General features: G+C 54.9%; 50 protein-coding genes and 1 pseudogene (2 of these 51 running past the window's edge). 24 read left to right on the plus strand and 27 right to left on the minus strand.

The annotated features are described in order from the left end of the window. Positions 1-925: the 3' end of a two-component system sensor histidine kinase KdpD gene (kdpD, locus tag LQK91_RS17300; protein WP_105099944.1), read on the plus strand. 1,751 nt of this gene lie to the left of the window's left edge; 925 of the gene's 2,676 nt are visible here — the last part of the coding sequence; its start codon lies off the left edge, out of view; the stop codon is at positions 923-925. Positions 926-979: 54 nt separating this feature from the next. Next, on the plus strand, positions 980-1,477 hold the full coding sequence (locus tag LQK91_RS17305) for a TIGR00645 family protein (RefSeq protein WP_003852093.1): 498 nt from the start codon (positions 980-982) through the stop codon (positions 1,475-1,477). Between the two features lie 38 nt (positions 1,478-1,515). Here the strand turns inward: LQK91_RS17305 and LQK91_RS17310 are convergent, their stop codons facing one another. Beyond that, the gene (locus tag LQK91_RS17310; protein ID WP_105099945.1) at positions 1,516-2,484 is read right to left on the minus strand and encodes a LysR family transcriptional regulator; all 969 of its coding nucleotides are present in this window, start codon (positions 2,482-2,484) and stop codon (positions 1,516-1,518) included. A gap of 93 nt (positions 2,485-2,577) precedes the next feature. Here LQK91_RS17310 and LQK91_RS17315 point away from each other — a divergent pair, with 93 nt between their 5' ends. The 4 genes from LQK91_RS17315 (at position 2,578) to LQK91_RS17330 (ending at position 6,655) form a co-directional block, all read left to right on the plus strand. Beyond that, the gene (locus LQK91_RS17315) at positions 2,578-3,780 is read left to right on the plus strand and encodes an MFS transporter (protein ID WP_008926326.1); all 1,203 of its coding nucleotides are present in this window, start codon (positions 2,578-2,580) and stop codon (positions 3,778-3,780) included. A 61-nt stretch (positions 3,781-3,841) separates the two neighbouring features. After that, positions 3,842-5,188, plus strand: coding sequence for a cation:proton antiporter (locus LQK91_RS17320; protein WP_003852099.1), 1,347 nt, complete (start codon positions 3,842-3,844; stop codon positions 5,186-5,188). A gap of 22 nt (positions 5,189-5,210) precedes the next feature. Next, positions 5,211-5,555, plus strand: a complete 345-nt coding sequence (locus tag LQK91_RS17325) for a hypothetical protein (protein WP_008926325.1) — start codon at positions 5,211-5,213, stop codon at positions 5,553-5,555. A gap of 167 nt (positions 5,556-5,722) precedes the next feature. Next, positions 5,723-6,655 carry an alpha/beta hydrolase gene (locus LQK91_RS17330; RefSeq protein ID WP_003852102.1) on the plus strand — a complete coding sequence of 311 codons (933 nt, stop codon included), beginning with the start codon at positions 5,723-5,725 and terminating at the stop codon, positions 6,653-6,655. Between the two features lie 117 nt (positions 6,656-6,772). Here the strand turns inward: LQK91_RS17330 and LQK91_RS17335 are convergent, their stop codons facing one another. From LQK91_RS17335 to LQK91_RS17365, 7 genes are all read right to left on the minus strand, one after another. Continuing rightward, positions 6,773-7,852: a porin gene (locus LQK91_RS17335; RefSeq protein WP_105099946.1), complete on the minus strand. Its 1,080-nt coding sequence runs from the start codon at positions 7,850-7,852 to the stop codon at positions 6,773-6,775. Between the two features lie 197 nt (positions 7,853-8,049). Then, positions 8,050-8,796, minus strand: coding sequence for a glycerophosphodiester phosphodiesterase family protein (locus tag LQK91_RS17340; RefSeq protein ID WP_003852105.1), 747 nt, complete (start codon positions 8,794-8,796; stop codon positions 8,050-8,052). 37 nt (positions 8,797-8,833) lie between these two features. Next, a complete protein-coding gene (locus LQK91_RS17345; RefSeq protein WP_105099947.1) occupies positions 8,834-9,937 on the minus strand; it encodes an extracellular solute-binding protein in 1,104 nt (367 codons plus the stop codon). Between the two features lie 31 nt (positions 9,938-9,968). Beyond that, positions 9,969-10,805, minus strand: a complete 837-nt coding sequence (locus tag LQK91_RS17350) for an ABC transporter permease (protein ID WP_105099948.1) — start codon at positions 10,803-10,805, stop codon at positions 9,969-9,971. Continuing rightward, the gene (locus LQK91_RS17355; protein WP_105099949.1) at positions 10,802-11,671 is read right to left on the minus strand and encodes an ABC transporter permease; all 870 of its coding nucleotides are present in this window, start codon (positions 11,669-11,671) and stop codon (positions 10,802-10,804) included. The genes LQK91_RS17350 and LQK91_RS17355 overlap by 4 nt, the downstream gene beginning before the upstream one ends. Next, complete coding sequence (locus LQK91_RS17360) at positions 11,668-12,804, minus strand: ABC transporter ATP-binding protein (RefSeq protein WP_105099950.1); 1,137 nt, start codon at positions 12,802-12,804, stop codon at positions 11,668-11,670. The genes LQK91_RS17355 and LQK91_RS17360 overlap by 4 nt, the downstream gene beginning before the upstream one ends. 255 nt (positions 12,805-13,059) lie before the next feature. Further along, positions 13,060-13,833, minus strand: coding sequence for an inositol monophosphatase family protein (locus LQK91_RS17365; protein ID WP_008926320.1), 774 nt, complete (start codon positions 13,831-13,833; stop codon positions 13,060-13,062). Between the two features lie 300 nt (positions 13,834-14,133). Between LQK91_RS17365 and LQK91_RS17370 the strand changes: the two genes are divergently transcribed. Next, positions 14,134-15,264, plus strand: a complete 1,131-nt coding sequence (locus tag LQK91_RS17370) for an ROK family transcriptional regulator (RefSeq protein ID WP_008926319.1) — start codon at positions 14,134-14,136, stop codon at positions 15,262-15,264. A 57-nt stretch (positions 15,265-15,321) separates the two neighbouring features. Here LQK91_RS17370 and gorA read toward each other — a convergent pair whose 3' ends face one another. Then, positions 15,322-16,674 carry a glutathione-disulfide reductase gene (gorA, locus tag LQK91_RS17375; protein ID WP_008926318.1) on the minus strand — a complete coding sequence of 451 codons (1,353 nt, stop codon included), beginning with the start codon at positions 16,672-16,674 and terminating at the stop codon, positions 15,322-15,324. Between the two features lie 128 nt (positions 16,675-16,802). On the opposite strand from gorA, the gene rnz reads away from it, so the two are divergent. Then, positions 16,803-17,714 carry a ribonuclease Z gene (gene rnz, locus LQK91_RS17380; protein ID WP_105099951.1) on the plus strand — a complete coding sequence of 304 codons (912 nt, stop codon included), beginning with the start codon at positions 16,803-16,805 and terminating at the stop codon, positions 17,712-17,714. On the opposite strand, the gene LQK91_RS17385 is transcribed toward rnz, so the two are convergent. Both LQK91_RS17385 and LQK91_RS17390 read right to left on the minus strand, forming a co-directional pair. Continuing rightward, entirely contained in the window at positions 17,711-18,529 is an 819-nt protein-coding gene (locus LQK91_RS17385) for a CPBP family intramembrane glutamic endopeptidase (protein ID WP_105099952.1), read from the minus strand. The genes rnz and LQK91_RS17385 overlap by 4 nt on opposite strands. Positions 18,530-18,535: 6 nt before the next feature. Continuing rightward, positions 18,536-19,378 (minus strand): 23S rRNA (adenine(2030)-N(6))-methyltransferase RlmJ, encoded by an 843-nt coding sequence (locus tag LQK91_RS17390; RefSeq protein WP_008926315.1) that lies wholly within the window; start codon positions 19,376-19,378, stop codon positions 18,536-18,538. A gap of 430 nt (positions 19,379-19,808) precedes the next feature. Here LQK91_RS17390 and prlC point away from each other — a divergent pair, with 430 nt between their 5' ends. After that, on the plus strand, positions 19,809-21,851 hold the full coding sequence (gene prlC / locus LQK91_RS17395) for an oligopeptidase A (RefSeq protein ID WP_039661157.1): 2,043 nt from the start codon (positions 19,809-19,811) through the stop codon (positions 21,849-21,851). A gap of 8 nt (positions 21,852-21,859) precedes the next feature. Next, entirely contained in the window at positions 21,860-22,606 is a 747-nt protein-coding gene (rsmJ, locus tag LQK91_RS17400) for a 16S rRNA (guanine(1516)-N(2))-methyltransferase RsmJ (RefSeq protein ID WP_003852121.1), read from the plus strand. A 56-nt stretch (positions 22,607-22,662) separates the two neighbouring features. On the opposite strand, the gene uspA is transcribed toward rsmJ, so the two are convergent. Next, complete coding sequence (uspA, locus tag LQK91_RS17405; protein ID WP_003852123.1) at positions 22,663-23,100, minus strand: universal stress protein UspA; 438 nt, start codon at positions 23,098-23,100, stop codon at positions 22,663-22,665. Between the two features lie 413 nt (positions 23,101-23,513). Between uspA and uspB the strand changes: the two genes are divergently transcribed. Next, entirely contained in the window at positions 23,514-23,849 is a 336-nt protein-coding gene (gene uspB / locus LQK91_RS17410; RefSeq protein ID WP_003852126.1) for a universal stress protein UspB, read from the plus strand. A gap of 37 nt (positions 23,850-23,886) precedes the next feature. Here the strand turns inward: uspB and pitA are convergent, their stop codons facing one another. Next, the gene (gene pitA, locus LQK91_RS17415; protein ID WP_139364727.1) at positions 23,887-25,389 is read right to left on the minus strand and encodes an inorganic phosphate transporter PitA; all 1,503 of its coding nucleotides are present in this window, start codon (positions 25,387-25,389) and stop codon (positions 23,887-23,889) included. A 242-nt stretch (positions 25,390-25,631) separates the two neighbouring features. Here pitA and LQK91_RS17420 point away from each other — a divergent pair, with 242 nt between their 5' ends. Beyond that, positions 25,632-26,816, plus strand: coding sequence for an NAD(P)/FAD-dependent oxidoreductase (locus LQK91_RS17420; RefSeq protein ID WP_072040370.1), 1,185 nt, complete (start codon positions 25,632-25,634; stop codon positions 26,814-26,816). A gap of 7 nt (positions 26,817-26,823) precedes the next feature. On the opposite strand, the gene LQK91_RS17425 is transcribed toward LQK91_RS17420, so the two are convergent. After that, positions 26,824-27,810, minus strand: coding sequence for an aldo/keto reductase (locus tag LQK91_RS17425; protein WP_008926310.1), 987 nt, complete (start codon positions 27,808-27,810; stop codon positions 26,824-26,826). A gap of 293 nt (positions 27,811-28,103) precedes the next feature. On the opposite strand from LQK91_RS17425, the gene LQK91_RS17430 reads away from it, so the two are divergent. Together LQK91_RS17430 and LQK91_RS17435 are read left to right on the plus strand one after the other, a co-directional pair. Continuing rightward, complete coding sequence (locus tag LQK91_RS17430) at positions 28,104-28,301, plus strand: hypothetical protein (RefSeq protein ID WP_003852137.1); 198 nt, start codon at positions 28,104-28,106, stop codon at positions 28,299-28,301. A 1-nt stretch (position 28,302) separates the two neighbouring features. Further along, on the plus strand, positions 28,303-29,130 hold the full coding sequence (locus LQK91_RS17435) for a hypothetical protein (RefSeq protein WP_003852139.1): 828 nt from the start codon (positions 28,303-28,305) through the stop codon (positions 29,128-29,130). A 54-nt stretch (positions 29,131-29,184) separates the two neighbouring features. Here the strand turns inward: LQK91_RS17435 and LQK91_RS17440 are convergent, their stop codons facing one another. Continuing rightward, positions 29,185-30,204 (minus strand): LacI family DNA-binding transcriptional regulator, encoded by a 1,020-nt coding sequence (locus LQK91_RS17440; RefSeq protein ID WP_039660859.1) that lies wholly within the window; start codon positions 30,202-30,204, stop codon positions 29,185-29,187. A 229-nt stretch (positions 30,205-30,433) separates the two neighbouring features. Here LQK91_RS17440 and LQK91_RS17445 point away from each other — a divergent pair, with 229 nt between their 5' ends. Continuing rightward, a complete protein-coding gene (locus tag LQK91_RS17445; RefSeq protein ID WP_039660857.1) occupies positions 30,434-31,111 on the plus strand; it encodes an SDR family oxidoreductase in 678 nt (225 codons plus the stop codon). A gap of 15 nt (positions 31,112-31,126) precedes the next feature. On the opposite strand, the gene LQK91_RS17450 is transcribed toward LQK91_RS17445, so the two are convergent. Next, the gene (locus LQK91_RS17450; RefSeq protein ID WP_003852145.1) at positions 31,127-32,515 is read right to left on the minus strand and encodes a sugar porter family MFS transporter; all 1,389 of its coding nucleotides are present in this window, start codon (positions 32,513-32,515) and stop codon (positions 31,127-31,129) included. 270 nt (positions 32,516-32,785) lie between these two features. On the opposite strand from LQK91_RS17450, the gene LQK91_RS17455 reads away from it, so the two are divergent. Continuing rightward, on the plus strand, positions 32,786-33,445 hold the full coding sequence (locus LQK91_RS17455; RefSeq protein ID WP_003852147.1) for an epoxyqueuosine reductase QueH: 660 nt from the start codon (positions 32,786-32,788) through the stop codon (positions 33,443-33,445). Here LQK91_RS17455 and LQK91_RS17460 read toward each other — a convergent pair whose 3' ends face one another. Beyond that, on the minus strand, positions 33,446-33,946 hold the full coding sequence (locus LQK91_RS17460; RefSeq protein ID WP_008926307.1) for a helix-turn-helix domain-containing protein: 501 nt from the start codon (positions 33,944-33,946) through the stop codon (positions 33,446-33,448). A 339-nt stretch (positions 33,947-34,285) separates the two neighbouring features. Here LQK91_RS17460 and LQK91_RS17465 point away from each other — a divergent pair, with 339 nt between their 5' ends. After that, positions 34,286-35,308, plus strand: a complete 1,023-nt coding sequence (locus LQK91_RS17465; RefSeq protein ID WP_003852152.1) for an alpha/beta fold hydrolase — start codon at positions 34,286-34,288, stop codon at positions 35,306-35,308. A 26-nt stretch (positions 35,309-35,334) separates the two neighbouring features. On the opposite strand, the gene LQK91_RS17470 is transcribed toward LQK91_RS17465, so the two are convergent. From LQK91_RS17470 to uxuA, 5 genes are all read right to left on the minus strand, one after another. Further along, positions 35,335-36,303 carry a GGDEF domain-containing protein gene (locus tag LQK91_RS17470; RefSeq protein ID WP_003852154.1) on the minus strand — a complete coding sequence of 323 codons (969 nt, stop codon included), beginning with the start codon at positions 36,301-36,303 and terminating at the stop codon, positions 35,335-35,337. A gap of 99 nt (positions 36,304-36,402) precedes the next feature. Next, positions 36,403-37,380, minus strand: coding sequence for a porphobilinogen synthase (gene hemB / locus LQK91_RS17475; RefSeq protein WP_033734324.1), 978 nt, complete (start codon positions 37,378-37,380; stop codon positions 36,403-36,405). A 127-nt stretch (positions 37,381-37,507) separates the two neighbouring features. Then, on the minus strand, positions 37,508-39,013 hold the full coding sequence (proP, locus tag LQK91_RS17480; protein WP_003852158.1) for a glycine betaine/L-proline transporter ProP: 1,506 nt from the start codon (positions 39,011-39,013) through the stop codon (positions 37,508-37,510). Positions 39,014-39,474: 461 nt separating this feature from the next. Beyond that, entirely contained in the window at positions 39,475-41,061 is a 1,587-nt protein-coding gene (locus LQK91_RS17485) for an EAL domain-containing protein (RefSeq protein ID WP_105099953.1), read from the minus strand. Positions 41,062-41,334: 273 nt separating this feature from the next. Beyond that, positions 41,335-42,519: a mannonate dehydratase gene (gene uxuA, locus LQK91_RS17490; RefSeq protein WP_105099954.1), complete on the minus strand. Its 1,185-nt coding sequence runs from the start codon at positions 42,517-42,519 to the stop codon at positions 41,335-41,337. A 148-nt stretch (positions 42,520-42,667) separates the two neighbouring features. On the opposite strand from uxuA, the gene LQK91_RS17495 reads away from it, so the two are divergent. After that, positions 42,668-43,345, plus strand: a complete 678-nt coding sequence (locus LQK91_RS17495; protein WP_105099955.1) for a FadR/GntR family transcriptional regulator — start codon at positions 42,668-42,670, stop codon at positions 43,343-43,345. Here LQK91_RS17495 and LQK91_RS17500 read toward each other — a convergent pair. Next, the gene (locus LQK91_RS17500) at positions 43,334-44,389 is read right to left on the minus strand and encodes an AI-2E family transporter (RefSeq protein ID WP_105099956.1); all 1,056 of its coding nucleotides are present in this window, start codon (positions 44,387-44,389) and stop codon (positions 43,334-43,336) included. The genes LQK91_RS17495 and LQK91_RS17500 overlap by 12 nt on opposite strands. 300 nt (positions 44,390-44,689) lie before the next feature. Here LQK91_RS17500 and LQK91_RS17505 point away from each other — a divergent pair, with 300 nt between their 5' ends. Beyond that, positions 44,690-45,913, plus strand: a complete 1,224-nt coding sequence (locus LQK91_RS17505) for an MFS transporter (protein WP_105099957.1) — start codon at positions 44,690-44,692, stop codon at positions 45,911-45,913. A gap of 76 nt (positions 45,914-45,989) precedes the next feature. Here the strand turns inward: LQK91_RS17505 and LQK91_RS17510 are convergent. Next, positions 45,990-46,805 (minus strand): annotated as a pseudogene (locus LQK91_RS17510) (TIM barrel protein). 421 nt (positions 46,806-47,226) lie between these two features. Here LQK91_RS17510 and LQK91_RS17515 point away from each other — a divergent pair. Then, on the plus strand, positions 47,227-48,732 hold the full coding sequence (locus LQK91_RS17515) for a CoA-acylating methylmalonate-semialdehyde dehydrogenase (protein ID WP_003852171.1): 1,506 nt from the start codon (positions 47,227-47,229) through the stop codon (positions 48,730-48,732). Between the two features lie 126 nt (positions 48,733-48,858). Further along, positions 48,859-49,677: a 5-deoxy-glucuronate isomerase gene (iolB, locus tag LQK91_RS17520; protein ID WP_039660847.1), complete on the plus strand. Its 819-nt coding sequence runs from the start codon at positions 48,859-48,861 to the stop codon at positions 49,675-49,677. 92 nt (positions 49,678-49,769) lie between these two features. Here the strand turns inward: iolB and LQK91_RS17525 are convergent, their stop codons facing one another. Further along, on the minus strand, positions 49,770-50,618 hold the full coding sequence (locus LQK91_RS17525) for a MurR/RpiR family transcriptional regulator (RefSeq protein ID WP_003852174.1): 849 nt from the start codon (positions 50,616-50,618) through the stop codon (positions 49,770-49,772). A 491-nt stretch (positions 50,619-51,109) separates the two neighbouring features. Continuing rightward, positions 51,110-53,023: a bifunctional 5-dehydro-2-deoxygluconokinase/5-dehydro-2-deoxyphosphogluconate aldolase gene (locus tag LQK91_RS17530; RefSeq protein ID WP_105099958.1), complete on the minus strand. Its 1,914-nt coding sequence runs from the start codon at positions 53,021-53,023 to the stop codon at positions 51,110-51,112. A gap of 545 nt (positions 53,024-53,568) precedes the next feature. On the opposite strand from LQK91_RS17530, the gene iolD reads away from it, so the two are divergent. The 3 genes from iolD to iolE all read left to right on the plus strand — a co-directional run bounded on the left by iolD (position 53,569) and on the right by iolE (position 57,526). After that, the gene (gene iolD / locus LQK91_RS17535; RefSeq protein ID WP_008926298.1) at positions 53,569-55,509 is read left to right on the plus strand and encodes a 3D-(3,5/4)-trihydroxycyclohexane-1,2-dione acylhydrolase (decyclizing); all 1,941 of its coding nucleotides are present in this window, start codon (positions 53,569-53,571) and stop codon (positions 55,507-55,509) included. A 62-nt stretch (positions 55,510-55,571) separates the two neighbouring features. Beyond that, positions 55,572-56,582, plus strand: a complete 1,011-nt coding sequence (locus LQK91_RS17540; protein ID WP_003852177.1) for a Gfo/Idh/MocA family protein — start codon at positions 55,572-55,574, stop codon at positions 56,580-56,582. Between the two features lie 47 nt (positions 56,583-56,629). After that, complete coding sequence (gene iolE / locus LQK91_RS17545) at positions 56,630-57,526, plus strand: myo-inosose-2 dehydratase (RefSeq protein WP_105099959.1); 897 nt, start codon at positions 56,630-56,632, stop codon at positions 57,524-57,526. 49 nt (positions 57,527-57,575) lie between these two features. On the opposite strand, the gene LQK91_RS17550 is transcribed toward iolE, so the two are convergent. Then, positions 57,576-57,671: the 3' end of a DcrB family lipoprotein gene (locus LQK91_RS17550; RefSeq protein ID WP_003852180.1), read on the minus strand. Its footprint extends 459 nt past the window's final position; only the last 96 of its 555 coding nucleotides appear in the window; the start codon falls outside the window, past its right edge; its stop codon occupies positions 57,576-57,578.

Raw genomic sequence — 57,671 nt, forward strand, 5'->3', positions numbered from 1 at the left:
GGGCACCGATACCTTACCGGCAGTGCCTTATCAGATCCTGCCGCTGAAAAGCGGCGCGCAGTGCCGGGGATTGCTGGTGGTGGAGCCGCAGAACCTGCGTCAGCTGATGATTCCTGAGCAGCAGCGGCTGGTGGAAACCTTTACGGTGCTGATCGCCAATGCCCTGGAGCGGATGGCGCTGTCTCACAGCGAGGCAGCGTCCCGTCTCTCAGCTGAGCGTGAACAGCTGCGCAATGCGTTGCTGTCGGCGCTGTCACACGACCTGCGCACCCCGCTGACCGTATTGTTTGGTCAGGCAGAAATGCTGATGCTTGACCTGGCCAGTGACAACTCAAAATATGTGCCGCAGGCCAGCCAGATTCGCGAGCAGACGCTCAGCACCATCCGGCTGGTGAGCAACATGCTGGATATGGCGCGCATTCAGTCGGGCGGCCTCAATCTGCGGGAAGAGTGGCTGGCGCTGGAAGAGGTGATTGGTGGGGCGCTGAGCAGCATGGCACCCTCGCTCAAGGGGCATGAGGTCCAGCTCGACCTGCCGGATGACATCGTGCTGATCAAAGGGGACAGCACGCTGCTGGAGCGGGTTTTCACTAACCTGATAGAGAACAGCCTGAAGTATGCCGGTAATAGCGCGCCACGCGGCATCCGCGCCTGGCGTGCAGCATCACGACTGGAAATTGCGGTCTGGGATGGCGGACCCGGCATTGCCGAAGAGGATTTAACCCGGATATTCGATAAGTTCTGGCGCGGCAATAAAGAGTCGGCGGTGCCGGGCGTCGGGCTGGGTCTGGCGATCTGTAAAACCATTATCGAGAGCCATGGCGGCCAGATCTGGGCCGAAAACCGGCCCGAAGGTGGCGCGGCATTTCGTCTCTCGCTGCCGCTGCCGCCCGCCCCTGAAATTTCTGACGAAGGGCTGAAATAACTTCACAGTGGATCAGTTATACTGCCGGTCCTGTTTGATTATTCGTGGGATTGTATGGAACGTTTTACCGAAAACCTGATGTATGCATCGCGCTGGTTGCTGGCTCCGGTTTACATTGGACTTTCGCTGGGATTACTGGCGCTGACCATTAAATTTTTCCAGGAAATTTTCCACCTGCTGCCCAACATTTTCAGCATTGCGGAAAACGATCTGATTCTTCTGCTGCTCTCACTGGTGGATATGACGCTGGTTGGCGGCCTGCTGGTGATGGTAATGCTGTCGGGTTATGAGAACTTCATCTCTAAACTCGACATCGACGAAGACAAAGAGAAGCTGAGCTGGCTGGGCAAGATGGACTCCGGCTCGCTGAAAAACAAAGTCGCTGCCTCCATCGTTGCCATCTCGTCGATTCACCTGCTGCGGGTGTTCATGGAAGCGCGTAATGTCGAAAACGACAAACTCATGTGGTACGTGATTATCCACCTGACCTTTGTGCTCTCTGCCTTTGTGATGGGCTGGCTGGACAAAATGTCGCGCTACGATAAAAAGTAAAGTATCCCCCTGGTGGCCCGTTGACGCGGGCCTCTGCGTTATCCTTTCCGATCTGTTTTTCCTGAACGACCTGCTGGCTGCGACGCCGGACGCGTGCCCGCCAGCTGCGGCATCACCTCTTTAATCATCGCAAAAAAGTGTTGCAGCCTGGCCGGGTAGTAACTCGCCCAGGGATAAGTCAGCCACACCGGCAGCGGTGGTGCCTGCCACGCAGGCACCAGCTGAACCAGGTCGCCATCGGCTAAATCTTCCTGTACCGCCCAGGAGGAGACAATTGCCGCACCCATGCCCGCCAGCGCCGCTTTGCGCACCGCATACAAACTGTCACTGCTCAGCCGTGGCGTAATCGCCAGATTCACCGGCTGGCCATCGTCAATCTTTTGCAATGCCACTTCGTTACGGTAAAAACTGGTGAGGGCCAGCCATGGCAGATCACGCAGCTGTTCAATCTGCGCTATGGGCGGATACTGTGCCAGCAGGTGCGGGGCCGCCACCACAATGCGCGGCACTTCGGCCAGCAGAACCGCCACCACAGAGGGATCGGTTGGCGCACCGACCTGAATGGCGCAGTCGACATTCTCGGCCATAAAGTCGGGCGTGCGATCGTTCAGCATCCACTCAATATTGAGCCGGGGATAGCGATGCAGATAGTCCACCAGTGGGGCGATCAGCTGATCCTGGCCAAAGGCGTGCGGGGCACGAACCCGCAGTGTACCGACCGGATCGGCACTGGCGCCGGTCAGCTCATCTTCCAGCGTATGCCAGGTCGCCAGCAGCTGCCGTGCCTGGGCGTAGCAGCGTTCACCATCATCGGTGAGTTTCAGCGCATGCGTGGTGCGCAGGATCAGCTTCAGCCCCAGCCGCTGCTCAAGGGTCTGCAGCCGACGACTGACGGTAGGTTGTGTCGTACCCAGCTGGGCCGCGGCGGCCGATAAGCTGCCACTCTCGACGATACGGATAAAGGTCTGCATCAGGTCGATGCGATCGCTGCTGTTAGGATTGTTCATACGTACCACGCATAACGGTTTTGCCTGATATCAGTCTACCGCGTATAACCGCGATGCGCTTTAATGGTTGTACGAAATGAAGAGGATTACAGCATGTCAGCCATATCAACCCAGACTCAAAATGAATCGCTCTCCACACCGCTGGTGTTTACCCTGGCCGCGGGTGCCGGACTCAGCGTTGCGTCGATTTACTACAGCCAGCCGATGCTGGATATCATCAGCAAACAGTTTAACGCAGGCATTGGCGCAGTCGGTATGGTGCCGATGCTGACCCAGGCGGGCTATGCACTGGGTATTCTGCTGCTGGCGCCACTGGGCGATCGTCATGACCGTCGCACCATTATCTTCATCAAGGGCTTACTGCTGGTGGCAGCGCTGCTGCTGTGTGGTTTTTCCGGTGGGCTCAGCGCGCTGCTGATTGCCAGTTTTATCACCGGCCTGACGGCTACGGTGGCGCAGGATATTGTGCCTGCATCGGCGGCGCTGGCCCCGGAACGCAGCCGGGGTAAAACGGTCGGCACGGTGATGACCGGGCTGCTGGTTGGCATCCTCTTGTCGCGGGTGGTCAGTGGGGTGGTGGCGGAGTATTTCGGCTGGCGCACCATGTATATGATTGCCGCGCTGGCGGTGCTGCTGATTACGCTGACGCTGTGGCGTGTGCTGCCGCGCTTCACACCGGGTACCTCGGTAAGCTACCCGCGCCTGCTGCTGTCGCTGGTGCATCTGTGGCGTCACCACCAGACGCTGCGCCGGGCCGCGCTGGCGCAGGGTCTGCTGTCAGTGGCCTTCAGCGCCTTCTGGTCGACACTGGCGTTAATGCTTAGCGACCGCTTTCATCTGGACAGTGCCGTTGCCGGAGCCTTTGGTTTAGCCGGTGCAGCGGGCGCCATGGCGGCACCGCTGGCGGGCAGTTTTGCTGACCGCATTGGTCCGGCAAGGGTCACGCAGGCGGGTGCCGCGCTGGTAACGATCTCTTTTGCGCTGATGTTCCTGCTGCCATTACTGCCCATGCCGGCGCAGCTGGCGCTGATAGTCGTCTGTACTATCGGCTTTGATTTAGGCGTACAGGCCACGCTGGTGGCGCATCAGACGCTGGTCTACGGCCTGGCCCCGGAAGCACGTAGTCGCCTTAATGCGCTGCTGTTTACCGTGGTGTTTATCGGTATGGCGACCGGTGCGGCGCTGGGCAGTCTGGCGCTGGCACACTGGGGCTGGAATGGCGTGGTTGCACTCGCCACCATAGCTGGTGCAGCCGCTGTCGCGGTCCGCTTCGCCAGTCGTCACCTGAAAAACTGACACCTCGCCCGTCAAAAAATGTGCCAGGCTTATTCATAAACCCGAAATATTCTGGAGTGTTATGAACTTTTTAGCCTGGACAGCAGCGACGGGCGGCCTCCTGCTGCTGATGTCGCTGGCTTCCGGTTGGATTCACCGGGGGCCAGTCACCTCATTTGGCCTGTTTCTGATCGCGGGTATGCTGTGCGGCCCGTGGGGATTTGATGTTATCCACCTTGATATCGTTACCCATTCCGAAGCCGTGGCCCACATCACTGAAATCACCATGGCAGCCTCGCTGTTTATCACCGGTCTCAAGCTGCGTCAGCCGCTGCAGAACAACTGCTGGCACACCGGGCTGAAGCTGGCCTTTCCCGCCATGCTGCTCACCGTCGCCGCGATGACCCTGCTGGCACACTTCCTTGTGGGATTAGACTGGCCGATTGCGCTGGCGTTTGGGGCGATTGTCGCACCCACCGATCCGGTGCTGGCGAGCTTAATCTCGGTCAATGATGCGCAGGATGATGACTCGCTGCGTGTGGCAATATCCAGCGAGGCGGGCATGAACGACGGCTCCGCATTACCACTGCTGATGCTGGCGCTGCTGCTGTTCAATGGCGAAAGCCTGAATGGCGCGATGCTGGCGCACTGGGGCGCGGTCGAAGTGCTCTGGGCGATTGGCGGCGGTCTTGTCATCGGTTTTGTGCTGGGGCAGTTGATCGGCATGCTGGCGACCCGACTGCGCAATGCCAATGGCGATGTCGCACCCAATGATTTTCTGGCGCTGGCGCTGATAGCACTGAGTTATTCACTGGTGGAGTGGCTGGGTGCTTCCGGCTTCCTGGCTGCCTTTGCCGCCGGGCTGGGATTACGCCGCGCAGAACTGGGCGTGTTCCGTCGCCATCAGCCGGACGATCTCTCTGACGACGAGCGTATATTGCCCTCTGAGGCGCTGGTAAATCCTAACATGCGTCTGGCGCATCAGGGCGGCACGAATATGGTCAAATCGATTGGGTTTGTAGTAGGCGACGCCCTCTCTTTTGGCGATACTATTGAACGTTTACTGGCGGCTGGCATGATGGTGGTGCTGGGCGTCACACTGGCGCAGCACTGGAACATCTACGGCGTGCTGATTGGCCTGGTGCTGTTTGCGGTGGTGCGACCGCTGGCCGTCTGGCTGGTAACAATGCGAGCCGGACTGCCGCTGGGGCAGCGCTTGCTGATTGGCTGGCTGGGCATCCGGGGGATTGGCAGTCTGAATTACATCGCCTATGCCTGGACGCACGGGATGCAAGGCCCGCAGATGGAAATTATGACCAATATGGCGTTAACGCTGGTGGTCTGCAGCGTGGTGGTTCACGGCACCACCGTGACGCCGCTGCTGAACTGGCGTCAGAAGCGCCTCGAAGCCCTTCAGCGCAAGGTTTAACCCGAACGAACAGGAGTTAAGAATGAAAGTAACTCAGATAGTGCTGCTGAGTATCCTCGCCACCGGCAGCGCGCTGGCGGCGGATGACACTGACACTGAGCAGAATGTTTACGCCAGTCAGTTATGCCACATCGTCAGCGGCGAGAAAAAGGTCGCCACTGCAGATCATTACGTTGAGCAGATGAAATCGACCGTGGCGGGCGGCCAGTCACCGTCGGCGATGAATCAGCCCGAATTCGACGAAGAGTCTGCGCGTGAAGTGGCCAGTGCCTGGCTGCAACTGGGGGACGATGAGCGAGCCAAACTGCGCGTCAACGAACAGCAGTGTGAACAGGCCGTGATGGCGCAGTTCCAGCAGGAAGATTAACCAGACGGAATGAAATAAAACGCGCCTGCCGGGCGCGTTTTTTTATGGCTTTTCAGGGGCTGTTGCGTACATAATCGCCAGCCAGTGCACCAGACTTGCATTTGTTCATACTTCTTTAGCCTACCGCAACGGTTTGCTGACATTTCGGGCTTCACACAACAGGCATTATGATTACGCGTCGACGCTTTATTCTCGGCACGGGAGCGCTCGGGCTCTCCATGACCACCGGCAAATTATTTGCCCGCGATGACATTATTCCCCTCTGGCCGGATGATCCGCCCGGCGGCGGCGGCCCATCCGGCCAGCTAAATATTAACAGCACCGGTTCCTGGTCAAATATCGTCAGTCCGGCCATTCAGCGCTTTAAACCGGAAAACCCCAATGGTGAAGCCGTATTAATCGCTGCAGGCGGCGGTTATCGCTGGATCGGTATGGGCCGCGAAGCCTGGCCGGTGGCACGCTGGCTCAATGCCAGTGGCTATACCGCCTATGTGCTCAGCTACCGGTTGCCGCATGAGAAGTGGCAGGCGGGACGGCTGGCACCGCTGCAGGATGCGCAGCGTGCCATCCGGCTGGTGCGATCTTTTGAGCGCAAAGTGCATGCACTGGGCTTCTCGGCAGGTGGACATCTGCTGGGATTGGCGGCAGCGCGGCCAGATTTTGCATCGTATCCGGCCATCGATCCGCTGGATGAAGTGGTGCCGAAAGTCGACAGTGTTGGCCTGATCTATCCGGTTATTACCCTGGAAGCGCCTTATCAGCACACTAATACCCATCTGATGATGGTCGGCAAAAATGCCACGCCGCAGGATGAGGCGAACTGGTCAGTGCAGAACTATGTCACCCGGCAATATCCGCCCACGTTTCTGGCGCAGGCCGAGGACGATCACACCTCAAATCCGTTTAACACCGAGCTGATGCGCGATACCTGTCGCCGCAACCGCGTGCCGGTTGAGCTGATTCAAATCAGCAAAGGCGGACATGGATTTGGTCTTGGCAAGGCGGGCACGCCCGCGGCGTTATGGGATCAGGCGTATGTTAAGTGGCTGGAAAACCTCCGTCAGGTTGCATACCTGGGCATGCACGACTCATCCCTGTAACCCTTCCCCTTGCGACTGACGTAAAAAAAGCCGGCATTCGCCGGCCTCGCGACAGTAGCGATTTTCAGGATTGAAGCGACACAGGTTAAAGCTTGTGTGCAGGCAGAGGCCGCCTGATTAAAACTGATAGGTCAGGCCCATAGCGATACTGTCTTTCGTCGAAATGCCGGTGGCACGCGTAAAGTCGTTTTCCTTCAGCAGGTTAATGCGATAGTCCACGTAGGTCAGCATGTTCTTGTTGAAATAGTAATAGGTGCCCACCGCAATATATTTCTGCATCGTCTGACTGCCCCCGGCAAAATTTCCTGCGCCCTGCAGGTTTTCGCCACGCTGCGTGACAAAACCGACTGAAGGGCGCAAACCGTTCAGGAACTGGTACTGCGCAATTGCCTCAACGTTATGGGTTTTGTCAGCGACCTGTGCCAGCTGTCCATAAGGCGTAACGTCACTGGCTTCGCCATACATGGCGGCCAGATAGATCTGGCTGGCATCATATTTTGCAGAGGTTACCCAGGCGGTGGCATCGTCTCCCTGACCGTCAGCTTGCTGAGTCAGCGTCCGTTTTGCTTTCATCCCTGCCGCCGCAATGCTCAGTCCATCGGTAATGTTGTAAGTCAGGCCAGCACCGTAACCATCCCCGTTAGCCAGTCTGGCGGTTGCGCGGTCATTTTTCCCTTGATACTGCAGGGTTAGCTTTAATCCACCCCACTCCGGAGAGTGCCAGGTCGCGAGGCCGGTTGAGCGTTTTGACAGGAAGTTATCGTTAGTGGTCATGGTGCCGGAACCGTAGACCGGTGCCATATCCGTATAGGCAGAGGCGGTATACAGTACCCCAAAGCTACGGCCATAATCTAACGAGCCGAAGTCGACCATTTTCAGACCTGCAAAGCCTAAACGTGTGGCATTCCCCGTTTGCGCGTCGCTACCGCCTTCACTGTGATTCAGCTGGAAATTGTATTCCCATTGACCATAACCGGTAAGCTGATCATTAATTTGCGTATCACCTTTAAAACCCAGGCGTGCATAAGAGTTGTCGCCATCTTCTGCAATATTATCTGAGAAAACATGGCGCGCATCGACTTTACCGTACAGGTCGAGCTTATTTCCATCTTTATTATAAATTCCGGCGGAGCATGCAGAGAATGAGACCATAAAAAACATTGCATACGGCGCGGCTGTTTTTATTTTATTGTGCATATCATCTGCCCTTTTCAGTTAGCTGAAGCATGAGGAGGTTACCGCTCAGGACGGTATTTATTTCAATCTCACATTCGTATTGTTTAATCGCTAAATCATGAAATGGTGATATCGGCCATAAAGGTTATGGCCATTTTTTATAATGACTTTCCCTGGTGTTATTACATTCTGGTAGCGTATTTCCTGGTGATTTTTTATTAAAAGGCTAAGTCAGGTATATCGCTTAATACGGTTTGCGCGCCCGCATCAATATATTTTCGGGCAAGAACCGGGTCATTGATCGTGGCAATCGCGAATTCAATACCTGAACGGGCCAGTCGCGCCAGGTCTTCGTCTGTCGCGAAGTCACCCAGGAAATGCAGGATCTGGCAACCTGTTCTGGCGAGAAGCGCCGCGGGGTCTTTCGGCGGGACGCAAACCGCCAGCCCGCGGGGTACGTCAGGCATAAGCCGTGCGGCAACCTGCAGCGAAATCTCAGAAAAACTGCTGATGAATAATTTCTTCTCGCTTGCTGGCCACAGTGATTTCAACTGAGCGATCGCAATCTCCGCCGTCTCCACTTCCTGCCCGGAGGTGGGTTTGATTTCCAGTTGTAGCCCGACGCCTTTATCCAGTACAAAGCCGACTGTTTCAGCCAGTGTAGGCACTTTCACGCCCCTGAAAAGGTGGCCGTAACATACGCCAGCCTCCAGCGACCGGATCTCATCCAGGGTCAGATTCGCCACATAGCCTTTGCCATTCGTTGTCCTGTTTACGGAATCGTCATGAATAATGACCGGGTGCATATCTTTGGTGAGTTTGACATCCACCTCTATCCACGTTGCGCCGTGTTCCACCGCCGCCAGAAACGAAGGTAGCGTGTTTTCCGGTGCCAGTAGCGGTGCTCCCCGATGGGCAATCAGACGGGAGTTCACTACACGTGCAGGGTGTTTTTGGGTCGACATTATTGGCGTTACCTTCTGTTAGGGTTATATCGCAGGTCTATCTGAGCAAAACCTGGTTAGAAAATTCGGTTCTGACTTCATCACCCAGCGGTTTAGGCATGAACTGGGTGCCATGGATACGCTCTTTGCTGTTAATCAGTCCGGCATCACGATTTACGTCTTTGTTTTGAGGCGTAATGCCATAAACCTGCTGAAACAGCCGTTGGGTGGTGGGCAGCGTCAGCCAGTGGATAAACAGCAACGCTGCCGCTTTATGGGGGGCGTTTACAGGTATCGTCACCATATTTCCGCCGCCGGGCATGCCGAAATCGGGGATATAGAGCCGGATCGTTTTCGGGACTTCACCGTGGTTTTCTAATCCCACCAGATAATCTTCCCAGGCGGGGACCAGCAGGAATTCACCGCTGACCAGCCGGGTGACGCTGTCGGCGTTGGAGGCCGTAATGATGTAGTTGGGGCGCTGCTGTTTGAACCAGTTCCAGGCCGGCTGCAGAGCCGTCAGGCTTTTTAGATCCGCATCGCCTTTCGTGAAATCAAAACCCGGTACCCGTGTGCGCGTCACCGATTCAATAAAGGCCGGGCCGGATCCGCCGTTTTCAACGTTGAAGCCAAACTCCTGACGATGACGCTGCAGAAAGGCCGTAATCTGCGGCAATGTTCGCGGTAACTCACTTTCTTTCAGGCGGCGCGAATCGTAGGCCAGACCGGTCTGGTTGCCCCAAAATGCCACGCCATAGCCTTTACTGTCCGTTCCCTCAATGGTGTAGTTCAGGGTTTTGCCTGCCGGCAGCAGTGTATTAATCGGGCCAAAAAACGTTTTCTGAGGTGATACGGTCCCGAATGCCCCGCCGCCAATCGAAAACAGATCAATGTCACCCGTATCCCGTCCCCGGTCTGCCATGAGTTTATTAATATTACCCTGTAGTGTGCCTTCAGACAGGGTAACGTTAATACCGTACTGTTTTTCAAACAGGCTGACCTGCTCTTTTAAACGGTCCTGGTAATACCATTGATACCAGGTTAATTCCCCTTCTTTTTTCGCCTGTTCGACAATCTGTTCCCAGTTCATCGTAGTTAAATCCTGAGCCTGGCTACAGAAAGCCCCGGCCAGCAATAATATTGCAGCAACGAATCTGAACATATGTTTCCCCAATAACGCGAATTAAAGACTGTCAGCCTTTTCCTGCAAAGGCGGCGACAGGATTTCTTGTCAGTAATTTTTCTGCAATCAGCATTAAAATGACATTTGGCACAACCAGCATTAAAGAAATGACCGCCGCATTGGGTCGAATAAAGTTATAACCCAGATAAGAATAGAGAATGGCCGGGACGGTAATAAAATCGGGTGAGCCAACAATGAAACTTATGGCGAACTCTTCTATTGATAACGTAAAAACAATAATTAGTGCGGCAAATATTCCCGGCCTGATGGTGGGCAGGCAGGCGACTAAAAAACGGTTTATCACCGAAGCGCCCATATCCCGTGCCGCATCAAGCGTGTCCTGGCGTATCTGCGAACACGACAGGGTGAGAATGCGCACGGCATAAGGCATCAGGATAATAATATGCCCCAGCAAAATGCCGCCAAACCGGCTGTGAATGCCCGCCACGTTAAGCAACATGGAAAAAAACAGTGCCACGACAAAGCCCGGAACGATAAGCGGCAATAAGATCGCATTCTGTAAAAAATGCTTGCCCGTAAACGACATTCTGCCAAACGCCCACGCGGCAGGCAGAGACAGCATCAGCGTGCAGACCGAGACGGTTGCCGCCAGTAAATAGCTGTTCCTGAGCGCCTGCGGTAACGCGGTCGTGGTCCAGACTTCCACCCAACGGCCCAGTGAGACAACCGGCGGCAGCGCATCTGGCCATGCCCACGGATGGGTTTTATCGACCAGTGACCACAGGACGGTCAACATAAAGGGAATGACCAGCCACAGCATAAACAGGGCGGTGATAATGATCATCATGACGATTCGCAGCGGGGATAAGGTCTCTCTGGCTTTCATGATCGCTGTTCTCCGGCTTGTTGTAGCCACTTCGCCAGGGCGGCAAGCACGACTGCACCGACAAAAGCCGCCAGCATTAAAATCACGGCGACAACCGCGGCAAGATTCCAGCCCTGGGCGCTGATTTCGGGGAAGCGCAGCATGTATTGCGAAAGAGAGAACACGCTGGTCGGCCCCGCAACGACCTGGAATGAAAAGTCACCTAATGCACCGATGAAAATCAGCACCAGCGACACCTGAACGGACTTGATAGATAAAGGCAGAATGATCTGTAACAGCCGGGCAGCTCTGCCGGCACCCAAATCCCGCGCGGCATTAAAAATTTCGTCACCAATCGCGCGCAGGCTGCCGGTAATAATCAGCAGCGCATAGGGAAGCTGTTTCCAGACCTGCAAAATAATCACGCCCGTTCCCCAGCGGTCATTTTGCATCCTGATGGGGTGAGAGATGATCCCCAGTTTAAGTAACCCCAGGTTAATAAAACCCTGCCACGAAATCAGATTGATAAACAGCAGCGCGGCAACCAGTCCGTGCACCATCAGCGGGGCTTTAAGCAAACCGCCCATCAGCATTGAGCCGGGAAAGGGTTTTCTCAGCCACAGTGCCAGCGGGAGCGCCAGCGCGACGGACAGAACGGCACTGATGACGCCAATTTTGAGTGAATAGCCTGTCGCGCGCCAAAGCTGACTGTCGTTCAGGATGGTTTGCCAGTACTGAAGTGTGAAATGCGCCGGCGCGCCAAAATTAAACAGACCAACGGACTGCGCCAGCGCCATGATGACAATCAGCACCAGCGTCAGCACGACCGGCGCGATGGCAGGCAAAACCAGCAGCCAGCTAAGCCTGTTGCGGTTGCGCATTTTCATGAACAGCTTTCCTGTAAAAAACGGATTCTGTCTGGCGCAATGGAGAAGTTAACCCGATCACCTTCCTGTATGGTGTTTTTGCCGACTAACTGGATACACCACTGATAGTCTGTTTCTTCATGCCCAATCGGATGAACCTGGAGTTCAGAAATATTGCCAAGAAAACTCACGGCACCGATCTCAAAAGCCCGGGTGTTTTTCCCCCTATCCTGTTCGCTCAGCAGGGCATCCTCAGGACGCCAGAAGGTATAGACCTTGTCCGAGACGGGCGGCTGGTGACTGTGTATTTCCATTTCGCCCATGACACACGCAATACGATAAATACCGCTGCTGCTGTCTCCGTCCAGTACGCGGGCTTCCATCACGTTAGCCTGACCGACAAAACCGGCGACAAAGCGGTTTATCGGGGAATAATAGATCTCATCCGGCGTACCGATTTGTTCGATCTTTCCGGCATTCATGACCACCACAACGTCAGACATCGACAGGGCTTCTGCACGGTCATGGGTAACATAAATGGCGGTAAATCCATGGGAGCGCTGAAGCTGTCTGATCTCCAGTCGTACCTTGTCCCGTAATTTGGCATCCAGATTTGACAGCGGCTCATCAAACAACACGATTTCCGGACGCACGGCCAGCGCTCTGGCAAGCGCCACGCGCTGCTGCTGACCGCCGGATAACTGCGCCGGCAGTTTAGGCAAATGCGCATTGAGTGATACCTGAGCAGCGGTCTGCGCTACGCGATCGTGAATATCCGTTTTTGCCATCTTCATCTGCCTGAGGCCAAAACCGATATTTTCAGCAACGGAAAGGTGAGGAAAAAGCGCATAGGACTGAAAGCACATCGCCGTGTCGCGATGTTCAGGTTTGACATGATGCATGTCCTGCTGGTGGATCAGTACTTCGCCACTATCAAGACTGTAAAAGCCGGCAATGACTTTAAGCAGCGTGGTTTTGCCACAGCCAGAGGGGCCAAGCAGGGAAACAAATTGCCCTTTTTTGGCCTGCAGTGAAATGCCGTTCAGCGCGACAAAATCGTCAAATGTCAGCATGGCATTGTGGATTTCTAGCGTGTTCACGTGGTCTGCTCCGTCATAAAATGCCAGGGATTTCTTAATTAATGCGATGCGCATAATAATCAGGCGTAGTGAATTTAAGCAATTTCAGAGAGGTTAAGAATTTATTAAGTTTTTAAAACCTATATTTAACAGGTTAATGTAAGGTTTATTTGAAATCGTATGTTTAACGCGCTAATTATTTTAATGCATTATGATTAATATTAAGTTCAGAGGGTTAAGATGCTCTGGCAGAGCGCGCACAGCGGGCAGGGCAGCGGGGAGACGCTGTCCTGAAATGCAGTGATAAGGTAAGTCCGGGGCAATGCGTGGTCAGGCAGGCGTAAATCGAGGATAAGGGATAAACCGGGCAGAAAGGCGGTTCATTTCGGGCGTGCCGACACTCACATGTGTGCTGCTTTTTTCCTGTGTGCCGGCAAGATGCGCATCCAGTCCCGCCGCTTTACAGAGGGCATAGCCCGCAGAAACGTCCCACATGCTGCTAAAACATTCCTGATAACCGTCGACGTAACCCAGCACGCTAAAGGTTAAACCGACGGTGGCACAGCGATAGCGCACAACATTCCAGCCGTCGTCCCGATAGGCCTTTTCAATACAGAGCTGATGGGTGAAATCCCATGATGGACTGTCGCCAATCGCCACGGTTTTAAGCCCCCCGGCGATCACAGGCCGTTCAAAGGGTTCACCATTCAGATAAACACCTCTCTCTTTGCCGCCGCTCAGCATGAGGTTTAAAACGGGATGGACGATCACGCCCATAACCGGCTCGCCATCCTGCACATAGCCAACAGAAATCCCCCACAATGACGAGCCGCGCAGGAAGTTACTGGTCCCATCAATAGGATCAACAGACCAGTAGCTGGCGCTGAGCTCACCGCCATACTCTTCACCGATAACAGGATCCTGTGGGAAATGATCTCCCAGACGCTGCCGGATCAGATTTTCCACTTCCCGATCGGCTTCACTGAAGACATCCTGCGGCCTTTTTTCGCAGACCTCTAATTCACTCAGCTGTCTGAAATAGTCCAGAGCCAAAAGTGAAGCCTCTTGTGCGATACGTTCAGCAACCTTTAAGCGCGTTTCCATTGTTTACCTGATGCATAAAAAGAAGCGTGTGTATGGAGGCAAAACCCAGTGCACAGCGAAAATACCCATCCGGACATCAGGCTCGCTTTTAATATAATGCTCACTGCATGATATTAGAGTGTCTCTCTGCTATGTTTCACTATTATGATGCTTTTATGATCTCGATAAGCAGGGCAGGAGAGGCTGAAAATCAGCACATTTTACGAAAACATAAAGGCAGGGCCCTTTACTATTCGTCATGCATAAAAGCATGCTAGGGTATTAACAGAACCCATTATTAAATATGGTGAGGACAACGCTGTGGTTCATGGATATTCCGCTGGTCATGATGTCGAACTTAATCGCAGTGAAAAACTCATTCTGGAGCTTGTCCGCCGTAACGATGGCATTTCCCGCTCCTCACTGGTTTCGCAAACCATTTTGAATCAGTCATCTGTTCACCGTATTGTTGATACGCTGACCGAAAATGGCTTTCTCAGCCTGGGGGAATCGCCGTCCCAGGGAAGAGGCAAGCCCAGCCCGTCGTTATCACTGAATGCGAATGCACGTTATGGTTACGGTATCTCTATTAACTCAGACAGTGTTGCCGCCAGCCTGATTAATTTCCGGGGCGGTATTACAGAATACTGCGTACTGGATACGCATCCGCGCGACCCTGCCCGTACCTTACTCAATATCAAACATCACTATCTGGATACCTTAAAACAATACGATATTTCGCCAGAAAAAGTCTGTGGTGTGGGATACAGCATGGCGGGCTTTCTTTATGATTCCCGAAAGTATTTCAATCCGCCTGAACCTTTAAAAAACTGGATGGGTATCGATCTGCGTCGTGAAATTACCATGTTATTTGATCGACCGGTATGGATTGAAAATAACGCCACGACGGCGGCGCACGCTGAAGCCTTTTTAGGCGCCGGGCTGAAATACGATACGTTTGGTTATCTCTCTTTTAATTATGGATTCGGCGGTGGCATCGTGATTAACGGTAAACCGTTCCAGGGGGCATTTGGTAATGCGGGGGAGATCAGCCGTATTTTTACGCCGGAAGAGGGCAAGCTGCGGCCGGCTCTGGGGATCCTGATCGATCGGTTACGTCACGGCGGTATTGAAATTAAAGATATTCGCGATCTCAATCATAAATTCGATCCGGCCTGGCCGATTGCGCAACAGTGGGTAGAAGAGGTAACGCCAAACCTGCATCGGGCAATGGATGCCATGAATGCGGTGATCGATCCCGCGGCCATTATCTTAGGAGGCGAAATTCCCCGGAAGCTGGGCGAAATGTTCTTAGCCATGCCGCGGACGTGTTCGGGTAAACGCTGGGACATTTCTGCGGAATATCCGGATATTCTGCTAAGCGCCATTGAGGGAGACAGTTCGGCACTGGGCGCGGCACTGACGCCGTTGCGGGAAACCTATTTTAATTAAGGCCGTTACCCGCAGAACAACGTTTCAGCGGGTAACGGATGCGCATGAGGTGAGTTACTAGCGCATTGTCACAAACTCTTCCGCTGCGGTCGGGTGGATCGCCACGGTGTTATCGAAGTCTTTCTTGGTCGCACCCATTTTCAGTGCCACGGCGAAGCCCTGCAGCATCTCATCCATGCCGAATCCGATGCCGTGAATACCAACAATCTTCTCATCGGCACCCACACAGACCAGCTTCATGCGGCACGGCTGGCGATGCTGGGTGACCGCGGTGTACATGGCGGTGAACGACGATTTGTAGACCTTCACCTGGTCATCGCCATACTGTTCGCGCGCCTGTGGCTCAGTCAGTCCCACGGTACCAATCGGTGGATGGCTGAATACAACGGTCGGAATATTGCTGTAATCCAGATGCTCGTCCGGTTTGTTGTTAAACAGACGCTCAGAGAGACGACGGCCAGCGGCAACCGCCACCGGTGTCAGCTCAACCGCACCGGTGTTGTCACCCACAGCATAAATGCCTGAGACATTGGTGTTCTGAAACTTGTCGACATTGATATAGCCTTTGTCGTTCAGCGCCACGCCCGCAGCTTCGATGTTGAGGTTATCGTTGGCTGGCTCACGGCCAATCGCCCAGACCAGACAATCGACAATATATTCACTGCCGTTTTCCAGCTGCAGCGTCAGGCTGCCATCGCTGTTTTTAATCACGGCTTTTGGAATGGATTCGGTGTGCAGCGCCGGGCCTTCCGTGTTCATCACTTCGACCAGCGTCTCGGTAAGCAGCGGATCGAAGCTGCGCAGTGGTGCATGTTTACGCACGAACAGGTGGGTTTCTGAGCCCAGCGCATTTACCACGCCGGCCAGCTCGACCGCGATGTAGCCCGCGCCGATCACGGCGGTGCGTTTTGGCAGGGCATCCAGCTCAAAGAAACCGTCGGAATCAATGCCGTACTCCGCACCCGGAATATTGGGGTGAACCGGACGACCGCCGGTGGCGATCAGAATATGGTTAGCCGTAATAATCTCGCCGTTAACTTCAACGCTGTGCGCATCGACAAAGCGGGCAAAGCCTTTGATCACTTCAACCTTGTTCTTACCCAGCACGTTGTCGTAAGAGTTATGGATGCGGTCGATGTAGGCGCTGCGGTTTTTCACCAGTGTGGCCCAGTCGAAGCGATTCACCGTGGTGTCAAAGCCATAATCCGGCCCGTAGAGATGGATAGCTTCGGCGATTTGTGCAGCGTGCCACATGATTTTTTTCGGCACGCAACCCACGTTTACGCAGGTGCCGCCCAGCTCTTTTGCTTCAATCAGGGCACATTTCTGGCCATACATAGCTGCACGGTTAATTGAGGCGATGCCGCCGCTGCCGCCGCCAATGGCGAGATAGTCGAAATGTCGGGTCATTGAAGTATCCATCCGGTTGCATAAAAAATTGGGGTTGAGTGTAACGCTGGAGGTCGAAATGACGCAAAGTTTGCGCCTATGATTGTAATAGGGTTCTGTTTTTTCACTCGCTTACAGGGAAGCATACCATGCACCTTACTTTTCTTGGCACCGGCGGCGGTGCTCCCAGCCTGCAACGTAACGTGACCTCCATTGCTTTTACCCGCGCACTGAGTGGTGAAACCTGGCTGTTTGACTGCGGGGAAGGCACGCAATTACAGTTTATGCGCTCGAGCCTGAAACCGGGCAAGCTGGACAAGATTTTTATCACCCATCTGCATGGCGATCATATTTTCGGGCTGCCGGGATTACTCACCAGCCGGTCGATGGCCGGACTGACCTCACCGATCACGGTCTATGGCCCCAAAGGATTAAAGACCTTTGTTGAGACAGCGCTGTCGATCAGCGGCTCCTACACCGACTACCCGCTGAGCCTTGTTGAGATTGAGGCGGGCTGGACGCTGGATGACGGTGAGTTTCGTATCAGTGCCTGGCCGCTGAGCCATCCGGTGGCGTGTTTTGGCTATCGCATTGAACAGCACGACAAACCCGGCCTGCTGGATGCCGCGCGGCTCAAAGCGGAAGGCGTGCCCCGTGGCCCGTGGTTCCAGCAGCTGAAGCAGGGGGAATGTGTGACGCTGGAAGATGGGCGGGTAATCAACGGCGCTGACTATCTTGGCCCGGCGACACCCGGCAAAAAGCTGGCCATTTTTGGCGATACCGCACCGACCGACGTCGCGTTGCAACTGGCGGCGGATGTTGACCTGATGGTGCATGAAACCACGCTGGAGGCGGCGATGATGGAGAAAGCCAACGGACGCGGGCACTCCACCACCCTGCAGGCCGCCGACGTGGCAAAACGCGCCGGGGCAAAGCGGCTGATCGCCACCCATTTCAGCTCCCGCTATCTGGCAAAGGACATGAGCCGCCTGCTGGCGGAGTGCCAGACGATTTTTCCCCGCACTGAGCTGGCCTCGGATCTGGCCGTATTCACTGTTTAGTGATGCAGTGCCGGATAGGTAAAGAAAAGCAGATGGGTGAGGTTAAGGGCAAAGTGCAGGGCGGTCGCCAGCCATAACCGGCCGCTCCAGTGCCACGCCAGACCGTAAATCAGCCCGGCCAGGGAGGCGAATACCACCAGCAGCACGCCGCCCTGGATATGTGCCAGCCCAAACAGCAGCGAGCAGATCAGCAGCGCGGGCATCCCTCCCAGCGACTCTCTCAGCCGCTGTTGCAGATAGCCCCGGAACAGCGCCTCTTCGGCCAGCGAGACAAAGAACAGATTCGCCAGCATAAACGCGGGCAGCCACGGTGGATTGTGAAGCTCAAATGCCAGACCACCCAGCAGCACGGCACTACACAGCAGCAGCGGCACGGCGGTGATTAACGTCAGTGCGGCAATCCACGGATAACGCGGCGGGCAGGCACGAGCGCGGAACAGCGTCGGCAGGCAGGCCAGCAGCACAAAGGGGATCAGCGCTTTATCGGCGTTGAAGGAGAAACTGAACGGCAGGCTCCGGGCACCCGTCTGCACCTCATCGACCTGGAGGGGATTGTTAAAGCCAGGGAAAAGATGGAGAAACAAGCCCAGCGAAATCAGCACCAGTAGCGCCTCGCTCAGGATTTGCTGGCGGGAACGGATCGGGTCAAAGCGGCGCAGCGCGACCAGTGCGGCGATCCCGCCCAGCAGCGGCAAGACCGGCCAGGTCAGAACCTGATGATAAAATCCCAGCAGCGCGGCGAGCGCTAACAGCAATAGCGCCAGCCGCCGGGCGGGTTGCAGGGCGCCCAGCGCACCTGCCAGCAGAATCCACATGAGGACTTATTCAGGAACGATCTGATTCACTGCATAGTGACCCGTTCCGGTCGGAACCAGTTTCTGGTGCAGCCACGGCAGCAGGGTATTCATCTGCTGGGCCAGCTTCCACGGTGGGTTAATCACGATCATGCCAGAGGCCGTCATGCCGCGCTGATCGCTGTCCGGACGGGCCGCCAGTTCGATCTGCAGAATATTGCGGATGCCGGTTGCTTCCAGGTCGCGCAGCATGTGTTTGATCTGCTGGCGTAACACCACCGGATACCACAGTGCAAAGACGCCGGTGCCAAAGCGTTTATGGCCTTCCTGAATGCCTTTCACTACCGCCTGGTAGTCGCTTTTCATCTCATACGGCGGATCAATCAACACCAGACCGCGACGCGACGGCGGTGGCAGTTTCGATTTTAACTGCTGATAACCGTCGGCACGATCGACGCGCGCGCGGTTATCTTTGCTGAATTCGTTACGCAGCAGCGGATAGTCGCTGGAGTGCAGCTCAGTGAGTTGCAGCTTGTCATCTTCACGCAGCAGATGACGGGCGATCAGCGGCGAGCCAGGATAGTAGCGCAGCGTGCCACTGCGGTTCAGCGCACGAATCGCATCAAAATAGGGCTGCAACAATTCCGGCGCATCGGGCTGCTGCCAGATACGTGAGATGCCTTCCAGATATTCACCGGTACGCTCGGCGTGCTCGCCGCTCAGCTGGTAGCGACCTGCGCCTGCATGGGTATCCAGGTAGAAAAACGGTTTCTCTTTCTCTTTCAGCGCCGTGATGATCAGGCTCAGAACGGTGTGCTTCAGCACGTCGGCGTGGTTGCCAGCATGGAAGCTATGGCGATAACTCAGCATTGTTTATCCTGTTGAAAGTATAAGGTTTTAATTGATGGAAAATCAATTTATACCAATTATTACCCCACGTATTACCCACAGAACGACGCACAGCAACCGACGCAGGAAAAGCATGAGAATCGGCGATTATATCAGGGATGACCCGCTGATGGGCCAGAAGCGTGATAACAAATCGGGATTGCAGAGTGCGGTTCAGGGTGACGAGCTGAGTTTGCGGTTTTCAGGCGGGTAAACCGGCCGCAAAATCTGCCCGGCGCGCCCGCCAGGATTTCAGGCATCAGACAAAAGCAGGCATCTTCCGTGCGATCATCCGCGCGTTTCTTCCCCACCTCATCCTGGCTGCCATTGATTTTCGCTACACTAAGCCGCATGTTACTTAGATTGCGTTGCGCGACCCGCTGCGCCCCATACATCTCTAAAGGACTGCGCTATGACCAATCCGCTACTGACATCTTTTACGCTTCCCCCTTTTTCTGCCATCCAGCCTGAACATGTTGTTCCTGCCGTGACGGAAGTGCTGAGCCAATGCCGCGCAGAAGTCGAAAAAGTTGTGGCGCAGGGTGCGCCCTATACCTGGGATAATCTGGTTCAGCCGCTGGCGGAAACCGACGATCGTCTGAGCCGCATTTTTTCACCGGTCAGCCATCTGAATGCGGTAAAAAACAGCCCGGAACTGCGTGAAGCCTATGAGCAGACATTGCCGCTGCTCTCTGAATACAGCACCTGGGTCGGTCAGCATGAAGGCCTCTATCAGGCGTACCGCAATCTCAAAGAGGGTGATCAGTACGCGGCTCTGGATCTGGCGCAGAAGAAAGCGGTCGATAACGCCCTGCGTGATTTTGAACTCTCCGGTATTGGCCTGCCAAAAGATAAACAGCAACGCTATGGCGAAATCGCCGCGCGTCTCTCGGAGCTGGGTTCGGCTTACAGCAACAATGTGCTTGATGCCACCATGGGCTGGAACAAGCTGATCACCGATGAAAGTGAGCTGGCCGGTATGCCGGAAAGCGCCATGGCGGCAGCGAAAGCCCAGGCTGAAGCCAAAGAGCAGGACGGCTGGCTGCTGACGCTGGATATCCCAAGCTATCTGCCGGTCATGACCTACTGCGACAACGCGGCGCTGCGTGAAGAGATGTATCGCGCCTATGCAACGCGTGCCTCCGATCAGGGTCCGAATGCCGGTAAGTGGGATAACGGACCTATCATGGCGGAAGAGCTGGCGCTGCGTCACGAGCTGGCACAGCTGCTGGGCTTCGACTCCTACGCCGATAAATCACTGGCGACCAAAATGGCGCAAAGCCCGTCTCAGGTGATCGACTTCCTGAATGACCTGGCTGAACGCGCCCGTCCGCAGGGTGAAAAAGAGCTGGAGCAACTGCGCGCCTTCGCCCAAAAAGAGCATGGCGTTACTGAACTGAATCCGTGGGATCTTACCTATTACGGCGAAAAGCAGAAGCAGCATCTCTATACCATCAGCGATGAGCAACTGCGTCCTTACTTCCCGGAAGAGCGTGCGGTCGCCGGTCTGTTTGAAGTCGTTAAACGCATTTATGGCATCAGCGCGAAGCAGCGTACCGACGTTGAGGTTTACCATCCGGACGTGAAGTTCTTCGATCTGTTCGATGAAACCGGCGAACTGCGCGGCAGCTTCTATCTCGACCTCTACGCCCGCGAGCACAAACGTGGCGGGGCGTGGATGGATGACTGCGTGGGCCAGATGCGTAAAGCCGATGGCAGCCTGCAGAAGCCGGTCGCTTACCTGACCTGTAACTTTAACCGCCCGGTGAAAGGCAAACCTGCGCTGTTCACCCATGACGAAGTGATTACTCTGTTCCATGAGTTTGGTCATGGCCTGCACCACATGCTGACCCGCATCGAAGCGCCTGGCGTTTCCGGTATCAGCGGTGTGCCATGGGATGCGGTCGAACTGCCAAGCCAGTTTATGGAAAACTGGTGCTGGGAACCGGATGCGCTGGCGTTTATCTCGGGTCACTTTGAGACTGGCGAACCGCTGCCGAAAGAACTGCTGGATAAAATGCTGGCGGCGAAGAATTACCAGGCCGCGCTGTTTATCCTGCGTCAGCTGGAGTTCGGCCTGTTCGATTTCCGTCTGCACACCGAGTTTAATCCGGAGAAGGGCGCGCAGATTCTGGAAACCCTGCGCGAAGTGAAAAGCCGCGTAGCGGTCGTTCCGAGTCCGGAATGGGGCCGTTTCCCGCACGCCTTCAGCCACATCTTTGCCGGTGGTTATGCGGCGGGCTACTACAGCTATCTGTGGGCAGACGTGCTGGCGGCGGATGCTTACTCCCGCTTCGAAGAAGAGGGCATCTTCAACCGTGAAACCGGTCAGTCTTTCCTGGATAACATCCTGACGCGTGGCGGTTCTGAAGAGCCGATGGAGCTGTTCAAACGCTTCCGCGGTCGTGAACCGCAACTCGATGCGATGCTGGAACATTACGGCATTCAGGGATAAGTCAGTTTGTGAAAATCTGTTTGCTCGATGAATCAGGCGCCGGAGACGGCGCCTTATCACGTTTAGCGCAGCGCTGGCAGCTGGAGCACGATGAAGATGCGCTGCTGGCGCTGGTGCAGACATCAACGCACCTGGAACTGCGTAAACGTGATGAGCCTAAGCTGGGCGGTATTTTTGTTGATTTCGTCACCGGCGCAATGGCGCATCGCCGTCGTTTCGGCGGTGGACGCGGCGAAGCTGTCGCCAAAGCGGTGGGTATTAAAGGCGGTTATCTGCCGGATGTGGTGGATGCGACGGCAGGACTGGGGCGTGATGCGTTTGTGCTGGCGGCGCTCGGCTGCCGGGTGCGGATGCTGGAACGTCATCCGGTAGTGGCTGCCCTGCTTGAAGATGGTCTTCAGCGCGGTTATCAGGATGCGGAAATTGGCCCCTGGCTGCGCGATCGTCTGACGCTGATTCATGCGGCCAGCGCGCAGGCCCTGGGCGATATTACGCCGCAGCCAGATGTGGTCTATCTCGATCCGATGTATCCCCATCGCCAGAAAAGTGCACTGGTGAAAAAGGAGATGCGGGTGTTTCAGTCGCTGGTCGGGCCGGATGAAGATGCGGATGCGTTACTGGAACCGGCTCGTCGACTGGCGAAAAAGCGTATTGTGGTCAAACGACCAGACTATGCACCGCCGCTGGCGGGTGTCGTGACACAGGCGGCTGTGGTCACCAAAAGCCATCGCTTTGATATCTATCCCCCGCTCTGAACGTATAAAAAAAGCCGGCGTCGCGCCGGCTTTATTCATTTCGTTAAGCGTCTGAATTACGCCTCGTCTTCATCGCGCAACGGCACAATCAGCATGTCGATATGCACGGTATTGATCAACTGACGGGCTGAGGACATCAGCTTGCTCCAGAAATCCTGATGATGACCACACACCACCAGGTCAACGTCATATTTCTTGATGGCATCAACCAGAACCTGGCCGAGATCACCACTGCCGCTTAGTGTCTCACTGATCGGATAGCCCGCCGCATCTGACAACCCTTTCAGTGCGGCATGCGTCTCTTCAGAAATACGCTTCTGCATATCCCCTAAGTTGACATCAATCAGGCCGGTGTAGAGGTCAGAATAATTCACATCAACGTGAATCAGGGAAATTCTGGCATCGTAGGGACGCGCCAGCGAGACAGCCTTATCCACCAGCAACTGGCTTTCGGGAGAAAGGTCTACTGCAATCAGGATGTGTTTATAAGCCATGATAAAACTCCTTTCACGAGATTAAGGATGGCATCCGGTGTTCCTGCCGCGTCACAGCTTAGCGAAGTCCCTTGCGCGAGCGGGCGATGAGCGCCACCAAAGTGTCAACCTGCGTTGCAGGTGATGATGTTGTTATAGTCTGAGTATAGCCTTCTCTCATTGTAAATGCTGCTGTTGCCGTCTGGCTTATGAATAAGATCAAGGCTATGCCAGATTTACTCGCGCTGAACGAAAATCATCGTTGGAAAAAATGTAAAGAATTCTCCTACACTGAGAAAAGGCGGTCCGGTTCGCAGCCGCTCAGGGGGTCGAAAATTTTCGCAGTCCGGAGATTCAGTGGCTGGTTTTTTCTGCAGGCGGATTCAGTGCCAGACACTGAGTCTGTTGCTGCAATTCCAGCTGGGAGGGGGAATATGATCAGCACTATTGCGCTTTTCTGGGCTCTTTGTGTGGTGTGTATCGTGAATATGGCGCGCTATTTTTCATCGCTGCGCGCGCTGCTGGCGGTATTACGGGGTTGTGATCCACTGCTGTATCAGTATGTCGATGGGGCGGGGTTTTTCACCTCTCACGGTCAGCCGAGTAAACAGGTGCGGCTGGTCACTTATATCTGGGCAAAACGCTATCTTGATCACCACGACGATGAGTTTATCCGGCGCTGTGAACGGGTGCGGGGACAGTTTGTTCTGACCAGTGCGCTGTGTGGGCTGGTGGTTATCAGTCTGGTGGCGCTGGCGATCTGGCATTAAAAAAGGGCGACTTGCGTCGCCCTTTTGTCAGCTGGCATCACACCAGTTTCAAGGCAATCCAGTAGAGCGAACCTGACAGCAGAATACAAACCGGCAGGGTGAAGATCCACGCCATGGCGATATTCTTGATAGTCCGGCTCTGCAATCCGCCACCGTCGACCAGCATGGTACCGGCTACCGATGAAGAGAGGATATGCGTGGTAGAGACGGGCATGCCGGTATAGCTGGCAATACCAATCGACAGCGCTGCTGTCACCTGGGCTGACATTCCCTGCGCATAGGTCATGCCTTTTTTACCAATCTTCTCACCGATGGTGGTGGCAACACGACGCCAGCCAATCATAGTACCGGTGCCCAGCGCCAGCGCCACGGCCACAATAATCCAGATAGGCGCGTACTCGATGGTGCCAAGCAGGTCACTTTTCAGCTTATTGAGGAAGCGTTTGTCATCTGGCGTGGTTTCCTGCAGACGGGCCGCTTTATCGGCGGTGTCTGAGATACACAGCAGCAGACGACGCATCTGACCACGCTGATCAACGGTCAGCTGATCGTAGCTCTGCAGATTGTTCAGCAACACCTGCGCACGCTGCACTGCCTGCAGTGCTCGCGCGCTGTCACAGTGAAACTCCTGCGGGCTGGTTGCCGGCACTTCTTCCGGTGTTGGCAACTTAGGCGGTGCCATCTGGATGATATGTGTCAGTGACGCGTTGTGCTGCTGGTAATACTGTTCCAGATGGTTGACGGCATCGCGGGTGCGCGTGATGTCATAACCGGAGGCATTCATATTCACGACGAAACCAGCCGGCGCCACGCCAATCAGGACCAGCATGATCAGGCCAATGCCCTTCTGACCGTCATTCGCACCGTGCGAATAGCTCACGCCAATTGCCGAAACAATCAGGGCGATACGGGTCCAGAACGGCGGCTTTTTCTTGCCGTCGATCTTTTCGCGGTCAGCAGGCGTCATATGAATACGCGCACGCTTTTTAGTATTACTCCAGTAGCGACGCAGAATAAAGATTAACCCGCCCGCCATCACCAGGCCGACAATCGGCGACAGGATCAGAGAAAGGAAGATGTTCAGGACTTTCGGAATGTTGAGTGCATCAACCACCGAGGTTCCGCTCATCAGGGCGTTGGTCAGACCGATACCGATAATCGCGCCGATCAGTGTATGGGAGCTGGAGGCCGGCAGACCGAGATACCAGGTGCCGAGGTTCCAGATAATCGCCGCCAGCAGCATAGAAAACACCATGGCGAGACCGTGAGCCGATCCAACATTCAGCAACAGATCGGTGGGAAGCATATGAACAATAGCGTAGGCAACACTCAATCCACCGAGTAGTACGCCAAGGAAGTTGAATACACCCGCCATAACCACAGCAAGCTGGGCACGCATGGCACGCGTATAGATGACCGTCGCAACTGCGTTGGCCGTGTCGTGGAAACCGTTGATTGCTTCGTAAAACAATACAAACAGCAGGGCAAGAACCAATAACAGGCTAGTACTGAGGTCTAGACCAGCAAACAGATGTAGCATAAACGTTACGCCATTTTTGGAGGACATGAACGCGGCGCATTATCCGCGACAACGTGCTGTATGGGAAAGGAAAATATAGCGCTAATTTAACCTTTCTTCGCAGAGCGAACGGGTTACTCAGTGAAAAAGGGTTAGATATTAGTCAGATACAATATGACACATTTACGGCAATTTTTTGACGCTGGCGTCCGGGTGAGCAGATCACTACAATCTGCGCCTTTCCAGTTAAGTGAGTGAACGCAGTGGAACAGTTTGACGTTATCATCATTGGTGCCGGAGCCGCAGGGCTGTTCTGTGCCGCCCAGGCCGGGCAGCGCGGACTGAGCGTGTTACTGCTGGATAACGGCAAAAAGCCAGGCCGCAAGATTCTGATGTCGGGCGGTGGCCGCTGCAACTTCACCAATCTCTACACTGAACCGGCGGCGTATCTGTCGCACAATCCTCATTTCTGTAAATCCGCGCTGGCGCGTTATACCCAGTGGGATTTTATCGATCTGGTTAATCGCCACGGTATCGCCTGGCATGAAAAAACCCTGGGCCAGCTCTTCTGTGATGACTCTGCTCAGCAAATTGTCGATCTGCTGCTGGCCGAATGTGACAAGGGCAATGTCACCCTGCGACTGCGCAGTGAAGTGCTCAGTGTTGAGCGCGATGAAAGCGGCTACACCCTGCAACTCAACGGCAGTACGGTTCAGGCGAAGAAGCTGGTGATTGCCAGTGGTGGTCTGTCGATGCCAGGCCTGGGTGCCACGCCGTTTGGCTACAAAATTGCAGAGCAATTTGGTCTGAATGTGTATCCGACCCGGGCGGCTCTGGTGCCCTTTACGCTGCATAAGCCACTGCTGGAACAATTACAGACGCTCTCAGGCGTTGCGCTGGACACCACCATCGATGCGCAGGATGGTACCCGCTTTAAAGAGGCGATGCTGTTCACTCACCGTGGGCTCTCCGGCCCCGCGGTACTGCAAATCTCCAGCTACTGGCTGCCCGGCGAATTCGTCACCATCGACCTGTTACCCGCTACGCCGCTTGAGGCGTTTCTGACGGCGCAGCGTGAAGCGCATCCGAATCTCAGCCTGAAAAACAGTCTGGCGAAAATCCTGCCGAAGCGTCTGGTGGAAGTATTGCAGGCACTCAAAGTGGTGCCGGATATCACCCTGAAACAGCTCAACAGCAAACAGCAAACTGAACTGGCGCAGACGCTGCATGCCTGGCGCATTCAGCCAAACGGCACCGAGGGGTATCGCACAGCTGAAGTGACACTGGGCGGCGTAGACACCACGCAGCTCTCCTCGAAAACCATGGAGGCGCGCGCGGTGCCGGGGCTGTACTTTATTGGTGAAGTGGCCGATGTCACCGGCTGGCTGGGGGGATATAACTTCCAGTGGGCCTGGAGTTCCGCCTGGGCGTGCGCCCAGGCGTTGTAACGCGCATTTACCAGCGCTGATGCACGTGCGGCGCAATCTTCTCCTGATAGATCTGCTTCAGCGCCGCCATCGTATCCTCAGAGAGTGCACCGACATCGCTGGCGCGGGCATTGGCTTCAGCCTGCTCACGATTTTTCGCGCCAGGAATGACCACGCTGACATCTTCGTTCATCAGGATCCAGCGCAGTGCAAACATCGCCATGGTGGTGTCGCCCGTAACAAAGCGGCGAATCTCCTCCACCGCCTCCAGTGCCACCTCATAAGGCACACCGGAGAAGGTCTCGCCTTTATCGAACGCTTCGCCATTACGGTTAAAGGTGCGATGGTCGTCAGCGGCAAACACGCTGTCGGCGCGCATTTTGCCGGTCAGCAGGCCTGAAGCCAGCGGCACACGGGCAATGATCGCCACATCACGGCGTTTCGCTTCACGCAACAGCAGTTCCGCGGGACGCTGACGGAAAATGTTGTAAATCAGCTGAATCGACGAGACGTTTGGAAATGCCAGCGCTTTCAGGCCTTCCTCGACTTTCTCAACGGAGACGCCGTAGTGACGGATTTTTCCGGCGGCGACCATCTCATCCATCACCGCAAACACGTCCGGGTTGTAGTAGACCTCCGTCGGTGGGCAATGCAGCTGCACCAGATCCAGCGTGTCGGTCTGCAGATTTTCCCGTGAGCGATCGATAAAGGCGTTGAGGTTTTCGGCGTTGTAGCCCTCAGCCACGTGCGGTGACAGACGACGCCCCAGCTTGGTGGCCACAAACGGGCGTTCACCGCCGCGCTGATTCAGCACCTCTGCAATAATTTTTTCGGAGCGGCCATCGCCATAGACATCGGCAGTATCAATAAAGGTGATGCCTGCATCCAGCGCAGCATTCAGCGCGGCTTTGGCATCCTCCATGCTCACTTCTCCCCAGGTTCCGCCAATGGCCCATGCGCCAAAGCCAATTTCAGAGACGCGCTGACCGGTACGGCCCAGTGTTCGTTGTTTCATGCAAACCTTCCTCGATGCGTTTCAGACAGGGTGACAGAAAAGGGCTAACCATTGAGCTTAGCCCTTTCCGCCGGTGAGGTGAGCCAGCGTTATTGCAGACCAGACGAGTCTGAACAGGATGTTTTTGACGGCAGGCTGCTGGTTACGTTGAAGATTTCTGCGGAAATCGGTTTTAAACAGGCGATTACCGCTTCGCTAATTTATTGATTTTAAGAAATTTCACCCGAAATTAAACAGGCGAGAGTGTCGATTCGGTCACATACTTCACTTTTCAGGCCAACAATGGGATCGCTATGTTCAAATTTATTAAGTCGGTCTTTGCCAGTCCCGATAAGTTTCTGCAGATTATGACCCGTCAGGATATCAACGACTCAATTGCTGAAGGTGAGCGCATCATTATTGATGAGAACGGCAATATTTCAGTCAACACGCTGAGCGAGGAAGTCCACGAAGATTTTGCCCGGCACGTGAATACCTTAAAGGGAGTATAAGGTGGGTACCGCAATATTTATGGTGTTGATGGTGAGTGGTTACTGGTACACCAGCCGCGATTTAAACAGCCGCTTTAAAATCCGTCGCTCGTCGGGCTGGGATGTCTATTTCCTGGTGGCGCTCTACGGCTGTATTTTTGTTCTGCAGGGCGTATTTGCCACCGGCATCATCTGGTTGGTACTGCTCTGTATCTCCGGCATCGCGAATGCCGTCCAGATGATCCCCGGCGTGCATCTGAAGTGGCAGGTCGAGTTTATGAACTGGAGTTTCCTGGGGATTCAGGCACCAGTTGTGATCATGCTCGCTTTTGCCATTCTGCTCTGCCTGTATCGCTCAAACTGGGCGGGCAGTGCACGGCTGAACGTATCGGGCCGTAAAGACCTTTATCAGCAACTGTCACGCTCCAACGGCGTTGAACAACTGCTGTTTCAGTGCATGGAAGAGGGCGAACTCGCGTGGATTACGATGAAGTCGCGCCGCATTTACATCGGCATGATTCATGCCTCGACGTTTGAATATGAGAGCACTAAAAACATCGTGCTGATCCCGATGCTCAGCGGATACCGCGACAGCAAGACGCTGAAGCTGGCGGTGGAACATAACTACAGCAAGTGGTACGCCGAGCATGACATCACGCTCGACTCGAAACCCAAAGATGCGATGTCATTCCGTAAAGTGATCATGGTTGATCAGATAGAGAGTCTGTCACTGTTCGATCCCGCCAGTGCCGCCGCACTTTCAATGGGACATCCGCAGGAAGTGGAGAAGAGTCAGGGTGGTGACGACACGGACAGCCCGGACGATAAAAGCCGCGATGCAGCGGGTTAAAAGCTCGATCGGTTTCCCCTGATGATGTGACATCATCAGGGGAAACCGATCCCCTCACGTCATATTTTCCGCCGTAAACAACCTGAACGCGACTTTACCCGCCTGATACACATCCGGTTGAGAGCCGGTTTCCAGATGACTTAGCATCAAATCAATCGCCAGCCGGGCATGCTGTTGAGCATGCTGATCCAGGGTAAATGCCACTTCATCATTCATCAGTAGCTTACGTGTCACATCATAAAGTTCATGAGTGATATAGGTGCATTTACCCAGCAACTGGTGGGCACGTAGTGTGTCGCTGACAACAGTATTGCCCATGCCAGTGTTGTAGACCCCTGCAATCATCTGCGACGGTTGCAGGTTGCGGGCCAGCACGCTGCGGATTGTCTCCCGCTGATCCTGACCCGACAGCACCTCACGCAGATGACGCTGGGGCGCACGCTGCGCCATGGCCTCCCGGAATCCGTCAATGCGCTGACGGTGGGCGCGATAATCGAAGCGGCCACTGACCATTAGAATGTCGCCGGGCTGACTCACCGTTTTACTCATCAGTAATCCTGCCGTGCGTCCGGCCTGATACTGGTCAATGCCGACATGACATAAGCGGTCGGCATCAGGCAGATCGGTAACGATGGTAATCACCGGCACATTGCGGCTGCGGCACAGCGCTAGCGCCCGGTAGATGGGCGGTGAATCATGTGCAAAGACAATGATGCCGTCGCGCGTGCTGCTGCGGGCGATAATACTTTGCGCCAGCTGCTCAGGCTGTGCCTCGGCCACCAGAGTTTTATGCAGTTTCAGGCGACGATAGCCAAGCTGGCTGGCGACTTCGCTGAAATGGGTAGTAAGCTGCTGAAAAAAGGAGGAGCCGTTATTACTGAGGAACACCTCAATTTGCCAGGGATGCTGGTACTCCTCTGGCAGCAGACGCTTCAATCCCACTTCGCGCGCAGCTTTCAGGACTTTACGGCTGGTCTCCAGTGACACGCCGCCGCGTTCATTCAGCACACGATCGACCGTCGCAATCCCGACGCCCGCCATTTTTGCCACCACCTCTAAGGTGAGCTTTTTCATTCAGACTCCACGGGGAAAATGGCGATTAACTGCTGCCTGCCTGACTATTTATCTCTTCTAACCGGTTAAAAGTAAAAGATAAAGCAATTTAATGATGGAAAGCCATCATCAGCGTTGTGCCGCAAGGTTTTTACCGACCGTGCTGTCGCCACGCTAAAAAGCACAGCGGGCCGCTGTCCTGGCGGAATACCCGTTAAGCTTGTAGTGAGACAATCAACGAGGAGTGAATATGGCTCAGCAAAAAGAGGTTCTGATTATTGGTGCTTCGCGCGGTATCGGGCTGGCGGTGGCACAGGCGTTTGCGGGTGAGGGCTGGCAGGTCACGGCTACGCATCGCAGTGGCATTCCAGAGCAGGGTAATAAGCCAGACATTCACTGGCATGCGCTGGATATGACGCACTCATCGGCGGTTCAGCAGCTTGCCAGCCAGCTCAGTGGCAAAACGTTCGATGCGATTCTGATTAACGCCGGGATTTCCGGGCCTTCACACCAGAAGGTCTTGCAGAGTGACGATCAGGATCTGGCGCAGCTGTTCCTGACCAACGCGATAGCGCCGGTTCGCAGTGCAGAGATTTTGCTGCCGCTGTTGAAGCCGGAAGGTGTGCTGGCGCTGACCTCATCTCAGCTCGGCAGCCTGAATGAAAACCCGCAGGCGCAGATGCCGATTTATTCGGCCAGCAAAGCGGCCCTGAATATGCTGAGCCGCACACTGACTCCGGCAGTTGACGCGCAGAGCGGGACGCTGCTGACGCTGCACCCCGGCTGGGTGAAAACAGATATGGGTGGCGAGAGTGCGCCACTGACAGCAGAAGAGAGTGCGGCCGGTATCGTCCGGCAACTGACCCACTGGCGCGGTCGTGGTGGTCATCACTATGTCGATTACGCCGGCCAGCAGCTGCAATGGTAAGTTGATACGGGGCGGTTACGCCCCGATGTCACGTAGTGCTTTGCCTTTCATCAGGTTGCGTTCAATGTGCTCCAGCGTCACATGTTTGGTCTCGGGAACCAGCATCATCGTCAGCACGATAAACACCAGATTAAGCGCGCCGTAGAGCCAGAAGGTATTGGCATTCCCCAGCTGATCCAGCATGGTCAGGAAGGTCGCACCCACAATCATATTACCGACCCAGTTCGTGGTGGTGGAGGCGGTAATGCCGAAATCACGTCCTTTCAGCGGCTGAATTTCTGAGCAGAGCAGCCAGATGACCGGTCCGGCCGCCATCGCGAAGCCGACGATAAACATCAGCAGCATCGCAATAGCAAAGTATTTGCGGAAATCTGTTTCAACGCCAATATGCAGCAGTGTGCCCAGGACGCCCATGCCGACAGCCATCACCAGAAAACTGGTGGTGAGCATCGGCTTGCGACCCCAGCGATCAACAAAGAAAATCGCAATCAGCGTAGCCAGCATGTTGACCAGCCCGACAATCACCGTACCCCACATCTGCTCACTGGTGCTGGAGAAGCCGGCAATATTGAAGATTTTAGGGGCGTAATACATCACAACATTCATGCCGGTAAACTGCTGCATCACCTGCAGCAGCATGCCCAGCCATACCGCGCGGCGGAAATTACCGTTAGAGCGGAAAAGCGACCAGCCACGCTGCTTCACCTGCAGGCTTTCACGGATCTCTTCCAGCTCCTCCCGGGCCTGTTCACTGCTGTTCCGTAGCCGATCCAGTACCCGCTGTGCTTCGTTAAAACGCCCATGTGCTGCCAGCCAGCGCGGACTGTTAGGCAGGAACAGCACGCCGATAAACAGGATCACCGCTGGGATGGCGATAACACCGAGCATCCCACGCCAGTTGCCGCTGTAGCTGAACGCGGTATCAGAGAGATAAGCCACCACGATGCCGGTGGTCAGCATCAGCTGGTACATGGAAATCATCGAACCACGAATACGTTCCGGCGCAATCTCTGCCAGGTACAATGGTGCGGTATAAGAGGCGATGCCCACCGCCAGACCCAGCATCACGCGGGCGCAGACCAGTGACTCGACATCCGGGGAGAACGCTGACCACAGCGAGCCAATTACAAACAACGTTGCGCCTGCCAGCATACTTTTCTTGCGTCCCAGCTTTGATGACATCCAGCCCGCCGCCAGCGCACCCAGCGCCGCGCCGAACATCATTGAACTCACCACCCACTCCTGCTGATGGTTAGTTATCTGCAAATCCTTTGCCAGAAACGGTAAGGCACCGGCAATGACGCCGATATCCAGACCAAACAGCAGGCCTGACAGCGCAGCCATAAAACAGACGAACCACGTAAAACGGTTCTGCTGACTTCCCGATTTTTTTGTCGCGACCATGCGAGTCTCCTTGAAGCGATTCAATGTCAATATTGTTAATGTTATGTAAACATAGTTGATGCCAGTGTGGTGACGATCACACTTCTGGCCATAACCCGTGCTGCACAGCATTACGCTAAAAAGAAAACATCGAAGATCAGCGGGTTGGCACTACAGGGAATAAGGGCGGATGAAGCACGATTACACCAAACGAGGCATATCAGACCCGTTTTACAACTGACTGCTTGCAGCATTACACTGCTGCTTTTCAGCCATTGATTGAAGGTGCTTATGTCTGAACCTTTCCAGCGCCAGCCGCTGCCGCTGCCGGGCGGTCATAAAAAAGTCCTGCTGCACTCCTGTTGCGCGCCCTGTTCGGGTGAAGTGATGGAAGCGATGCTGGCATCCGGTATTGAATACACCATCTATTTTTACAACCCGAATATTCACCCGCTCAAAGAGTATGAGCTGCGAAAAGAGGAGAATATTCGCTTTGCCGAAAAATTTGGTGTGCCGTTTGTGGATGCGGACTATGACCGGGATAACTGGTTTGAGCGCGCGCGCGGGCTGGAGTGGTCACCGGAACGGGGTGAGCGCTGCACCATGTGCTTTGATATGCGTTTTGAGCGTACGGCACTCTATGCCCATGAGAACGGCTTCCCGGTGATGACCAGTTGCCTGGGGATCTCACGCTGGAAAGATATGAAGCAGATTAACAGCTGTGGTGTCCGCGCCGCGTCAGCATATCCGGATCTGATGTACTGGGATTTTAACTGGCGTAAAGGCGGTGGGTCTTCGCGCATGATTGAAATCAGTAAGCGCGAGAGTTTTTATCAGCAGGAATATTGTGGCTGCGTCTATTCACTGCGCGACACCAATCGTCATCGCGTCGCCCAGGGGCGTGAGCGCATTCAGATTGGCGTGCAATATTATCAGCCGGATGAAGCCTGATTAACCCCTGTCGCGGAATGGCTCTGCCTGCGTATATTCGTGCGTGAAGTGCGTAACAGGCCGGACTGTTACCCCAGCATCCGGCTTTATACTTTCCTCACGCACAAAGCTGCATAATGTACAGGGATGCGCTACCTCAGCCAGCTGCTGTTTCGCCTTGTGGTTCATCTGACGTTTGCGACAGGTGCTCGGCGTGCAACCCATAATCTGTTTAAAAGAGCGGGTAAAAGATTGCTGGCTTTCAAAATGGTATTTCAGTGCCAGAGTGATAATAGGTGTCTGGCTGTTTTTTAAATCATGAATGCTGGCGTTAAGTTTTCTCTTACGAATATAACGCGCCAGTGTTTCATTATGGTAACGGGCAAAGAGTTTCTGTAAATACCATCTGGAATAACCTGCCTTTATGGCAATATCATCAACACTCAGGCGCTGGCCAGGATTATTATTAATCCATTCAGTGACAGAGATGATTACGCTTTCATTATATTTATTTTCGCTCATAGCGACTCCACGGTTAAATTCATCACGAATGTGAAAAATCTACCTTAATGTTCTTATTCTTTGCGTAAACATTTTTCAGGTTTTGAGTTTTTATCTCCTGATATTATTCATCCGAACAGCCGTTTTTTATTAAATTAGATGAATTGTGATAAATCTGTTGGGAAATATAGATGATTGATATCTGGCAGATAAAAATCAAATCAGGCGCTATGCCGCTGACCACCTCCTGATGAATCCTGGCAGCCGCTGTGTTATTAACGTGATAGCACCGCCTGGCAATAGATTTTTCACAATGACATGCCAGGCTTACGACTCACCTTTAACATGGAGTACCCCCGGATGAGCCCGACATACGCGCTGAAAAAACCGCTTGCCGCCTTGCTCACCTCGCTGGCCTTATTGGCTCATGCACCTGCCCATGCTGCGTCTGTATATGGCGAACAGCTGGAGGGGTTTCAATATCCCTATCCTCTGCAGCATTTTGACTTTCAGTCTCAGCAGCAACCGCTGAGCATGGGCTTTATGGATGTCAAACCGGTGCAACGTGCCAACGGCAAAACCGTGGTGCTGATGCACGGTAAAAACTTCTGTGGCGCGACCTGGGAAGAGACGATTCGCGCACTGAGTCAGCAGGGATATCGCGTTATCGCGCCCGACCAGATTGGCTTCTGCAGCTCGACCAAGCCCGCCAGCTATCAATACAGTTTTCAGCAACTGGCAGAGAACACCCATCAGCTGCTTGCACGGCTGGGAGTGGAGAAGGCGGTCATTGTCGGTCATTCAACCGGCGGGATGCTGGCAACGCGTTATGCGTTGATGTACCCGGCGCAGACGCAGAAGCTGGTACTGGTTAACCCGATAGGGCTGGAGGACTGGAAAGCCAAAGGTGCACCGTGGCGTTCGGTGGATCAGTGGTATCAGCGCGAACTCAAACTCAGCGCGGCGGGTATTAAGAAGTATGAACAGCAGACTTACTATGTCGGGCGCTGGAAACCCGAATATGATAAGTGGGTCGATATGCTGGCCGGACTAAACAGTGGGCCGGGCCATCAGAAGGTGGCGTGGAACTCCGCCTTAATCTACGACATGATCTTCACTCAACCGGTGTTTTATGAGTTCGGCGATCTCAGGGTGCCGACCACTCTGATAATCGGTACGTCAGATACCACGGCCATTGGCAGTGATATCGCACCGGCGGAGGTGAAAGCCCGGTTGGGTGATTATGCGGTGCTGGGAAAAGAGGCGGCTAAACGTATCCCGGGCGCGCGCTTAATTGAATTTCCTGGCATGGGGCACGCACCACAAATGGAAGATCCGGCTAAGTTTAATCAGACGCTGCTCGACGATCTGGCCCGTCCCTGACCCCTCAGGCGCTGCGGCGCCTGACCTTACACGGCAATGCGTTTCTGATTTTTAGTCAGATACATCTGTTTATCGCTGTCGTGCAGTAACTGTTCCAGCGATTGCGGATTGGCCGGGTCAAACTCTACTACGCCGGAAGAGAACTGCAGGCGGTAACGTCGGTTCAGGCTGACTGACTGCTGGTGCAGATAACGGTCGAACTGCATGAGCAGCGCTTCACTCTGCTGCTGCTGCAGGCCATCAAACAGCACCACAAACTCATCGCCGCCCAGGCGGGCAAACAGGTCGGAATGTTTGAACGCCACTTTCATCGCATTGGCAAAGTCCATCAGCGCGCGATCGCCTTCGCGATGGCCCAGTGTGTCATTAATCTGCTTAAACTTATCGAGATCGAGAAAAGTCAGACAGGCGGGACGGTTTTTCCTCTGGCACTCATTAAGCACCATCTGTCCCAGCGTCATAAAACCGCGGCGATTGGTAATCTGCGTCAGTTCATCACAGGTAGCCGTCTGAAAGGCGATCAATTCCGCTTCAGCCATGGCGGCGAGATCGCGCATGGTGGCCTGATCCTCTTCATTAAACTGACGCGGCTCACGACCAATAATACAGAACGTACCCATTTTGGCACCGCCCGGCGCACGCAGCGGACAGCCCGCATAAAAGCGAATGTGTGGTTCGCCAGTCACCAGCGGATTATCGTGAAAACGTTCATCCTGTAACGCATCTTCAACGATCATGATTTCATCCTGCAGGATAGCGTGGCCGCAAAACGAGATATTCCGTGGCGATCCGGTAGGCGCATAACCCTGTGCAGATTTAAACCACTGGTGATCTTCTTCCAGCAGGCTGACTAACGCGATAGGCACGTCATACAGGCGGCGCGCCAGGCGAGTTAAACGATCAAATCGTTCTTCCGCTGGCGTATTCATTATGTTCAGCGCACGCAACTGCGATAAACGTTGTGCCTCGTCGGCGGCGATTTCAGGTGCTTTCATCACAGAGCCCTTTGGTTTTTAGCTGAAGCCAGGTTCTGGTGTGTGCCTAACAGCGAAGAAGAGCGTGATACAGCGACCACGCTCTTTATGAGGAGGGGATCAGAGCACTTTTTGTTCGGCGAGATCAAGGGCGAAATAGCTGAAAATGAGGTCGGCTCCGGCGCGTTTAATCGCACCGAGGCTTTCCAGCACCACATTGCGCTCATCAATGGCACCGGCCTGTGCGGCAAATTTAATCATCGCGTATTCGCCACTCACCTGATAAGCCGCCAGCGGCAGTTCGGTGCGTTCGCGGATATCGCGCAGAATATCCAGATAAGCGCCTGCCGGTTTCACCATCAATGAATCCGCGCCCTGCGCCGCATCAAGCAACGATTCACGGATCGCTTCCCGACGGTTCATCGGGTTCATCTGGTAGGTTTTACGGTCGCCTTTCAGCGCCGTTCCGGCCGCTTCACGGAACGGGCCGTAAAACGATGAAGCGAATTTGGTGGAATAAGACATGATGGCGGTCTGGGTGAAGCCTGCCGCATCAAGTGCGCGGCGAATCGCCTCAACCTGACCATCCATCGCCGCTGACGGGGCGATGAAGTCTGCACCGGCTGCGGCGGCAACAACGGCCTGCTTGCCCAGGTTTGCCAGGGTTGCATCGTTATCGACGCCGTGATCACAGAGCACACCACAGTGGCCGTGGCTGGTGTATTCACAGAAGCAGGTGTCAGACATCACAATCATTTCCGGTACGGTATCTTTGCAGATGCGCGACATGCGCGCCACCAGACCGTTTTCGTTCCAGGCATCGCTGCCGGTGGCGTCGGTGTGGTGAGAAATACCGAAGGTCATCACCGAGCGGATGCCCGCTTTGGCGATGCGCTCAATCTCATAGGCGAGACGCTTTTCCGGAATTCGCATCACGCCAGGCATCGCCTGAATCGCTTTGTAATCGTCGACTTCTTCTTCAACAAAGATAGGCAGAGCCAGATCGTTCAGGCTCAGGGATGACTCCTGGAACATTTCACGCATTGAGGCGCTGGCGCGCAATCTTCTTGGGCGCTGGATAAGGGAATAATCAGACATTTTCATTCTTACGCAGGTGAAAAAAGTAACAACAGTTTACTCCCTTTGACCGCGAGGGATGAAGGTTTGTGTGCGGTAACAGAGAGGGAAAAGCGCTCTCCCGCCGGGCGGCGGGAGAGCAGAACGATTACTCGTTGATATCCGGATGCTGCTGCACCAGGTTTTTACGTTTCGCTTCCAGGCGGGCGATCTCTGCATCGATATCTTCGATTTTGTTCTCGATGTTATCGTGATGTTCCTGCAGGATTTCGCGCGCTTCTTCCATATCGGACGCGGCTGGCGTTGCACCTTTCAGTGGCTTGTTTGCCGTCTCTTTCATGGAAAGACCGGTAATCAGACCAATGATCGCCACCACCATCAGGTAGTAGGCTGGCATGTAAAGATTGTTGGTGGTTTCAACCAGCCAGGCGGCCAGCGTTGGCGTCAGACCGGCAACCAGTACAGAGATGTTAAACGCACTGGCCAGCGCACTGTAACGGATATGGGTCGGGAACATCGCAGGCAGCGACGAGGCCATGACACCGGTAAACGAGTTAAGAATAACGGCCATCAGCAGCAGGCCACCAAAAATCAGTCCCAGCACGCCACTGTTAATCATCATAAAGGCGGGAATGGCAAAGACCAGCAGAGCGATACTGCCGATGATAACAAAGGGACGACGGCCAAAGCGGTCACTCATCATGCCGATCACAGGCTGAACAAACAGCATACCGATCATGATAGCGATGATAATCATCACACCATGGTCTTCGCTGTAGTGCAGGTTATGCGACAGGTAACTCGGCATATACGTCAGTAACATGTAGTAGGTGACGTTGGTGGCGATAACCAGACCGATACAGGAGAGCAGGCTGCGCCAGTGTTTGGTTGCAATTTCCTTAAACGAGACTTTCGGACCATCCTGCAGGCCTTCGCGGTCACCCTGTTCCAGTTTGTCCACATGCTGCTGGAATGCCGGGGTCTCTTCCAGCGCATGACGCAGATAAAGGCCGATAATGCCCAGCGGCAGCGCCACGAAGAACGGCAGACGCCAGCCCCACTCAAGGAAACGTGCTTCTCCGATAACAGAAGAGATCAGCACGACCAGACCCGCACCGAGTACAAAGCCCGCAATTGAGCCAAAGTCGAGCCAGCTTCCCATAAAGCCGCGTTTGCGGTCAGGCGAATATTCCGCCACGAAGATTGAGGCGCCGGTATATTCACCGCCCACGGAGAAGCCCTGCGCCATCTTCGCAAGCAGCAGCAGAATCGGTGCCCAGATGCCGATAGACGCATAGGACGGTATCAGGCCGATACAGAAGGTACTGACCGACATGATGATAATGGTAATGGAGAGGATTTTCTGACGACCATATTTGTCGCCCAGCATACCGAAGAAGAGGCCACCCAGCGGACGGATCAGGAAGGGCACAGAGAAGGTTGCCAGTGCAGCAATCATCTGAATGCCGGGTGACACGTCCGGGAAGAAGACTTTACCCAGCGCATAGGCCACGAAGCCATACACACCGAAGTCAAACCATTCCATCGCGTTACCCAGAGAGGCCGCAGTGATGGCTTTACGTAAACGAGCATCATCAATGATGGTGACATCATTGATCCCAATTGGTTTTACACGCTTCCTACGCAATTTCATAGAATTACCCTGTAATGGAACACGAAAGTCCTCAACGGCGCGAGCCGTGGTAAATCGTTCAGACCGCTGCGTTGAGAAATTTAAGCATAGCCGTAATTAAGCGCTCATTACGCGCCAGCGAACACAATAATTACTGTTGTGATTATTGCAAACAGCGACAGAGTATACCGTTTTTGTGTGATATCTGTCATGTTTGAGCTAATGCTGACCTGTTCCGGCAATCTTTATGACTGTTTAGCACCGCAAAAAAATTATCACGCTGCGTGACGACAGCCGTTTTTTTCAGCAGATTGTCTGCGCAAGTGATGTTTATTTGCGCTTAACGGGAGGGATCCCTGTCCGACGGTTCAGTGCGAAGGGTCGGGGGCTGGACATTATTCGTCGGTGAACGGGCTGGCGCAAGAGCCGCGGGTGGCAATCCCGGTTTCGGTGTCGTCCGGTTTTCGATGTGCTGCGGAGGTTCAAACGTGACACGGGTCAGCCAGCACATGCTGATCCCCCTGACGCGCCAGCCACTCTGCCAGCGATGTGTTATCCATCGGGCGGGCGTAATAAAAACCCTGAATAAACACGACGCCGCGCTGTTGGAGATAGCAAAATTGCAGCTCCGTTTCCACACCTTCACCCAGCACCTCCAGCGCCAGACTGTGGCTGAGATTGATGATCGCATCCAGCACTGGCGTTTCGCCTTCCAGCGATTCGATAGCGTTAATGAATCCACGATCGATTTTCAGATAATCCAGCGTGAAGGTCTGTAAGTAACTCAGTGAGCAGTGGCCGGTACCAAAATCATCAATCGCAACCTTCATACCCGCATGGCGTAACTGCTCCAGCTTACGCGCCACCGCTTCACCCTCTTTAATCAGACTGCGCTCAGTCAGCTCAAGCGTAATGACAAACTGCTTATCTTTTATTTTGTCGGCGAATTGCAGCATATCGCGAACAAAATCAGGATGCTGCAGATGCTCCGCCGCCACGTTAATCGCAAGGTGAAAATGGGGATCCACCTGCCAGCTCTGCACATCCTCTGCAATCAAATCGAGCAGGTGGCGGGTCAGCGGCACAATCATCCCTTCCGCTTCTGCTGCACCAATAAAAATATCAGGCCTAACGCCGTTACCGTCGGACGTTGTCCAGCGCAGCAGCACCTCTGCACCGCTACAGCGTTGCAGCCGGTTATCATAGACTGGCTGATAGTGCGCCCTGAACTGGCCGCAGATGATGGCCCGGCGAATCTCATCGCGCCATGAAATACGCCGTCGCAGCCAGTTCGCCGTCAGCATCATCAGCAGAACAGAAAAGATCGCCGCCATCGGCATGATAATAAAAATCACCTGGCGCCAGGCAGAGATCAGCTCAGTGGGCGAGGCAATCAGAGTGACAGAGAGCGGGTAGCGGTTTGAACGGGCCTCATAAATCAGAGGCTCAAACCAGCCGGATGCAGCAATTTGTGGGTCACCAAACGAGATGGGGGCGCCGTCGCTGAATGCCATGCTGAAATGATAGCGGTGAGTGCTGCTGATAGCGCGCATCAGATCAAGCAGATACTGGCCATCAACCACTGCCCAGAATCCCACGCCATCAGGCAGGTCACGCATAAAAATCACGGCCGGGCGATCCGGCACACCGGAGGTGCCGGCAATTGACAGGCTCCACCAGGCTTTTCCGGTGACCGGCGCATCGCGCATGATCATATCTTTCAGTAAACCCGGCATGGTTCCATATGCTGACGAACAGCCAATTCTGTTTTCTTCAATTTTACCGATTGCGCGGAAATAGGGATTCAGTGAGCCGATGCGCTGTAACTGATTCTGAATCTGACTGCAGGGCTGATACTGAAACTGGCGCAGCGTATTAATCATATCCCACGCGCTGTCACTCATTCTTTCAGCCTGAGAGAGCAGGGTATTGGCTGCATTCACCTGATGCTGCTGGACGGTGTGGCGCGCATCCAGAGCAGTAAAAAAAAGGCCAATAAGCAGAGGCAGCACACCGGAGAAAATAATCACCAGTCTGGCATAGTCGCGTTTTCGTTTCAGTAGCGGCACCGCTGAATCCTCTGAGTATTATTCGTTTTATGCAGGGGCTGAACAGTTGCGCAGCATAGCATTTCTCCGGGCCAGGCAGATTAGCGTTTTTGCGAGCAACAGAACTGACTCAGGTCAATTATCGACCCGACACAGCCTTAATTGAGGGGGTTGTTTTGCTTTCATTTGAATTCGGCAGAAATCAGGCAGGGATAAGTAACGCGGAGGAAAACATCTCATTGCGGCCAGCAGAGACCCTGGCCCGTCAGAATCGGGCACAGGGTAGCCGTTGACTTAATGAGCAAAATAGATCTGTTTCAAGGCGACTTCAACGCCGCGCAGTTCAGCAAGACCTTTAAGACGTCCAATGGCTGAGTAACCCGGATTCGTGCGTTTATGCAGGTCGTCCAGCATCTGATGACCGTGATCGGGACGCATAGGTATTGCCCGCAGGTTGCCTGCACGGCGACGGCGCTGCTCTTCCGCCAGAATGACTTTGATCACGCCGACCATATCGACATCGCCCGCCAGATGCGCCGCTTCATGGAAGCTGGCGGGATTAGCTTCGCGCTTCGTGGCGCGCAGATGGACAAAGTTGATGCGGTCGGCATAGGTTTCCGCCATCTCAACCAGCGCATTATCGGCACGCACACCATAAGAGCCGGTACAGAAGCAGAATCCGTTGTGCAGGCTGTCCACGGTTTCTTTCAGCCACTGCATATCTTCCTGCGTGGAGATAATGCGTGGCAGACCCAGAATAGGACGCGGTGGATCGTCCGGATGCACCGCCAGTTTAACGCCCGTCTCTTCCGCAACCGGCACGATGGCGCGCAGAAACGTTGCCATATGCTCGCGCAGTTTCGCTTTATCAATACCGTCATACTGTGCCAGTTGCGCCTGAAACTGCGCCAGGGTGTAACCCTCTTCAGCACCTGGCAGACCGGCGATAATATTGCGCACCAGGGTGTTTTTCTCTTCTGCGCTCATGGCGGAAAAGCGCTGCGCTGCGGCCTGCTGCTCGGCAGCGCTGTAATCCTTCTCCGCGCCCGGGCGCTGTAGCAGATAAAGCTCAAAGGCGGCAAACGCATCAGCGTCAAAGCGCAGCGCTTTTGCGCCATCTGGCAGCGTCCAGGCGAGGTCGGTGCGCGTCCAGTCCAGCACCGGCATGAAGTTGTAGCAGACGGTATCAATGCCGCAGGCAGCCAGATTGCGTATCGACTGCTGGTAATTGGCAATGTAGCGAAGGTAGTCACCCCGCTGAGTTTTGATCGCCTCATGGACCGGGATACTTTCGACCACCGACCAGACCAGACCTTTTTCAGCCAGCAGGGCCTGGCGTGCTTTAATCTCTTCAACCGGCCACACCTCGCCGTTAGGGATATGGTGCAGCGCCGTTACAATGCCGGTCGCACCCGCCTGACGCGCATCATCCAGGCATACCGGGTCGTTTGGGCCGTACCATCGCCATGTATGTTCCATTATTACTCCTTAGTGTGATGTGGCCCAGTGGTCAGGCCGCTGGGCCAAGAGTATGATAGTGGACAAAACAGGGCCGTGATCCGGATCGCAGCATCACAAACTGCATCAGCGATGTGATCGGTTTTAAGCGGACGAAGAGGAGAGGGTGATGACGCTACCCGTTATTAAAACTGAGCGCCTGTATCGTCAGATCGCCAACGTCATTATGGCCGGCATTACGCGCGGTGACTTTGCGGCAGGAGGCTTACTGCCGCCAGAGCGCGAGCTGGCAAAACAGCTGGGTGTCAGCCGCTCGTCAGTGCGTGAAGCATTGATTGCGCTGGAAATGACCGGCTGGGTCGATATCCGCACGGGCAACGGCGTCTACGTCGCGCAGCCACTGCCGCAGGCCGCCGTTCCGCAGGAGAGTTGCAGTCTGCAGGACCTGCTGCAGGCGCGGGAAGCCTTTGAAGGGATGCTGGCGGGATTTGCCGCACGTAACGGCACCGCCGTTCAGCGCGCGGCACTGCTGGCGCTGATCGCTGAACTGCAGCAGTACAATGCAAACGATGCGGCTTTCCTGGAGCAGGACAAACGCTTTCACCTGCTCATCAGCGAGATGAGCGGCAATGATGTGTTACGCGACTTGCTGGAGCAGTTATGGAACCGGCGGCACAGTCCGCATGTGCAGCGACTGGAGCGCCATTATGCTGATAATAGCTTCGCTCGCGAGATGAATGCTGACCATCAGCAGATCGCCGAGGCCATCGTGGCGGGCGATGAAGCGGCTGCCCGTCAGGCGATGGAGAACCATCTGCAGCACGTGCAGCAGCAGCTACTTGGTTAATCCCCGCGCCCGCTTAGGTCGTCCGGTGCCCAGCATAATCGCCAGACGACTGCCGCCTGGCGTAGTTTCCATCAGGATTTTGGTAATGCTGGTCAGCGGCACCGAGAGCAGCATGCCGACCGGCCCGAGCAGCCAGCCCCAGAACACCAGCGACAGGAACACCACCAGCGTTGATAAGCCCAGACCGCGACCCATCAGTCGCGGTTCCAGCATATTGCCGAACACCATGTGAATCGCGGTAAACAGCGTCGCCACCATCGCGGCATCAAACAGACTGTTCAGTAACAGCGCCTGAAGTAAGGGCGGGATACCGGCGATAATCGGACCAATATTGGGAATGAAATTGAGGATAAATGCCACGACACCCCAGAGCAGCGCGAACTTCACATCCAGCAGATAAAGACTCAGCCAGACCGCGATGCCGGTAATCAGACTCACCAGCGTTTTCAGCGCCAGATAGTGCGTGACCCCTTTCAACGCTTTATGCAGCCCGGCGATGCGGATTTTAGGATTCACCAGCGCGTTACGCATTTTATAGGGCAGGTGATGAACCTCAAACAGCATAAAGACCACGGTCAGCACCAGCAGCACAGTATTGGTCATCGCACCGGAAAAGCCGCTCAGCGCCACGCTTGCCAGGTTCATCATAGTGTTAGGATCGAAACGCTGTACCAGCGCATCTGTTGAGATATTGATATGAAAGCCTGCCGCCAGATGTTGCAGCACCGTCATCTTCTGCTCCATCGTGGCGCGCAGTTGCGGGTAGAGGTCGGAAAACTCGCTCATTGAGCTGGCGATGATGGCGCCCAGCAGCACAAGTGCGCAGAAGATCACCGTGATAACCAGGCCAATGGCCAGTCCACGGCGAAAGCCCCGGCGCATCAGCATCGTCACCAGTGGGTTGAGTACAATTGCAAAGAACGCCGCCAGCAAAAGCGGAACCAGAATATCGGACGCTGCCCGAACCCCGGCGAGGATGATGACCAGCATCGCCAGTTTTATCAGAATATTTTGTCCGATCTTTTCCCGTTGCAGCTCGCTCATTCTCTCTCTCATAACGTAAATTGGCTGTTGAAAGTGTAGCTGAAAGAAAATTAACAATCTGATTTATCAGAGAAACGGTAAAGCGCGGCGGCAAAGTGGCGAGAGTATTAGCGCCACAGCACTCAGCTATAGCAACAGAACAGCCACTCTCCCTTGTGGCTGTTTTCATCCGGTTATCTGCAGCATGTCCGCGCTGTCGTGTTCGCCAGATAACCGTGCCATTGTGATGCGCAGGAGGCGAAAGCGGGTATAGTTAAGGGATAAACCTTATCATTCAGCCAAATACGATCGTGAGGACGCATGCCTGAACAGCCTGCAGCGGAACCGACTACCCCACATGGCAACCTGAATATCTCTCTGCTGATCCTCTCTATTGTGGCCTACAACTTTGCCAGCTATCTCACCATTGGTCTGCCGCTGGCGGTATTGCCAGGCTGGGTGCATGACCAGCTGGGCTTCAGCGCGTTCTGGGCCGGCCTGGTGATCAGCCTGCAATATGTTGCGACGCTGCTGAGCCGGCCACATGCTGGGCGCTATGCCGATATCTGGGGACCCAAAAAAGTGGTGGTGACGGGCCTGGTAGGCTGTCTGCTCAGCGGATTGTGTATTCTGCTGGCGGCCCTGATCGCATCACCGATGTGGAGCCTGATCCTGCTCTGCGTGGGCCGGTTGATTCTGGGCGTGGGCCAGAGTTTTACCGGCACCGGCACCTCGTTGTGGGGAGTGGCAAGGGTGGGTTCACTGCACATTGGTCGGGTAATATCCTGGAACGGGATCGTCACCTATGGCGCGATGGCCATTGGCGCACCGCTCGGCGTAGTGATCTTTCAGGCAGGCGGTTTGCTGTGGCTGTCACTGGTCATTGTTGCCATCTGTGTCGTGGGCATCGTCTGCGCTGTGCCGCGTCCGGCTGTAAAAGCCAGCCGCGCCAGACCGCTGCCGTTTCGGGCTGTGCTGGGAAAAATCGCCGGTTTTGGTGCGATTCTGGCGATGGGATCGGCGGGTTTTGGCGTTATCGCCACCTTTATCACGCTGTTCTATCAGGATAAAGGCTGGCAGGGAGCCGCTTTTGCGCTTTCCCTGTTCAGCATGGCTTTTGTTGGCGCACGCCTGCTGTTTCCCAATGCGATTAACCGCCACGGCGGTCTGCGGGTCGCCAGCGTTTGTCTGGCGGTTGAAGCGGCCGGACTGTTTCTGGTCGCCGCTGCGGGTAATCCCTGGATGGCAAACGCGGGTGCTTTTCTGACCGGGGCCGGGTTTTCTCTGGTGTTCCCGGCGCTGGGCGTGGTGGCGGTAAAAGTGGTGCCGCAGCAGAATCAGGGCAGCGCCCTGGCAACCTATACCGCCTTTATGGATCTGTCGCTGGGGATAACCGGGCCACTGGCCGGATTCATCATGAATTATGCGGATGTCTCACGCGTCTATCTGCTCACGGCGCTGCTGGTCTGTGTCGCGTTTTTCTGCACGCTGCGGCTGCTGAAGCGTCAGGCATCGCAGTCAGCAGCAGACGGTTCTTCAGAATAAAAAAAAATGGCCCAGCAGCGGGCCATAACGTCTTTTCAGACACAGATAAACGGATAAATGCGGGATGCAGCAGGATTCAGGCCTGCAGCAGTTCAATACTGTGGCGGATCTGGCGTTCAATCTCCGCCGGGGTCCAGCTGTTGAGCTGACCGGAGAACGGCTCAAAGGCGTAGACGCCCTTATAGCCAAGCATCTCCAGCCGTTTAACCTGCACCACGCTCTTCAGCACATCATTGTCACTCAGCATGATGCGTTCTTCGTCGGTCAGTTCGGCGGTCGGACGTTGATCTTCCACGCCTGAAAGGTGCACCAGTCCAATCTGGTCAATATCGATACCCACCGGGAATTCCTGTTCAGCCTTCTCATAGAGATGATGATGAAACGTATCCAGCAACAGCTTAAAAGGCACGCCTGCCGCAGCAATTAACGCCTGCGCCTGTACGATCGAACGCAGTGAGCTGACCGGGAAACCCAGTGGCTCCACCAGCCCCAGAATGCCATAGTGGGCAAAGCGGGGCGCCAGCGCCTGCATCGCCGCCTGTGTCTACTGAGGTGACACGGTAATCCCCTCATTCAGCGGACACATCACCAGCGCTTTTGCACCAATCTGTTGTGCTGTCTGTAACAGCGCCTCGGCCCGGCTCAGCAGCGCATCATCAATATGGTTAAACGGATAGAGCGCATTAATGCTGATGATATCAATGTGGTATCTGTCGGCCAGGGCGCGCAGTTGATCGGTGCTGAGATCGTCAGTGACGCTGCCGCCGGGCATATCATTACGCAGTTCAACCTTGCTCAGGCCCAGACGCTGAACCAACTGAAAGAAGGCTTCCAGCGAGAGCCGGGACGCAATTTTGCGATTGATACAGAAACGGGTTGGGTCGATGGCCATGCGCTAACTCCGGAACAGGAGAATGTTGCGATTAAAGAAAACATTTATTTCATAATTAGTGAATTATGAAATGTATTTTATTAGATCAGCCTCGCATTAATTTCAAATTTCGTTTCACGCTGATGCGTCAACGCCGGATCGACTTCGCAGAAACAGACGTGATCTACGCCGCGGCAATTCCCCTGTTACGCTAAGGCTGACTGGTAATATTGCTCTGCTGCTCTCATCACGCGGTCAGACAGAAGTGGACAATAAAAATGCGATCTGTGCCGCTAAAATCAAATTTTCCAAAAATAACTATTTGAAAAATTTATTCCACTGTAATAGCTTCATAGCACGCTTTCAGGTTTGCCTGGTCAGGCAGTGTGGCAGGCCACAGGGCCCGTCTGCAGGGAACTTAACCATCTTAAGAGGCAACATCATGACAACCATAGGTAACTTTATTGGCGGTAAAATCACGTTCAGCGCCAGCAACGAAACCATTCCTGTTTACGATCCGGCAACCGGCAAAGTGGTTCGTGAACTGACCCAAAGTACCGCTGATGAAGTGGCTCAGGCGATTGGTGTCGCGCATGACGCATTTTCAGCCTGGTCTAAAACTTCGCCGCTGCGTCGCGCCCGCGTTCTGTTTAACTTTAAAGCCCTGATGGAGCAGCATCGTGATGAGCTGGCGGCGCTGATTGTCTCTGAGCATGGCAAAGTCTGGTCCGATGCACTGGGTGAACTGACGCGTGGCATTGAAGTGATTGAGTTTGCCTGCGGGATCCCTCATTTGCTCAAAGGCGAATATTCCCCGAACGTCGGCGGCGGCGTTGACAGCTTCTCGCTGATGCAGCCGGTTGGCGTCGTGGCGGGCATTACGCCGTTCAACTTCCCGGCGATGGTGCCATTGTGGATGTTCCCGATCGCACTGGCCTGCGGTAACACCTTTGTCCTGAAGCCACCGGCGCTGGATCCGTCTGCGGCCGTGCGTATGGCCGAGCTCCTGACCGAAGCGGGCCTGCCGGATGGCGTATTCAACGTGGTGCACAGCTCTAATGAAGATGCTGAGCAGCTCTATAAGGATCCGCGCATTGCCGCGGTGAGCTTCGTCGGCTCTTCAGGCGTAGCTGAGCATATCTATAAGACCGCCAGCGCCCACGGCAAGCGAGTGCAGGCATTTGGCGCGGCGAAAAACCACGCTATCGTTATGCCGGATGCCGATCTGGATGCCACCGTTAACGCCATCATGGGCGGTGCGTTTGGTTCTGCCGGTGAACGCTGTATGGCTCTGCCTGTTGTTGTCGCCGTGGGTGATGACACCGCAGACAAGTTGATTGCCCGCCTGACACCGCTGGTGAAAGCACTGCGTATCGGCCCGGGAATGAGTCAGGGTGCCGAAGAAAATGAGATGGGTCCGGTTGTCTCCGCTGCGCACCAGAAGAAGGTGCTGGGTTACATCGATAAAGGCGAGCAGGAAGGTGCGAAGCTGGTGGTGGATGGCCGTAACGTGCAGGTTGCGGGTCACGCAGAAGGTTACTACGTTGGCGGCACGCTGTTTGATAACGTCACCTCTGAGATGGTGATCTGGCGTGAAGAGATTTTTGGGCCGGTGCTGAGCATCATGCGCGCACCGGATTACGACAGCGCACTGCAACTGGTTAACAGCCATGAGTTTGGCAACGGCAGTGCGATTTTCACCAGCAACGGTCACACCGCGCGTGAGTTTGTGCAGAACGTTGAAGCGGGCATGGTGGGTGTCAACGTGCCGGTTCCGGTGCCGATGGCATTCCACAGCTTTGGCGGCTGGAAACGTTCCGTGTTTGGCGCGCTGAATGTCCACGGGCCGGACGGCGTGCGCTTCTATACGCGCATGAAAACCGCCACCGTGCGCTGGCCATCCGGTCAGCAGACCGTGTCTGAATTCAGTATGCCAACCTTAGGCTAATTTATTTCAACGTCGATCACGGATCACGGTGTGCGACCGGCAGGATAGTCTGCCGGTCGCTTTGTTCGCTGGCATTGCGTCCGCGTGACTCTCGCCGTGTTAATCGTGACAGAGAGGAGGATCGGGATGTCTTTACTGTCGAAAGCACAGGCCCCTGACGCACAGGGCCGTATTCAGCATGTCACACCTGAGCGTGCTGGCTGGCGTTATGTCGGGTTTGATGCTTATCTGCTGAAGAAAGGGGAAACCCTGCGCCTCAACAGTGGTGATAAAGAGCTGTGTCTGGTGCTGGTGGCCGGGCTGGCCTCGGTGAAAACCCGCCATGCTGAGTTTCCCGGTATCGGTAAGCGCATGTCGCCTTTCGAACGCGTGCCGCCTTATTCCGTTTATGTGCCGCATGATGATGAAGTGGAAGTGTATGCAGACAGCGATCTTGAACTGGCGGTCTGTAACGCGCCCGGTCAGGGAAATCTGCCTGCACGACTGATTGCACCAGCGGATGTAGGTGTTGAGCATCGCGGAAAAGGGCGCAATCAGCGCCTGGTGCATAATATCCTGCCTGACACTGAACCGGCTGACAGCCTGCTGGTGGTTGAGGTTTATACCAACGAGGGCGATACCAGCTCTTATCCCAGCCACAAGCACGACCAGGAGGAGAGTGAAAACGAAACCTACCTGGAAGAGACCTACTATCACCGTTTCGATCCGGAGCCTGGCTTTGCCATGCAACGCGTCTACACCGACGACCGCTCACTGGATGTCTGCATGGCACCCTATAATCGCGACGTGGTGATGGTGCCGCGCGGCTATCATCCGGTGGCGACGCTGGCAGGTTACAACAACTACTATCTGAACGTGATGGCGGGGCCGGTGCGGTTGTGGAAATTCAGCTGGGAGAAAGATCACGCCTGGGTGAACAGCGACAGCTATCCGCGCAACGCGTAAATCACGGCGGTTTTATCAGGCGTGCATAGTGCGTGGATAGCCACAAAAAGGGCAGCCAATTGGGCTGCCCTTTTTACTGTGTGGAACGCAGGTTACTGAGCGGAACTCTCGGCGTTGTTCAAAGCCAGTGACACCGCCAGCGTCTGCGCCAGGCAGAGCGAGGCGACCTGCGAACGGAAGCCGTCGACCTGCGCCTCACGCACCACAAAGCAGACATCACTAAAGGCGGCCAGCGGGCTGACCTGGCTGTCGGTAATAGCAATCTGATGCGCGCCACGTTTAGCACCCATTTCAACCACTTCGACCGCCTCACGCGCATAAGGCGAGTAGCTGATCGCAATCACCACATCTTTCGGGTTTACCAGGCTGAGCTGCTCGGTAAACATCCCGCCCAGGCCATCAATCAGAAACGCGCGACGCTCCAGGTGACGCAGCGCGTAAACCAGATAGGAGGCGACGCTAAAGGAGCGACGCAGGCCGATGACATAGATGTTCTCAGCCTCATTCAGCAGTTTCACTGCCTTGTTCAGCTGCTCAGGATTAACCTGCATCGCCAGTTGCTGCAACGCCTGGCTGTTCACCATCGTAAAGACGTTGAGGATCTCCGCTGGGCTTTCAGGGGCACTGGCGCTGTCGTCCGTTGAGGTCTGACGAAACAGGCGAGCGCGCTCGGTATAGTTGACCGTCTCCTCCATCAGGTGCTGACGAAAAACCTGTTTCATTTCGTTGAAACCGCTGAAGCCAAACGCATTCGCAAAACGGATCAGCGTCGACGGCGGCACATCGGCCTGCTGGGCAATCGAGGCGACGGTATCGAAAGCAATACTGTTACTGTTATCAAGGATGTAGCGCGCAACCTGTTTAAGACGCTTGCTCAGCGTTTCGTAGCGGCGACGAATATCGTCCTGCAAGAGAGAAAGTTGGGTGGGATTATTGTTCATCACTTCTGCCCGTATAATTAGAATAATGGCTGCATAATGAGCGCTATATTACCAGATGGATGGAAAATTTCATTTCTTTGCGTTAACGGCGCAGTTTATTTCATGGCTTTATGAAATGGTTCACAGATTAGCTTTAGCGCCCGAGGCGTGACTCTTCGCGGGCAATGTCAGGGTGAAAACCGGGATGAAATGACAGCAGGCTGGGAGGGTAACCAGTAAAAAACGCCATCCCGGTTGGGATAGCGTGATGAAAGAGTCTGTCTCTGCCTGCTATGAGTTCGCGCAGGCTCAGGTAACATGGTCAGATCGGAAAGTAGCTTAAGCCATCCATGGCCGCTCGGCCCGCCCCGTCCCTGGCGCGGGACGCTTTCCTCCTCTGACCATGTTACCTGCGCGTTGAGCTTATTTGTTGCTGCAACCTTCACCCTGCCTTGAGTAAGTCAGCCGTCTGAGGCCATCGCGGTTGAGACAGTCTATAGCAGAGCATGAAATCAGGCGCGGGCAGCACGCCAGTACTCAATCAGCCGCAGATAATTGCCTTTAACGGTCTCAATCAGCGCCTGATCGTCCAGTTCACCCTGCAGCCACTGGCGCGAAGGCTGACCAAAGATGGTGCGACCCACCGCAAAGCCTTTCACCCAGGGCGCGTTGGCCGCCGCGGCAAAGCCCGCTTTAAGCTTCTCTTCAGGCGCATCCAGACCGAGCAACAGAATGCCGCGACAGTGGGGATCCTGCTGCTCAATCAGCGTGCTGATCGCCTGCCAGCTTTCCGCGGACAGCGGTGGCAGTTTCCACCAGTCAGGCTGGATGCCCAGACTGTAGAAATGCGTCAGCATATCAAGGTAATAGGCTTCATTTTTATCCGGGTTGCTCTCCGGGAGAATCACTTCCAGCAGCAGCTCATGCCCGCTTTTATTACAGCCATTCCAGACATCGAGCACCACGTCATCCTGCTCTTTGCGCAGTTCAGCACTGTCGTGAGGATGATAAAACACCAGACATTTCACGACGTGCTCGGCGGGCCAGTCGATCAGCTGCGAGCCAATGTTGCCATGCTCCAGGCGCAGCGGACGTGAGCTCGGCAGCTCAATCGGACGGCCAATCCACCAGTTCTTCCCGGTGATGGCATTCAGCGCTTTCTGACCATAGGTGGTATCCGCCAGAATACCGCTCTTATTCTCTAATCCCGCCTCTCTGGCGGCCTTCTGAGCGGCTTCCAGCAGCAGCAGTTTCAGCTGTGGAATACGGCTTTCATCCACGCCCGCTTCCTCCGCCATGTCCGCCAGTTGTTTGCGATGATCAAAAGCGAAAACGTTCAGCTCCGGCCACGCCTGCTTGCGGGTGGTCACGCGGTGCAGGTGGTTGAGACGACTGTCGAGATCGGGACGTTTCACCTCTTTGTCGCGGCTCAGGAAATCATCCAGTTCCGCTTTGGTTGGCATGGCCGGGGCACAGCCGTGGCGTGAAACCACCAGCGCCCCACAGGCGTTGGCGTAACGGCACGCCTGCTCCCAGCCTTCATCATTCAGCCAGCCGCGCAGCAGGCCAGACATAAAGGCATCACCCGCGCCCAGCACGTTGAGCACGTCAACGCGCACGCCGGTGTGCAGCTGAGTCTCTTCCCAGCTATCCGGTATATCCCCTTCAAACACCACGCAACCCAGCGGACCGCGTTTGCAGACCAGCGTTGCCTGGCTCGCCTTGCGAACGTTCTTCAGAGCAGTCAGGGTGTCGGTGCTGCCACCGGCGATGTGAAACTCCTCTTCGGTGCCGACGATCAAATCGAAATAGTGCACCACTTCCTGCAACTGCTGCGTAACCTGGGAAGACTCAATGAAACGCGTTTCACCGTCACCCAGCGAGGTCAGCCCCCACAATACCGGGCGGTAATCAATATCCAGCGCCGTGCGCAGACCGTTGCGGCGGGCGATATCCAGCGCTTTCAGCACAGCTTCACGGGTTTGTGGATGCGATAAGTGAGTGCCGGTTACCGCTACCGCGCGGGAAGAGGTAATAAAGGTTTCATCAATATCTTCCGGCACCAGCCCCATGTCAGCGCAGTTATCACGGTAGAAAATCAGCGGAAAAGTCTCTTCGTCTTTGATGCCCAGGATCACCAGTGCCGTCAGACGCCGCGGATCGGTGATCAACGCATCGGTATTACAGCCGACGCGCTGCAACGCTTCACGCAGAAAGCGACCATTATGCTCATCTCCCACCCGCGCCAGCATCGCTGATTTCAGCCCCTGAATCGCGGTGCCATAGGCGACGTTGCCTGAGGAACCGCCCAGATATTTCGCAAAGGAGGTGACATCTTCCAGCCGCGCTCCAATTTGCTGGCCATAAAAATCAACGGCAATTCGCCCGATACAAATCACATCAAGCGGCTTCTGTTGTGTACTCATACCTGTGGTTTCCTCTTGTGATTAGCAGGGCTGGCGGGCGAAAAGGTCGACGCTATATTCGCTCTGCATCCGGGTCTGTGGGTGTCTGACTGACAATGGGAGAATTATGAGGAATAAAAATTCCATATTCAACACGAAATGAAATATCCATCGCAATTTTGTGAACCAGGTAAAACTCCTGATTCTCTTCCGTCTGCGCAGTCTTCGTCGGCACGATGTCCGGTATGCCAGGGTTGTGAAGGGGATCGCAGGAATCCGCACGCCAGTCAGGCATGCTGCTGCATTGAAATAAATTTTTTCATCATGTGCCACTCTCTGTTAAACGTTCCAGATTTCCCCTCTGCAATCCCCCGTCACACCTGAAGCCGCCATTAAATTTGATCTCACTCGCAAAATGAAATGTTTCTTCTGTAATCGTGTTTTATGAAAAAAATATTTGTTTATAATCGCCTCACGTTTCAGTTATTCCGGTCGCCTTTTCCGCCCATGACAACGCCTGGCGTGCTGTTGCGGAAGTCGGGGTCCACCAGCATGTAAGGAAGAATATGAGCACTATCAGACTGACCACGGCACAGGCGCTGGTTAAATTTCTGGATAATCAATTCATTGATGTCGATGGCGTTGAAACGAAGTTCGTCAAAGGTATCTTCGCGATCTTCGGCCATGGCAACGTGCTGGGGCTGGGCCAGGCGCTGGAACAGGATAGCGGCGATCTGATGGTTTATCAGGGCCGTAATGAGCAGGGCATGGCCCATGCTGCCACCGGCTTTGCACGCCAGTCACTGCGCCGTCAGATTATCGCCTGCAGTTCATCCGTGGGGCCTGGTGCGGCGAATATGATCACTGCCGCCGCGACGGCGACAGCTAACCGCATTCCGCTGCTGCTGTTGCCCGGCGACGTCTTCGCTACCCGCCAGCCCGATCCCGTGCTGCAACAGATTGAGCAGAGCTACGACCTCAGCATCAGCACCAACGACGCCTTTCGCGCCGTCAGCAAATACTGGGATCGCGTCAGCCGCCCGGAGCAGCTGATGTCCGCCTGTATTAATGCCATGCGCGTACTCACCGATCCGGCTGAAACCGGCGCGGTCACGCTCTCTCTTCCGCAGGATGTGCAGGGCGAAGCCTGGGATTATCCGGACTACTTCTTCCAGAAACGTGTGCACCGTCTGGATCGCCGTCTGCCGGTGGCGGCGCAGCTGGCAGATGCCCTGACGCTGATTAATCGTAAGCGCAAGCCGATGATTATCTGCGGCGGCGGTGTGAAATACTCCGAAGCGGGCGAGGCGCTGCGCCAGTTTGCTGAGCGTTATCAGATTCCCTTTGCCGAGACGCAGGCGGGCAAAGGCACGCTGGTTTCTGACCATCCGCTGAACGTCGGCGGCGTGGGTGAAACCGGCTGTCTGGCCGCTAACCTGCTGGCAAAAGAGGCCGATTTAGTGATCGGCATCGGCACCCGCTACACCGATTTCACGACTGCATCGAAATGGATTTTCCAGCATCCCGATGTCAGCTTCCTGAACATCAATGTCAGCAACTTCGACAGCTACAAGCTGGATGGCGTGCAGCTGCTGGCCGATGCCCGCGAAGGGCTGACCGCGCTCACCGCCGCGCTGGCCTCACAGCACTACAGCAACGACTGGGGCAATCAGATTGAGCAGGCGCAGAGTCAGCTGTTGAAAGAGACGCAGCGCGTCTACCAGGTGGAATATCACGATGGCGACTTTGTGCCGGAGATTGCTGACCATCTCGACCGCGAAGCGGTGTTCGCTGAATTTAACCGCCTGACCCAGTCGCTGCTGACGCAAAGCAGCGTACTCGGCACACTGAACGAGCAACTGCCAAAAGATGCGGTGGTCGTGGCAGCGGCAGGCAGTCTGCCGGGTGACCTGCAGCGCGTCTGGCGCACCAAAGATTACAACGCCTACCACGTTGAATATGGCTACTCCTGCATGGGCTATGAAGTGAATGCCGCGCTGGGTGTGAAGCTGGCGCAACCGCAGCGCGAGGTCTATGCGTTGGTCGGTGATGGCTCCTTTATGATGCTGCACTCAGAGCTGGTCACCTCGATTCAGGAAGGGGCGAAAATTAACGTGGTGCTGCTGGATAACATGACCAACGGCTGCATCAATAACCTGCAGATGGAACACGGCATGGACAGCTTCACCACCGAGTTCCGCTTCCGTAACCCGGAAGGCGGCAAGCTGGACGGCGGTTTTATCCCGGTCGATTTCGCCGCGATTGCTGCCGGTTATGGCTGCAAAACCTATCGTGTCACCACGCTGGAGCAGCTCAAAGCGGCGCTGGAAGATGCCCGCACCCAGACGGTTTCCACCCTTATCGACATCAAAGTGCTGCCTAAAACCATGATCCACAAATATTTCAGCTGGTGGCATGTCGGTGTGGCGCAGGCGTCGAAGACCGAACGCGCTCAGGCGGTGGCGGACAAGCTCAACAGCCATCTGGATCAGGCGCGCAAATATTAATTTCCGGGCCGTGCTGCGGCCCGTTTTCCTCTTCTCCGTACGAACCCTACACAGGTGTAATTATGACTTTGAAACTTGGTGTCATCGGTACAGGTGCAATTGGTCAGGAACATATTCGCCGCTGCAGCCATGTGCTGCAGGGTGCCCAGGTGGTTGCCGTCTCTGACATCAATGTCGAAGGCGCGCGTGCTGCACTGCAGCGCCTGAACATTGAGGCGGAGGTGTTCGAAAATGGCCACGATGTGATTCAGTCACCGAATGTTGATGCGGTGCTGGTCACCTCATGGGATCCAACCCATGAAGAGTTCACCTTAGCGGCGATTGCCGCCGGTAAACCGGTGTTCTGTGAGAAGCCGCTGGCGATGAGCGCCGAGGGCTGCCGCCGGGTGGTGGATGCAGAGATTCAGGCCGGTAAACGCCTGGTGCAGGTCGGCTTTATGCGTCCTTACGATGCGGGCTATCGCGCCCTGAAAAAAGTGATTACCGATGGCGATATCGGTGAGCCGCTGATGCTGCACTGCGCGCACCGCAACCCGACCGTGCCAGAGAACTACACCACGCCGATGGCCATCACCAACACCCTCATCCACGAGCTGGATGTGCTGCGCTGGCTGACAAACGACGACTATAAAACCGTGCAGGTCATCTTCCCGCGCGTGACGTCGAAGTCGCATGGTCAGCTGAAAGATCCGCAGATCGTCCTGTTCGAAACCCACAAAGGGGTGCGTATCGACGTTGAGATTTTTGTTAACTGCGCTTACGGCTATGACATTCAGTGTGAAGTGGTCGGTGAAGAGGGGATTGCTCGTCTGCCGGAGCCTTCATCAGTACAGCTGCGCAAAGATGCGCGCCTGTCGAACACCATTCTGGTGGACTGGAAAGATCGCTTTATCGAAGCGTATGACGTTGAGCTGCAGGCGTTTATCAACGACATCAAAGCGGGCCAGCTTACCGGACCTTCTGCATGGGATGGCTTTGCCGCCTCCGTGGCCGCCGATGCCTGTATCAAAGCGCAGAACAGTGGTGCGATTGAGCCGGTAGAGATGCCGCCACGTCCTGCTTTCTATAACTGATTCAGCTGTCTATGCGGCCTGGCCGCTCTCCGCCTGGGAATGAGAAAATGAACAAAGAGAACGTAAAACTGGCTATCGCGCCGATCGGCTGGACCAATGATGACATGCCGGATCTCGGCAGTGAAAATACTTTCCAGCAGACCGTGAGCGAGATGGCGCTGGCTGGCTTTACCGGCAGCGAAGTGGGCAGCAAATACCCGCGCGATCCGGCGATTCTGAAACCGATGCTCGACATTCGCGGCATCCAGATCTGCAACGCCTGGTTCAGCACCTTTTTCGCCAACGGTGACAAAGAGAAAACCATCGAACAGTTCATCGAGCACATGAACTTCCTGCATGCGATGGGCGCACGGATAATTGGCTGTTCTGAGCAGAGTAAAAGTATTCAGGGCACCGGGCTTGCGGTGTTTGAAGAGAAAGCGATTTTCAGCGATGAAGAGTGGCAGTTAACGGCAGAAGGCTACAACGAACTCGCCCGCATCGCAGCGGAGAAAGGGATGCGCGTGACGCTGCATCACCACATGGGCACTGGCATTCAGACCACGGAAGAGATTGACCGGTTTATGGTGATGACTGACGAGCAGGTGGGTTTGCTCTATGACACTGGCCACGTTTACTACTCCGAAGGCTCTCAGCAGAAGATGCTGGCGGTACTGGAAAAATATCTGCCGCGCATCTTCCACGTTCATCTCAAGGATGTGCGTGATGAGGTGGTCGCTGAGGTGCGGGAGAATCATCTCTCATTCCTGGAAGGCGTGAAAAAGGGCACCTTTACCGTGCCTGGCGATGGCGTGATCGACTTCAAACCGGTGTTTAAAATTCTGGATGATTACGGCTACAAAGGCTGGATGGTGGTGGAAGCGGAGCAGGATCCGGCGCTGGCCAATCCTTTTGAATATGCCGTGAAAGCGCGGAAATATATCCGGGAAAATACAGGTTTATAATCTGCTCTGAATAAAGGCTGGCTTCCCCGTGGGAAGCCAGCCTTTTGTTTTACTTCAGCGTAATGCTTTTCACAATGTTGTCTGCATCGCTCTGCGCCTGCTGCTGATTATCGCCTGGCAGCGTAATCTGCAGTGTCACCAGCTT

It is taken from the genome of Pantoea sp. MHSD4 (genome assembly GCF_021043305.1).
GTDB classification, from domain to species: domain Bacteria; phylum Pseudomonadota; class Gammaproteobacteria; order Enterobacterales; family Enterobacteriaceae; genus Pantoea; species Pantoea eucalypti.

What these genes read in the sequence shown, in the direction of transcription:
- LQK91_RS17495 (WP_105099955.1), top strand. Translation starts at nt 42,668, where the DNA reads ATGACGCTACCCGTTATTAAAACTGAGCGCCTGTATCGTCAGATCGCC.
- LQK91_RS17315 (WP_008926326.1), top strand. Translation starts at nt 2,578, where the DNA reads ATGTCAGCCATATCAACCCAGACTCAAAATGAATCGCTCTCCACACCG.
- LQK91_RS17345 (WP_105099947.1), bottom strand. Translation starts at nt 9,937, where the DNA reads ATGTTCAGATTCGTTGCTGCAATATTATTGCTGGCCGGGGCTTTCTGT.
- LQK91_RS17530 (WP_105099958.1), bottom strand. Translation starts at nt 53,023, where the DNA reads ATGAGTACACAACAGAAGCCGCTTGATGTGATTTGTATCGGGCGAATT.
- LQK91_RS17515 (WP_003852171.1), top strand. Translation starts at nt 47,227, where the DNA reads ATGACAACCATAGGTAACTTTATTGGCGGTAAAATCACGTTCAGCGCC.
- iolD (WP_008926298.1), top strand. Translation starts at nt 53,569, where the DNA reads ATGAGCACTATCAGACTGACCACGGCACAGGCGCTGGTTAAATTTCTG.
- LQK91_RS17360 (WP_105099950.1), bottom strand. Translation starts at nt 12,804, where the DNA reads ATGCGCATCGCATTAATTAAGAAATCCCTGGCATTTTATGACGGAGCA.
- rnz (WP_105099951.1), top strand. Translation starts at nt 16,803, where the DNA reads ATGCACCTTACTTTTCTTGGCACCGGCGGCGGTGCTCCCAGCCTGCAA.
- LQK91_RS17440 (WP_039660859.1), bottom strand. Translation starts at nt 30,204, where the DNA reads ATGAAAAAGCTCACCTTAGAGGTGGTGGCAAAAATGGCGGGCGTCGGG.
- LQK91_RS17390 (WP_008926315.1), bottom strand. Translation starts at nt 19,378, where the DNA reads ATGCTGAGTTATCGCCATAGCTTCCATGCTGGCAACCACGCCGACGTG.
- uspB (WP_003852126.1), top strand. Translation starts at nt 23,514, where the DNA reads ATGATCAGCACTATTGCGCTTTTCTGGGCTCTTTGTGTGGTGTGTATC.
- proP (WP_003852158.1), bottom strand. Translation starts at nt 39,013, where the DNA reads ATGAAATTGCGTAGGAAGCGTGTAAAACCAATTGGGATCAATGATGTC.
- LQK91_RS17365 (WP_008926320.1), bottom strand. Translation starts at nt 13,833, where the DNA reads ATGGAAACGCGCTTAAAGGTTGCTGAACGTATCGCACAAGAGGCTTCA.
- iolB (WP_039660847.1), top strand. Translation starts at nt 48,859, where the DNA reads ATGTCTTTACTGTCGAAAGCACAGGCCCCTGACGCACAGGGCCGTATT.
- LQK91_RS17470 (WP_003852154.1), bottom strand. Translation starts at nt 36,303, where the DNA reads ATGAAAGCACCTGAAATCGCCGCCGACGAGGCACAACGTTTATCGCAG.
- LQK91_RS17350 (WP_105099948.1), bottom strand. Translation starts at nt 10,805, where the DNA reads ATGAAAGCCAGAGAGACCTTATCCCCGCTGCGAATCGTCATGATGATC.
- LQK91_RS17540 (WP_003852177.1), top strand. Translation starts at nt 55,572, where the DNA reads ATGACTTTGAAACTTGGTGTCATCGGTACAGGTGCAATTGGTCAGGAA.
- LQK91_RS17430 (WP_003852137.1), top strand. Translation starts at nt 28,104, where the DNA reads ATGTTCAAATTTATTAAGTCGGTCTTTGCCAGTCCCGATAAGTTTCTG.
- LQK91_RS17500 (WP_105099956.1), bottom strand. Translation starts at nt 44,389, where the DNA reads ATGAGCGAGCTGCAACGGGAAAAGATCGGACAAAATATTCTGATAAAA.
- LQK91_RS17505 (WP_105099957.1), top strand. Translation starts at nt 44,690, where the DNA reads ATGCCTGAACAGCCTGCAGCGGAACCGACTACCCCACATGGCAACCTG.
- LQK91_RS17455 (WP_003852147.1), top strand. Translation starts at nt 32,786, where the DNA reads ATGTCTGAACCTTTCCAGCGCCAGCCGCTGCCGCTGCCGGGCGGTCAT.
- LQK91_RS17450 (WP_003852145.1), bottom strand. Translation starts at nt 32,515, where the DNA reads ATGGTCGCGACAAAAAAATCGGGAAGTCAGCAGAACCGTTTTACGTGG.
- LQK91_RS17335 (WP_105099946.1), bottom strand. Translation starts at nt 7,852, where the DNA reads ATGCACAATAAAATAAAAACAGCCGCGCCGTATGCAATGTTTTTTATG.
- iolE (WP_105099959.1), top strand. Translation starts at nt 56,630, where the DNA reads ATGAACAAAGAGAACGTAAAACTGGCTATCGCGCCGATCGGCTGGACC.
- LQK91_RS17425 (WP_008926310.1), bottom strand. Translation starts at nt 27,810, where the DNA reads ATGAAACAACGAACACTGGGCCGTACCGGTCAGCGCGTCTCTGAAATT.
- LQK91_RS17325 (WP_008926325.1), top strand. Translation starts at nt 5,211, where the DNA reads ATGAAAGTAACTCAGATAGTGCTGCTGAGTATCCTCGCCACCGGCAGC.
- LQK91_RS17465 (WP_003852152.1), top strand. Translation starts at nt 34,286, where the DNA reads ATGAGCCCGACATACGCGCTGAAAAAACCGCTTGCCGCCTTGCTCACC.
- LQK91_RS17445 (WP_039660857.1), top strand. Translation starts at nt 30,434, where the DNA reads ATGGCTCAGCAAAAAGAGGTTCTGATTATTGGTGCTTCGCGCGGTATC.
- LQK91_RS17320 (WP_003852099.1), top strand. Translation starts at nt 3,842, where the DNA reads ATGAACTTTTTAGCCTGGACAGCAGCGACGGGCGGCCTCCTGCTGCTG.
- uspA (WP_003852123.1), bottom strand. Translation starts at nt 23,100, where the DNA reads ATGGCTTATAAACACATCCTGATTGCAGTAGACCTTTCTCCCGAAAGC.
- prlC (WP_039661157.1), top strand. Translation starts at nt 19,809, where the DNA reads ATGACCAATCCGCTACTGACATCTTTTACGCTTCCCCCTTTTTCTGCC.
- gorA (WP_008926318.1), bottom strand. Translation starts at nt 16,674, where the DNA reads ATGACCCGACATTTCGACTATCTCGCCATTGGCGGCGGCAGCGGCGGC.
- LQK91_RS17355 (WP_105099949.1), bottom strand. Translation starts at nt 11,671, where the DNA reads ATGAAAATGCGCAACCGCAACAGGCTTAGCTGGCTGCTGGTTTTGCCT.
- LQK91_RS17330 (WP_003852102.1), top strand. Translation starts at nt 5,723, where the DNA reads ATGATTACGCGTCGACGCTTTATTCTCGGCACGGGAGCGCTCGGGCTC.
- LQK91_RS17525 (WP_003852174.1), bottom strand. Translation starts at nt 50,618, where the DNA reads ATGAACAATAATCCCACCCAACTTTCTCTCTTGCAGGACGATATTCGT.
- LQK91_RS17340 (WP_003852105.1), bottom strand. Translation starts at nt 8,796, where the DNA reads ATGTCGACCCAAAAACACCCTGCACGTGTAGTGAACTCCCGTCTGATT.
- pitA (WP_139364727.1), bottom strand. Translation starts at nt 25,389, where the DNA reads ATGCTACATCTGTTTGCTGGTCTAGACCTCAGTACTAGCCTGTTATTG.
- LQK91_RS17310 (WP_105099945.1), bottom strand. Translation starts at nt 2,484, where the DNA reads ATGAACAATCCTAACAGCAGCGATCGCATCGACCTGATGCAGACCTTT.
- hemB (WP_033734324.1), bottom strand. Translation starts at nt 37,380, where the DNA reads ATGTCTGATTATTCCCTTATCCAGCGCCCAAGAAGATTGCGCGCCAGC.
- LQK91_RS17460 (WP_008926307.1), bottom strand. Translation starts at nt 33,946, where the DNA reads ATGAGCGAAAATAAATATAATGAAAGCGTAATCATCTCTGTCACTGAA.
- LQK91_RS17385 (WP_105099952.1), bottom strand. Translation starts at nt 18,529, where the DNA reads ATGTGGATTCTGCTGGCAGGTGCGCTGGGCGCCCTGCAACCCGCCCGG.
- LQK91_RS17305 (WP_003852093.1), top strand. Translation starts at nt 980, where the DNA reads ATGGAACGTTTTACCGAAAACCTGATGTATGCATCGCGCTGGTTGCTG.
- uxuA (WP_105099954.1), bottom strand. Translation starts at nt 42,519, where the DNA reads ATGGAACATACATGGCGATGGTACGGCCCAAACGACCCGGTATGCCTG.